Origin of the sequence: Frateuria sp. Soil773, assembly GCF_001428405.1 — a bacterium.
GTDB lineage: Bacteria > Pseudomonadota > Gammaproteobacteria > Xanthomonadales > Rhodanobacteraceae > LMSL01.
On sequence record NZ_LMSL01000002.1, the window covers coordinates 81,028 to 138,698 of the forward strand.

A 57,671-nucleotide genomic window follows, 5' to 3' on the forward strand; every position below is an offset into this window, starting at 1 on the left:
TGTCGGTGTCGGTGTCGGCGTGGTGCCGCCGAAATCGGCGTCGATCACGTGGTAGAACGCGTTGCCCGTATCGGCGATCTCCCACACCGCCAGGATGATCTGGTAGCCCTGCCGCGCAGGCACGTTGCACTGGTGCGATACCGAGGCGGGCGGCTGCACGCCGCCGCCGTCCACGGTACAGAAAGGCACCAGGTCGAAGCTGTCGCGGGTCAGCGGGGCGTTCGGGTTCCAGCCCGGCTTGGTGATGTAGTAGCGCCAGTTGGTGGTGGCGTGGCGCGCGGTCAGTGTCCAGGTGAAGGTGTTGGCGCCGGCCTGCAGGCCGACCTTGCTCCAGCGGCCGGCGCTCTGCTGGTCCATTTCGGGAAACGCGCCGTTGGCGCTGGCGATGTGGCCGTCGGCCGGGCCGGCGGCGGGAAAGCCCTTCGGCGCCTCGGTGCTCTGCGGCTCCCACTGGATCGCGCCGCAATCGGTGTTCACGTGGGTGGAACACAGGTACGCGCGGCTGGCGGGCGCGCTCACGTAGCCGTGCGCCATCGCCTCGTGGGCGAACGGCGCGGCGCAGGCCACGGCAAACAGCGCCTTCGCCAGCGACGGCGTGTTTCGCCGCGGATGCGCGGCCGCCAGTGGCGGCACGTGCGGCAAGACGGCATCGGCTCTCCTCGCGCCGATGCCGAGCGCGGCCAGCGCCGCGCTCAACGGATTGGTCTTCAACGACATCACGGTTCTCCCTCCGGTTGGATGTGTGCGGTGCCGGGATGTGCGCGCGACGGATCGCGTCGTGCATCCCGGCTCCCCGGTCCCCTGAATCAACGCTCCCTAGGTCCGGCAGGACCGCCGCGCCGGGCAAACGGCACGGCGGCCCGCCGCCGTGGATCACGTCCCTGTCAGCGTTGGCTTCCCTTCCGGGCCGCAAGCGCGCGCCTGGGGCATCCGGACTTCCCACGGAACAGGCGTCCCATCCACCGCGTGGACACGACGCTTGCCTTCGCCATCGGCCATGCCGCCACCGGACCGCCAACTTTCACGGCGATCGGCCAGCGGCTTGCGGATGGACCTCGGCAGGGCCGGCGCCTCCCCGCGGATGCGGGAAGGCGCCGGCACGGTTGCGCTACTTCAGCCCGTCGGCCATCGCCTTGAGCAGCGTGGCGTTGGCGTCGTCCCCGCTGAACTCCCAGGAGAACGCGCCGCCCAGGCCGTTGGCCTTGATGTAGTCCGTCTTGCGGCGGATGTTGGCCGGATCGTCGAACGTCCAGAACGTGCTGCCGTTGTAGATCCAGTGGGCGCCGGCGGCGGTGTCGTCGAAGGCCGGCCAGGCGAGGTTCTTGAGCACCTTGTAGTCCTCGATGCCCGCCTCGTAGGTGGCCGGCGCCGGGGTGCCGCTCTGGAACAGGCCGTTGTTGACGTTGCCCACGCCGGTCCAGCCGCGGCCGTAGAAGCCGATGCCGAGGTTGATCTTGGACGCCGGCATGCCGGCATCGATCATCGCGCGGATCGCGTCGTTGGTGTTGTAGTGCTTGGCGTCGCCGGTGGACGGGTCGCCCAGCGGCGCATACAGCGGCGAGTGGAAGTTGGTGGTCGCTTCCCAGCCGCCGTGGAAGTCGTAGGTCATCACGTTCACGAAATCCACGTAGTCCTTGTATTGCGCCGGTTGCGTGACGCGGATCTTGTCCACGCCGGCGCCGGCCGCGATGGTCAGCAGCAGGCCCGGGCGCACCGCGTCGAGCTGGTGGCGGAACTCGGCCAGCAGGGCGGTGAAGTTGGCCGTGTCCTCGCTGCCGCCGCAGGACAGGCCGCAGGCCGCCGGGTACTCCCAGTCGATGTCGATGCCGTCGAACACGCCGGCCAGCGCGCCCGCGCCGCCCGCGCCGTCGGTCGCGGGCAGGTCGCCCTTGATGTAGGCGTCGATGCAGGACTTCACGAAGGCTGCACGGTTCTCCGGGCGCGCCGCGCTGGCGAAGCCGCGCGACCAGGTCCAGCCGCCCAGCGAGATCAGCACCTTCAGCTTGGGATACTTGGCCTTCAGCTCCTTGAGCTGGTTCCAGTTGCCGCGCAGCGGCTGGTCCCAGGTATCGCCCTGGCCGCTGACGCTCTCGGCCGCCGAGAAGCTCTTGCTGTAGTCGGCGTAGGCATCGCCGCCGACGCCGGTATCCGGGTCGGACGGCTGGGTCACGCCCACTTCGCAGCGGTTGTTGCGCACGTTGCCGAAGGCGTAGTTGATGTGCGTGAGCAACGCCGCCGAGCCGCTGGTGACGAGGTCCTTCACGTTGTAGTGACGGCCGTAGATGCCCCACTGGGTGAAGTAGCCGACGTTGCGCAGGCCGTCGGAACCGCCGTCGTCGGCGCGGGTGGTGGCGATCGCCGCCGCGGATTGCGCCGACGCGTTGCCCGCGTTGTCGCGCGCACGCACGGTGTAGCTGTACTGCGTGCCCGGCTTCAGGCCGGTGTCGGTATAGCTGGCCGCGCTGGGCGAGGCGACCTTGCTGCCGTCGCGGTATACGTCGTAGCCGGCCACGCCGCTGCCGCCGGCGTTGTCGGTGGAGGCGCTCCAGCTCAGCGCGACGCTGAAGCTGCCCTGCGGCGTGGCGACCAGGCCGGTGGGCACGCTGGGCGGCACGCTATCGCCGCCGGTGCCGCCGGGCTTGACGCTGATGCTCACGCTGGCCGAGCTGGCGCTCGCGCCCTTGTCGTCGGTGGCTACCGCCTTGAGCGTGTAGCTGCCGGTGGCGGCGGGCGTCCATGCCACGCTGAAGGGCGCCGAGGTATCCACGCCCAGCGAGGTGCCGCCCTGGAAGAACTCGACCTTGGCCACGCTGCCGTCGGCATCGCTGGCGGCGGCGCTGACCGTCACGGTATCGCCCAGCTCGTACTGCGCGCCTGCCGCGGGCGCGGTCAGCGCCACCGCGGGCGGCTGGTTGCCGCTGGCGCTGCAACTGCCGAGGTCCTGGTACCAGCCGCAGGAGGGACAGTAGTCGGGAGGCGTGTTCCAGATCGGCGACTTGGCCTCGTAGAGGCGCTGGTTGTAGGTCATGTGGTCGCCGGCGGCGTAGATCGCCGACGGTGTCCAGGCCGCCACGCCGTCGCACTGCGCGGCGCGGGCATGCCCGGCAAGGCCCGTCAGGGTGAAGACGAGCAGGAACAGCAATGGAATCTTCCATCTCGGATGCATGAGCGTTCTCCGTTCGGATACGGGTATCTGCCCGCGCCAGGCGCAGGCCGGCGCCACCATGGCGCCACACAGCAGCGTTCCCGCGCCGTTGCCGGCACGTGCCCTCGCATGTCCGAAAGTCGTCGTCCCCGCACCCTCCCGGTGCGCTCCCCCGGTATCCCTACCGCCTCCCGTCTCCCGCATGCTCCCCAAGGACAGCCGGAAGCTGATCCGATATGACAACGTTGTCAACGTCAAAAATGTAGGGTTTCTGCCTGAGATCGCAAAACCGTGAGGTCGTCCGTTGTCATTGCGTTAAACACGGCACCCAAAGGGCTTGCTTATTACTTTTCTTCATGGACGTTCGGACGTCTGGACGTCCGTTTTTCACTCGCCCCGTGCGACTCGCCGGATGAATGGATCGATCCAAGGCACGCCGGTCCGACCCGGCCGGCATGCGCCGGCTTTCCGGAAAAGATCGATACCGAAGGGTCGACACCGATCTCCGCTGTGCCTGCGCATGGCTCCAGGGCGCCCTTGGGCCCGACGCCCCGTCGAACCGGGCCTGCACGGCGCCGGTGTGCGCCCCTGCTTGGGCGAATACCGCTCGCCACCGGTCGTACCACTGCACGACAGGCACATCCCCATCCCATGGAAGGCCGGACTCGGCCTGCCGCCATGAGGCAAGCGAACCTGGCACATCCGGATCGGACCCGAGTCGCCGGACCCGATCCGGCCGCCTCACTTCCTGCCGGCTTCCGCGCCGGACGTTGGGCGGGCGGCCACCGCCAGCAGGTACCACGCCGAATGCGGCAGCCACTGCTCGCCCCAGCGCCAGTCCACATCCTTGCCGGTCTGTGCGTAAGGCAGGTTGAAGTCGATGCCGCGGTCGTCCTCCAGCCCCGAGGTGACGCCGTTGACGATGCCGCCCGGCGTCTGCGTGTACTGCCAGCTACCGAAGAAGCCGTACTCGGGATTGTTGCGCCCCGTGCCCTGCAACATGCTGGCATCGAAGGGATTAAGGCCGAGGATCCAGTTCAACTGGTCGGCGGCGTACGCCTGCAAGCGCCGCTGGAACGCGGGGTCGTCGCCGAACAGGGGTACGGCCAGGCGCGCGGCGGCGGCCAGCGAGGCCAGGCGCGCGTTCTCGCCCTGCCACCACGGCGCGGTTTCGGTGTCGTGCGGGAAGAAGAACGCGCCGTACCGGCCCCTGCTGCGACTCTGCACGTACTGGCGCGCCAGGCCGAACGGGTTGGCCACCTCGCGGGTGATGCCCAGCTCGAACTGCAGCGAGCGCCGCACCGCCTCGCGGATGCGCGCCTGCATCGGCGTATCGGCCAGCGCGTGGTAGCGCAGCAGGCTCACCACCGGTGCTCCGGCGTCGGAGGGGTGGAAGAACGGCCGGTCCTTGCCGTCGGCGCGCCAGTAGTCCCGGTAGGCGCCGTCGGAAGCCAGCCGTTCCATCAGGTTTTGCGCACGCTGCCCGGCCGCGGCCGCATAGACCGGCTTGCCGGTGGCGCGCAGCAGCTCGGTGGCGGCGACCAGCGCGCCGTAGTCGTCGACGATGTTTTCCACGCCGTCGTTGAGCAGTTCGCGGTTGTGCGCCTGGAGATAGGCGAACGCGTCCTCGGCATGCTGCAGATACGTCTTGCGGTCGAAGTCCCCACCCGCCCCCAGCCGCGCCGCGATGGCCAGGCCGGCGATGGCGAAACCGCCGCCGCTGCGATAGCCCGACTCGTAGATGCCGTCGTGCCGGAAGGCCTGCTGGTCCTTGGCGCTATCCTTGATGCCGAAGCCGGTCATCGTATGGGCGATGCGGCGGTCCTGCGCCTTCTTGCCGGGCCCCGGCGCCTGGATGCTCTCGTAGAACGAATGGCCCGGCCGGTGCATGCGCACCAGGAAGTCGGCGCCGTAGCTCATCTCGTCGATCAGACGACGCTCGATCTGGGCGAAGTTCGGGTCGTGCCGCGCCTCCAGCAGCTCGAAGCTGCGGCCCAGGCTGTACACCACCAGGGGCACCTGCTGCGGGTTGAAGTAGGTGCTGAAATCCAGGTGCGACAGGTGGATGCCGTAGTCGCCGGTGGCGTCGTACCAGCCGCCGCGCGCATCGATGGGTGGTCGCGGGGAACCCTCGAACGCGAGGTGCCGGTCCGCCTGGTCCATGTCGCCCGATGCGCGCTCGGCCTTGAAGTAGGCGAGCACGCTGGAGAGCGTGGCCCGCTCCAGCGCGTTCTGCCGCACCGCGAACGGGAACGAGCGCACCACACCCTCGCTGTCCGGGCGGCCATCGCCGCATTCGACCGTGTAGCGCCCTTCCTTCTGCAGGGCGCCGAAGTCGAACGTCCAGAAACGCCAGTCGCGCCAGTCGGCCACCCGGATTCCGGGCGCGGCCTTGCCCTGGAACACCACCGCGCCGCCCGGGTAGGCGCGCACCGCGCACTGCGCGAAGCGGTCGCCGGCGCCGCCCTGGATCACCGCCTGCTTGGGACCGGCAGGCTCGTAGCCCACGTGGTTGGTGAGGATCCGCGCCGGCTCCGCTGCCGGCGATGCAGATATCTGGAAAACCGCAAGCGCAGCCGCGCCTAACACGTACCGTTTCCTCACGCATGTCTCCTCGAGCTTCCAAGGGTGGGCCGCAGGATCGCGCCGGCGCCGACGACAGCCCCTGGCGCCAGCGGAGGGGGATCGGGCAAGGTATACGCAGCCGGCCGCCCCTGCAAAAAGTGCCGCGCCGCCGTTGGATGCGGATGCGTTGGTGCCCATCCCATACCCGACCGCCTCGTCGCGCCTTCCTCGACGCATGCCCGCCTGCGAATTCGTTGACAGCGTTCGCACTCCGGGCCATGGCATGGCAGATGGCCGTGCCTCGCCGCGAATCGGGGATTAGGCTCGCCTGGTTCCCCCTCGAGGACACCGCCATGCATCGCCACCCCCGTTCGCACCGCCAGCCGCTCGTCCGGCGTGCCGCCGCCCTTGCCTGCATGCTGGCCCTGGCCGCACTTCCCGCCTTCGCCGGCGACCCTGCGCCACCGCCCGAAGCGCGCGCGACCGACGTGGTCGACCACGTGTTCGGCGCGACGCTGCACGACCCCTACCGCTGGATGGAGGGCGAGCACAACGCCGAATTCCAGCAGTGGCTCGCCGCGCAGGGCGAGTACACGCGCGCACGGCTGGATGCGCTGCCCACGCTGTCGAACTGGCGGCAGGCGCTCGCCAGGACCAACGGCGACACCGTGGTCCACCGCGCCCAGCACTATGCCGGCGGCCGGCTGTTCTTCATCCGGCAGACCGCGCAGGGCAACGGCACCCTGATGGTGAGAGAGGCGGACGGTTCCGAGCGCGCGCTGCTCGATCCGGCCACGCTCGACGGCAAAGGCGGCCACGCCTCGATCACCCTGTTCACGCCTTCCCCGGACGGCGGCAAGGTGGCGGTGAACATCGACCATGGCGGCAACGAGGTCACGCGCCTGGAGGTGTTCGACGTGCGCAGCGGCAAGCCCACCGGCGATGCCGTCGAGCCGGTGTGGGGCGAGTTCGGCGCCGAGTGGCTGCCCGACGGCGGCGGCTTCGCCTATACCCAGATGGTGCCGCCCGGCCGGCGCGCCGGCGGCGACCCGTTGCTGGGCATGCGCACGCGCCTGCACCGGCTCGGCACGCCCGCCGCCCAGGACCCGATCCTGCTGCGCGCCGGCACCGGCGCAGGTGCCAGCGCATCGTTCCCGGTGCCCGCCAACCGTTTCCCGGTGATCGAGTTCCCCGCCGGCTCGCGCTGGGCCCTGGGCTCGTTCTCGGGCGCGCAGGCCGAGAAGCGCTACTGCGTGGCACCGCAGGCCGAGGCGGTGAAGCCCGGTGTGCACTGGCGCTGCATCGCCGGCCTGGATGACAAGGTGCAGTCGGCCGCCCTCCACGGCGACACGCTCTACCTGGTCTCCACCCGCGCGCGCTCCGACGGCCAGGTGCTCGCGCTCGACCTGTCGCGCCCGAACGCGTCGATCGGGGACGCGCGCTCCGTCCTGCCGCTGCAGGGCGACGAGATGGTCTCCGGCATCAGCCTGTACGACACGCAGCAGGTGGCGACGGCGCGCGACGCGCTGTACGTGAAGGTATCCCGCAACGGTCTCGACGGCATCCGCCGCGTCGACTACCGCACCGGCAAGGCCGAGGCCGTGCCGATGCCGCTGGCCGGCGCCGCCTCGCTGTTCCGCGCCGACAGCGGCGAGGACGGCTTCCTGCTCGAACTGCGCGGCTGGACCACGCCGCCGAAGTCCTGGCGCTACGACGCGGCCGGCCGCGCCCTGCGCAGCCTCGGCCAGGACGAGGCCAGCCCGGCCGACTACAGCATGATCGAGGCGACCGAGACCGAGCTGGTGAGCCGGGACGGCACCCGCGTGCCGCTGACCGTCCTGCATCGCAAGGACGCCGCGCTGGACGGCTCCCACCGCGCCATCCTGTTCGCCTACGGCAGTTACGGCATATCCGTCCTGCCCTCGTTCAAGCCGGTGCGGCTGGAGTGGGTCAAGCACGGCAACGTGTTCGCCTACGCGCACGTGCGCGGCGGCGGCGAAAAGGGCGAGGCCTGGCACCTGGCCGGCAAGGGGCCGAACAAGCACAAGGGCGTGGAGGATTTCGTCGCCGGCGTGGCGCGCCTGAGCGAGCTGGGCTACAGCCGGCCGCAGCGCACGGCGCTGCTCTCGGGCAGCGCCGGCGGCCTGCTGGTCGGCGGCGCGGTGACGCATTACCCCGACAGGTTCGGCGCCGCCGTCTCCCTGGTCAGCTTCTTCAACCCGGTACGCATGCTGCAGATGCCCAACGGCGCGAACCAGATCGGCGAATTCGGCGATCCGCGCAAGGCTTCGGACTTCCCCGCGCTCCTGGCGATGGACCCCTACCAGTCCATCAAGCCGCACACCGCCTACCCGGCGATGATGATGGACGTGGGCCTCAACGACAGCCGCATGGCGCCGTGGCAGACCGGCAAGTTCGCCGCCCGCCTGCGCGCCGCCGACACCAGCGGGCGCCCGGTCTGGATCCGCACCGACGCCAACGCCGGCCACGGCATGCAGGCCTCGCTCGGCGCCGAGGCGGCCGAGTTCGCCGACATCTATGCGTTCCTGGATGCGCAGTTGCCGGGGTCGTAGCGCGGGATGGCGGGCAAGATCCGAAGCCTGCCGGGCGTTCGGGCCGCACGGGTCGCGCGCCGCTTCGTCGTCGCCACGCGGAGCGGCGCGCGCCTCCACGGACGGCTTGCCTGGACGGCAGCAACCGGAGAGCGCCCCCGCTATCGCCAAGAATGGCCGCCCCCGGTCAGCCCCGGCGATAGCGCTGCATCTTCTCGGCGGTGCCACAGGTCTCCATCGCGCACCAGCGGCGGCGGCGGTTCTTGCTGGTATCGAGGAACAGCCACCCGCAGGAGGTGACGTTGGCGCAGCGGCGGAGCCGCGAGACGTCCGGATCGCCGAGCAGGTCCAGCGCATCGAGCGCGATGCGCTTCAGCGGCAGCAGCGCATCGCGGGCATCGGCACGCCAATGCATGTGCCCGTCCGCGCCGAGCGACTGGCTGGCCCAGGCCCGGTGCAGCCAGCGATCGAGGCCGCGCACCGCCTCTGCGGGCGGCGTCTGGCCGTCGATCCGCGCGGCGAACAACGCATGCAGGTGCTCGCGCAGGGCCGCCACCTCGCGCATCAATGCCGCGCGCTTCTGCGCGGTCCGCGGCTCGCGGACGCCGTCGTCCGGGTGCAGCGCCCCGGTGCGCCCGCTCCACGCGATGAAACGCTGCGGATCCTGCACGTAGTCTTCCGCGTCCGCGGCGTAGCGGTCGTGGATGGTGTTGACGAAATCCAGGCACAGGCGCCCGCCGTCCAGCCGGACGGCGGCTACCGGCCGAGGGATCGCAGGAGGGGGCGCGGGCGACATGCGGTACGGCTCGATTCTCAGGTCCAGATCCAGGAGCTACCATCTAAACGATTTTAAGTGGTAGCCTGCTCGACGACATCGACCTCACGACGGCGAGACCCCTGCATGATGCCCCAATCGTCCCCTTCGACGGCACCAGCGGCCGACGCGACGCAGCGCAGACTGATGGCCGGCATCGTCGTCGTGACGCTGCTGACCGCCATCCTCATGATCGTCGACCTGGCGATCGGCGGCCGACCCGACCCGGCGCCGCTGCGCGCCGCATCCACCCTGCTCGACGGCCCCTGGCGGTTCCATACCGGCGACGATCCGCAATGGGCAGCCGCCGGCACGGACGACAGCGCCTGGGAAACCATCGACATGACCGCCCCGCCCGGCAGCCACGACGGCGACGTGGGCCTGCCCGACTACGTGGGCGGATGGATGGCGCACGGCCATCCCGACCACCACGGCTACGCCTGGTACCGGCGCACGGTGACGGTGCCGGCCGGAAGCGCGTCGTGGGACATCCTCGGGCCGACCCTGGTCGAGGACGGCTACGAGCTGTACTGGAACGGCCAGTTGCTGGGCAGCTCGGGCAGGCTCGGCCCCGATCCGCGCCTGGTCGGCACGCGGCCGCTGAAATTCGCCCTTCCCGCCGGTGTCGCGGGCACCCGCGGCGTGCTGGCCGTGCGTACCTACATGCTGCCCGGCTCCGGCGCCAGCGCGGATGGCGGCGGCATGCACACCCCGCCCATCCTGTCGCCGCGGCCGGCGAGCGATGCGCTGCACCGCGCGCAATGGCAGCGGACCATCGCCGGCTACATCCTCGATGCGGTCGAGCCGGCCGCCATGCTGGCGCTCGTCGGCCTGGCGCTCGTGTACGGCGCGCGCAGCAGCCGCAAGGGCTTCCTGGTGTTCGCCTGCATCGCGCTCGTGCTTACGGCGGCCAGGCGACTCAACAACGCGATCGTCGCGTGGACCGACCTGCAAGACCTGGTCACCTATACATGGCTGGCCTCGGTGATGTGGGTGCCGACGATGACCGCCTGGGTGCTGGCCTGGAATCGCTGGTGCCTGCCCGCGTGGCGAAGCGTCGACGCGCTGGCCGTCGCGCTGGGCGTCGCCGGCATCGTCGGCGCCCTGGCCCACTTGCCTGTCTGGACAAGCGTCAGCCGGCTGGGCTCGCTCGCGCTGTTCGTCGTGATCGTCGCGCGCATCGTCCGCGGCGGCCCGATGCGCGTCCTGGCGCTCGTCACGCTAGTCTCGGTCCTGACCACGCTGTTCGGCCCCGAGCTGCTCGACACGATCGGCGTGCCGGGCATCTGGTTCCCGTTCAACATCGGCGTGGCGCGGACGCAGTACATCTACGCGATCAGCATCCCGCTATTGGCCTTCCTGATCGTGCGCACCCTGCTGCCGAGGAACGCACGGCAGTAGCGGGAGAACGCCGGTGCACCGCGACAACCCGCGGTGCACCGGCGCCCCCTTCTCCGCGCATAGCCGAACCGCCTCGTTTTTCACGCGGCGTGCACGGTACGAAACAGGAACCGAACCGGCATCCGGCTGGCACGAAACCGGGCAAGCCCGCCCGCCTGCGACGCAGGCGAGTACGCCTCCTCCCGCCACTCCGACGCCGTAGCCGTAGCCGTAGCCGTAGCCGGGCCATCGTCTTGCAGCCGGCAGGAATGGCGCGCACCATCGCGAAACCGGACCACACGAGGCGACCGCTCATGAGCACTCCCCTCAGATTCGACCGTCAAACCGAGCTTGGCCCCTACATCGCCTGGATCAGGAAACTCGACGACAGCGAATACACCGTCTTCGTCCAGGTCGGCGAGCACCCGCTGACGGGCGACGACGAAGCCACGTTCGAAACCGAAGAGGATGCCCTCCGGGCCGCCGACGAGCTCGCCCATCGGTTGCAGAGGTAGCCTGGGCGCTGCAACGATGCCGGCGACCCTGCGATCTTGCGCACCTGCCCGATGATCCGGTGCCGTATCTGGAAGCGCCGGCCGGCACTGCACGGGCAAATAGCCCTGAGCCACCGGACTACGCGTGGCAGCGGACAGTGCAACCGCGCGGAAATGAAACCGGCGCCGACATTCCCTGGAATCCAACGGGCATGAAACCCTCATCGCCATCGCTGCGCCCTCGCAAGAAACCCGTACAGCCGCGCGCAGTCGAGACCTACGCCTGGATGCTGGAGGCCGCCGCGCAAATCCTCGAAAGCCAGGGTATCGACGCCTTCAACACCAACCTCGTCGCCGAACGCGCCGGCGTGAGCATCGGTTCGCTCTACCAGTATTTTCCCGGCAAGGAGGCGCTGCTGGTTGCGCTGATGCAGCGCGAGAAGGCGTGCATGGGCGCCGATGCGGCAACCGCGCTGGCCGCGCCCGATGGCCGCGCCGCGCTGGCGCACATGGTCGGTGCGGCCGTGCGCCACCAACTCGATCGCCCGGAGCTGGCGCGGCTGATCGATGTCGAGGAAACACGACCCGGAGTACAACAGGAAGTCGAGAACGTCAGCAATTACCTTGGACTGCTGCGAAGCACGCTCGCCCGCCCCGACCTGCCGCCGCAGCCCGACCCGGAGGCCGCCGCCGCTGACATCGCCGCGCTGGTGCGCCTGTTGGTGGACGCCGCCGGCGCACGCGGCGAGACCGATGCGCAGCACCTCGAGCGCCGCGTGCTGGCGGCGATCCTTGGCTACCTCGGCGCGCCATCCGGCATTGGCGACCGCTGAAATGTGAGCAACGGAGCACCCAGCCGAAAGGCGGCATGCCTCGAGCCCGCAGCGACACCCGCCACGCGCGGACAAGGCATGCGAGTACGCGGGGCCAGGCTCTGCCGACATCATGAAGTCACCCGGATCACCCGATCCATCGCTCCTGGGAACCTCATGTCCAACACGCCTTTCGCCATGAAACTCAACCACCTCAGCTTTCCTTCCCACGACCCGGCGCGCACCGCGGCCTTCTTCGAGACCTACCTCGGTTTCGCCATCGCACCGGCCGAGGGCCACTGGATACTGAAGCGCCCCGGCTTCGACGTGGTCATCGAGGACGTCCAGCCGGAGATCCCCCAATGGCCCCGCACCTTCCACGTCGGCTTCGAACTGCCGTCGCGCGCAGACGTCGAATCCCTGCATGCACGGATGCTCGCCGATGGCGTGCCGATGGAAACGGACGTGATCGGCCACGAACGCGGATCGCGCTTCTTCTGCCGTGCACCCGGCGGCGTCATGTTCGAACTCAACACCCGCGCCGATGCATCGCCGGAATATCGCGGCACGTTCGACTGAGGCGGGGCGACGAATTCGTTGGCACCCGGCATCAGGGCAGCCCGCGCCGCCCTGATGCCGCGGAACCACGCCAGCCTTCGGTACCTTGCACCCTTGCCCCAGAATCCGTCATCCGCGGTATGGCGATCATCGCGCCGCCAGACCCTGCTGTTGCAGGTGTGAGGAAACATCGTGCGCCACCCGCGCTTGCTCACGGTCGCCCAACTCGTGCGGCAAACGAAGTACCTGCCGTATTGCGACCAGGTCGTGCAGCCAGCGCTCGGCCTTTGGCGCAACTGCGGCGGATGATGCAGGGTATGGAGCGTTCGGCCGCGACTGCGATCGACGCAAGTGCCTCAACCGCGCGTACAAGCCTCCATGCCCGTTGAGCCAAAACGAAGCCGGCACCAGGGCCGGCTTCATCATGGTCAAGAAAGCGCTTACGCGGCGCGGGTGAGACTTCGTGACTCTTCGCCGAAGCCTTGCGGGCGCCGGCCACGATGTCCACTTACGAGGAAATCACCCGCATTTGCTATAGCCGCAGTTGAGGCACGTCTGACACCCGTCCATCAACACCAGCGCCTGGGTATTGCACTTGGCGCACAGGGTGGCGCCCGGCGGGAAGCTGGAGGATTCGGGGGTGGAGGCTGCCGCGGTTGAATGGGCTCCCGCGGAAGCCGCGGTCACGTCAGTGCCTTTTTTTGCACCGGCCTGCTCGTAGGCGGCGCGCTTCTCGGCGATCAGGCGGCGGGTGGACTCGTCCATCTCCGGGTCGTGGATCAGCCCGATGTTCTTCATGTGCTGCTCGATCACCGCGCCGATCTCGGCGACGATGCTGGGCATGTAGATGCCGCCGGCCTTGAAGTAGCCGCCGCGCGGGTCGAACACGGCCTTCAGCTCCTCGACGATGAAGGTGACGTCGCCGCCCTTGCGGAACACGGCCGAGAGGATACGGGTGAGCGCCACGATCCACTGGAAGTGGTCCATGTTCTTCGAGTTGATGAAGATCTCGAAGGGGCGGCGCTGTTCGTACTTGGTGCCGGCGTTGAGCACGATGTCGTTGATGGTGACGTACAGCGCGTGCTCGAACAGCGGCGACTTGATCTTGAAGGTGGAGCCGACGAGCTGCTCGGGGCGCTCGACGCTCTCGTGCATCTGGATCACTTCGGCCATCGGCGGCTCTTTGGGCGCGATGGGTGCGGCGGCGGCCGGCGCGGCCTTGTCCTCGGGCTTGACGACGTTGTAGCCCTTGATCTTCTTTTCGATCTTGATCGCCATGGTTGTGTGCTTCTTCTGTGTCTTGGTTGGCGGATAAGTCGGCGCGCGCGGCGTTGGGTGGGTCTGATGGGCCTTGCCGCCTGGGCGGCGCTGGATTCCAGCCTTCGCTGGAATGACGGCGCGTCAAGAGGCCTGGGCCGGGTGGACGTTCCCGGAGAAAAGACAGCCGGCCCGGCCGAGCCGGGCCGGCTGCGTTCACGACTTACTTCTTGCGGGCGGCCTTCTTGGCGGCGGGCTTCTTCGCCGCCTTGACGCTCGCCTTCTTGCTGGCAGTGGACCTCTTGGCCGCCTTGGGAGCGGCCTTCTTCACGGCAGCCTTCTTGGCTGTCTTCTTCGGAGCGGCCTTCTTGGCCGTCTTCTTGCTGCTGACCTTCTTTGCGACCTTGGCGGCGGTCTTCTTCACCGCCTTCTTGGCGGAGGAAGCCTTCTTCGCCACCTTGCCGGCAACCTTCTTGGCGGCCTTCTTCACCGCCTTCTTGGCGGCGGCCGCCTTCTTCACCGCCTTCTTCGGCGCGGCCTTCTTGGCAGCGGCCTTCTTCACGGCCTTCTTGGCCGTCTTCTTGGCGGCGGCCTTCTTCGGCGCAGCCTTCTTCGCGGCGGCCTTCTTGGGAGCGGCCTTCTTCGCGGCCGGCTTCTTCCTGGCCGGTGCCTTCTTCGGCGCGGCCGGCGTCACCGCCGGTGCGGCCGCCGGCGCTTCGGGCGCGGCCGGCTTGGAGCTGTCTTTCACTTCGACTTCGGTATCGATGGACATGCGGGTGTTCCCCTCCGACGTTTGTTTTTGAACGTGCCGTCAGCGTGCTACGCGAGTGTCAGAACTTGCCGTAGTAGCCTTCCTTCAGGGCATCGAAGAGATTGGCGGCGGTGTGCATTTCGCCGTCGTACTCCACCTCTTCATTGCCCTTCAGTTCGATAACGCTACCGTCTTCCAGTTCGAAGCGGTAGAGGGTGCTTTCAAGGTCGGCTTCCTTCACCAGGACGCCCTGGAAGGCGGCGGGGTTGAACCGGAAGGTGGTGCACCCCTTGAGGCCCTGCTTGTAGGCGTAGAAGTAGATGTCCTTGAAGTCTTCGTAGGGGTAGTCGGTGGGCACGTTGGCGGTCTTGGAGATCGACGAATCGATCCACAACTGCGAGGCGGCCTGGATGTCCACGTGCTCCTTCGGGCTGATGTCGTCGGCGGCCACGAAGTACTCCGGCAGCTTGGCGGCCGGGTCGTCGGAGAACGGCAGCGCGTTGGCGTTGATGAGGGCGCGGTAGGCGAGCAGCTCGTAGCTGTAGACCTCGACCTTTTCCTTGGACTTCTTGCCCTCGCGGATCACGTTGCGCGAGTAGTGGTGGGCGAAGCTCGGCTCGATGCCGTTGGAGGCGTTGTTGGCCAGCGACAGCGAGATGGTGCCGGTGGGCGCGATCGAGCTGTGGTGGGTGAAGCGCGCGCCGGTCTCGGCGAGCTGCTCGACCAGGTTGGGCGCCACGGTGGCGATGCGCTGCATGTAGCGGCTGTACCTGGCATGCAGCACGCGGCCGGGGATGGCATCGCCGACCTTGTAGCCGTCCTTCGCCATTTCCGGGCGCTTGCGCAGCATGTCGCCGGTGACCGTGAACTCCTTGGCGAGGATCGGCGCCGGGCCCTTCTCCCTGGCGAGGTCGAGCGCGACCTCCCAGCCGGCCACCGCCATCTCGCGGGAGACGTCCTCGGTGAAGGCCACCGCCTGCTCGGTGCCGTAGCGCATCTTGAGCATGGTGAGGGTGGAGCCCAGGCCCAGGAAGCCCATGCCGTGGCGGCGCTTGCCCATGATCTCGTCGCGCTGCTGCTGCAGCGGCAGGCCGTTGATCTCCACCACGTTGTCGAGCATGCGGGTGAACACCTTGACCACCTCGCGGTACTCGTCCCAGTCGAAGCGGGCCTTGGGGCCGAACGGGTCGCGCACGAAGGTGGTGAGGTTGACCGAGCCGAGCAGGCACGAGCCGTACGGCGGCAGCGGCTGCTCGCCGCAGGGGTTGGTGGCGCGGATGTGCTCGCACCACCAGTTGTTGTTCATCTCGTTGACCTTGTCGATCAGGATGAAGCCGGGCTCCGCGTAGTCGTACGTGGAGACCATGATCATGTCCCACAGGTGCCGCGCGCGGATGTGGCCGTAGACCTTGCAGGCGACCAGGCCGTCCTCGCGCTCGACGTAGTTCTCGTGGGTGGGCCACTCGCGCCAGACCACCTTGGCGGGGTCGTCCAGGTCCAGCTCACCCTGCTCCTTCACGTGGATCGGGAACACCAGCGGCCAGTCCTGGTCGTGCTCCACCGCCTGCATGAAGCCGTCGGTGATCAGCAGCGACAGGTTGAACTGGCGCAACCGGCCGTCCTCGCGCTTGGCGCGGATGAATTCCTTGGCGTCCGGGTGGCTGATGTCGAAGGTGCCCATCTGCGCGCCGCGGCGGCCGCCGGCGGACGACACGGTGAAGCACATCTTGTCGTAGATGTCCATGAACGACAGCGGGCCGCTGGTGTAGGCGCCGGCGCCGGACACGTACGCGCCGCGCGGGCGCAGCGTGGAGAATTCGTAGCCGATGCCGCAGCCGGCCTTCAGGGTGAGGCCGGCCTCGTGCACCTTCTCCAGGATGTCGTCCATGGAGTCGCGGATGGTGCCCGAGACGGTGCAGTTGATCGTGCTGGTGGCGGGCTTGTGCTCCAGCGCGCCGGCATTGGAGGTGATGCGGCCGGCCGGGATCGCGCCGCGGCGCAGCGCCCACAGGAAGCGCTCGTTCCAGTGCTCGCGCAGCTCCGGCGTGGCCTCCACGTCCGACAGCGCGCGCGCGACGCGCTGGTAGGTGCCGTCGACGCTGGCGTCGACCGGCTCGCCCTGCTTGTTCTTCAGGCGGTACTTCTTGTCCCAGATGTCATACGACGCGGGTTGCAGCGGAATGTCCACGGCGTCTCGGCTCACGGCTGGTGCACGCACGGTGCTCATCGGTTTCCTGACCTCCGGCCTCACGGCCCCGATTTGTTGTTCGATGAAACCGCCCTTCAACCTCGATCATCGACTGCACCGCGCGGGAGCGTGGCTCCCTTTCCAGGCAATTCGTCCGAGTGATTGCCCGACTGCGTCATCCCTCCCCCAGGGATGTCCTGCCGATACCAACACTTGGGTGGAAGCCCGACGGGCACACACAAGATGTTGTGGTTGCGAACGGATAGGCAAGGTACCGCCCGGGCCTGTCGATGTAAAGTCTTTCCGGCGCGAAAATCGGCCCGGAACTGCGGCGGCGCCGCACGAGTCGAACGAGCGCCCTTTCCGCCCTTCCTCGGAGGATTCCATGCCACAGCTACCCCACCTTTTCAGCCTGCGGCGGCCGCGCGCGCGCTGGCTCGCCGCGGCGCTGGCCGTGCTGACGGTCGGCGCCATGCCGGCTCCGGGCCTCGCGGCGCTGCCGCCGGCGGTCGGCGCGCAACCGCTGCCGTCGCTGGCGCCGATGCTGGAAAAGGTGACCCCGGCCGTGGTGAACATCTCCACCAAGACGCGCGTGCGGGTACGCGACCCCTACTTCGACGACCCGATGTTCCGCCAGTTCTTCGGCCTGCCCGGCACCCCGCGCGAGCGCGTCGAGCAGAGCCTGGGCTCGGGCGTGATCGTGGACGCCGCCAAGGGCTACGTGCTGACCAACAACCACGTGGTCGGCGGCGCCGACGACATCAGCGTGACCCTGCAGGACGGCCGCACCCTGAAGGGCAAGCTGATCGGCACCGACCCGGACACCGACGTGGCGGTGGTGCAGATCCCCGCCACCGGCCTCAAGGCGCTGCCGCTGGCCGATTCGTCGACGCTGCGCGTGGGCGATTTCGTGGTGGCGGTAGGCGACCCGTTCGGGCTGGGGCAGACGGTGACCTCGGGCATCGTCTCGGCACTGGGCCGCTCCGGCCTGGGCGGCTCGGGCTACCAGAACTTCATCCAGACCGACGCCTCGATCAACCCCGGCAATTCCGGCGGCGCGCTGGTGAACCTGCGCGGCGAGCTGGTCGGCATCAACACGATGATCTTCTCGCCGTCGGGCGGCAACGTCGGCATCGGCTTCGCCATCCCCACCCGGATCACCAGCGAGGTGATGCAGCAGTTGATCGCCCACGGCAAGGTGCGCCGCGGCAGCCTCGGCGTGCAGGCGCAGGACATCACCCCGCGGATCGCCCGGATCCTCGGCGTGAAAGCCGACAGCGGCGTGGTGGTGACCCAGGTCGCCACCGGCTCGGCCGCCGAGGCCGCCGGCCTGCAGCCGGGCGACGTGATCGGCGCGATCGACGGCAAGCGGCTGCGCAGCGCCGACGACCTGCGCAACGCCGAGGGCCTGCTGCCGCTGGGCAGCACGCTCAAGCTCGACGTGCTGCGCGACGGCAAGACCCGCAGCGTGAGCGCCACGCTGACCCCGGAGAAACTCGCCACGCTCGATGGCGGCCGGCTGGACCCGCGCCTGGCGGGCGTGAGCTTCAGCGACCTGCCGCAGCAGCTTCGCGGCCAGGGCATCGCCGGCGTCGCGGTGAGCGCGGTGGGCAGCCGCAGCCGCGCCGCGCTGGCCGGGCTGCAGGCGAACGACGTGGTGATCGGGGTGGGCAACCGCCGCGTCACCAGCCTGCGCGAGCTGCAGGCGCTGGCCGGCGCGCGGCCGCGGCAACTGGTGCTGGTGGTCGCCGACGACGACGGCGCGCACTACGTGGTCGTGCAGTAAGCAAGCTGAACGAAGCCGCGCGCGGCGCCGCGGATGGCCCCGATCCGTGACGCCGCGCACGCCCTCGCCAGTGCGGCAGCGCACACCCGGGGCACTTCCTTAACGCCAACCCATCCGCGTGCTTGATGTTTTGCCCCCGGCCCGATGAAATGCGGGACTAGAAGTCGCATGCACGCCCGATCGGCGGCACGCCCAACGCCATCCATGAATCGGGGTCTTCCAGCATCATGTCCGTCCGCCTTGCCCGCCTGCTCTGCGTTGCGCTGATCGGCACCTGCCTCAGCACGTCCGCGTTCGCCAAAACCAAGCACCGCACCAAGGCGCCCGCCGCGCCCAAGGGGCCGACCCTGGTCTGGCGCGGCGACGTCACCACCGCCCGCGGCGTGGTCGGCGACGTGGCGGCCGTCTGGGAGAAAGCGGGCCACGGCCGCATCGAGCTGCAATCGTTCAACACCGCCTCGGGCCTGGACGCGGTCGCCAAGGGCACCGCCGACCTCGCCGGCGCCGCGCGCGGCAGCGACCACAGCGCCGCCGACAGCAGCCTCAGCTTCACCCCGGTGGCCTGGGACGGCCTGGTGATGATCGCGAATCCGTCCAATCCGGTCAGCAACCTCACCCTGAAGCAGTTGCACGACATCTACTACGGCAAGATCACCAACTGGAGCGAGGTCGGCGGCAACAACGAGCCGATCGACCTGGTTGCGGTGGCCAGCCCGGGCGACGGCGTGGAATACAGCCTGCGCCGCCTGCTGTTCGGCCGCGGCAACCAGCCGGTGGCCGCGCCGCGCCTGTACGTCAATACCTCCAAGCTGGAGGAAGGCATCGCGCTGGATACCAAGGGCCTGGGCGTGACCACGCTGTCGGGCGTGTCCGGCAACGGCAAGGTCAAGCTGATCAAGATCAACGGCACCGCGCCGAGCGTGGCCAACGTCGCCGACGGCAGCTACGTGCTGTTCACCCCGCTCTACCTGGTGACCAACCCGAACAGCCCGAACGCGGCGAAGGCGCAGGAATTCATCGACTTCATGTCCACCGACCCGGCCAAGGCCGCGCTGCGCCGGCATGCCGTGCTGCCGTTCGACGACGGCGCGGCACTGGTTTCGCTGGACGGCCCGCGCCGCGCCAAGATCCTCGCCGAGGTCGGCGCCAGGGCGGCGCCGGAACCGTCCACGCCGATCGCCGCCCCGGGCGCCACCTACGCGTCGCGCGCCGCGGTGGCGCCGACCTCGGAGCGCACGCTGGAAGCGAAGCGGGCGCTGGACAAGGCCAAGGACGAGAAGGCCGCCGCCGAGGCCGCCGCCGAGGCCGCCGCCGCGGTGGCGGAAAAGGCCAGCCTGAAGAACGTGCGCGGCGACGCCACCACGGTCGACACCGCCGCTGCGCACGGCAAGGACTTCGCCAAGGTCTCCGCCAGCGCGAACGTCGCGGCCGCCGCCCCGGCCAAGCCGGCTGCCACGGCCGACGGCACCTACAAGGTAGCCAAGGGCGACACGCTGTCCTCGATCGCGCGCAAGCATTCGGTGGACGTGGCCGACCTGCGCGCCTGGAACAACCTCAAGGGCGACCAGCTCAAGCTCGGCCAGACGCTGCGCCTCAGCGCCCGCTGAGCCGCGTGCGGATCCTCGCGCTGACGCTGGACCTGGACGACACCCTGTGGCCGGTGCTGCCGGCCCTGGAACGCGCCGACAGCGACGTCGACGCCTACCTGCGCCGGCACCATCCCGACGTGGCGCAACGCTGGCCGATCCCGGCGATGCGCGCCCTGCGCGCGCAGATCGCCGCCGAGCGGCTCGATCTCGCGCACGATTTCACCGCCCAGCGCCATCTCACGATGCGGCATGCGTTCGCCGCCTGCGGCATCGCCGAGGCGCCGGTCGAGGCGCTGTGGGAGATCTACTTCGCCGCGCGCAACCGCGTCGAGCTGTATCCCGACGCGCTGCCCGCGCTCGAGCGGATCGCCGCGCGCTGGCCGGTGGCCAGCCTCACCAACGGCAACGCCGACCTGCGGCGGATCGGCCTGCACGCCCACTTCGCCTACCAGGTCTGCGCGCGCGACACCGGCGCGGCGAAGCCGGACGCGCGCATCTTCCGCGCCGCCGCCGACCTGCTCGGTGAGCCGCCGGGACACATCCTGCACGTCGGCGACGATCCCGAGCTGGACGTGCTCGGCGCCCGCGCCGCCGGCCTGCGCACCGCCTGGATCAACCGCGGCGGCCAATCCTGGCCGGAGGCGCTCGGCGCGCCACCGGACCTCGACCTGCCCGACCTGGCCGCCCTCGCCGACTGGCTCGACGCGCAGGCGGCCTGAGCGTCCGCAGCGCGCCCCCGCGTTTGGAATCGGGCCGCCAAAGAGCGCATCATGGGCGACTGCGCAGGCCCCGGCGCTGACGGGGACCACGCCACCGACGCAAGGAGCCCCATGTCCGCCCTGATCGAACGCCAGGCCAGCGATCGCCACAGCATCGCGATCGAGACCACCTCCGCCGCGCACTACGCCGCCACCCGGCGGCGGCTGACCGCGCCGCAACGCCGCTGGCTGGCCGACAGCGGCTTCGAGGCGGCGCCGGGCAGCTTCGCCCTGCTCGCCGACGCGAACGGCAAGCTGGTGCGCGTGCTGGCCGGCGTCGATCCGCACGATCCGCTCGCCGCGCTGGCGGCGCTGCCGATGGCCCTGCCCGAGGCCACCTACCACCTCGCCGGCGAAGGCGCGCTCGCCGACCGTCGCCAGGCCGCGCTGGGCTGGGCGCTCGGCGCCTACCAGTTCACCCGCTACCGCAAGGCCCGGCGCGCGCCCGCGCGCCTGGCCGTGCCGGCCGACGAGCTGCAGGCGCTGCTGCCGCTGGTCGAGGCCACCGCGCTGGTCCGCGACCTGGTCAACACGCCCACCGAGGACATGGGCCCGAAGCAACTGGCCGAGGCGGTGAAGCAGCTCGGCAAGCAGCACCGGGCGAAGGTGCGCGAATGGGCCGGCGACGAGCTGCTGAAGGCGAATTTCCCGACCATCCACGCGGTCGGCCGCGCCAGCCACCGGGCGCCGCGGCTGGTCGAGCTGGCATGGGGCAAGGCCGGCGACCCGAAGCTGGTGATCGTCGGCAAGGGCGTGTGCTTCGACACCGGCGGGCTCGACCTGAAGCCCGCCGACGGCATGCGCAACATGAAGAAGGACATGGGCGGCGCCGCCCATGCGATCGCCCTGGCCGGGCTGGTGATGCGCGCGAAGCTTCCGGTGCGGCTGACCCTGCTGATCCCCGCGGTGGAGAACGCGGTGGCCGGCAACGCGATGCGCCCGGGCGAGGTCGTCACCACCCGCGCCGGCCACACCGTGGAGATCGACAACACAGACGCCGAGGGGCGGCTGGTGCTGTGCGACGCGATCGCCTACGGCGTCGAGCAGCAGCCGGATCTGGTGGTCGATTTCGCCACGCTCACCGGCGCCGCGCGCGTCGCGCTCGGCCCGGACCTGCCGGCGCTGTTCGGCAACCGCGACGACCTGGCCGAAGCCGTGCTGGCCTCCGGCCGCGCGGTGAACGACCCGCTGTGGCGGCTGCCGCTGTGGCGCCCCTACCGCAAGCTGCTCGACTCGGCGGTCGCCGACTTCGCCAATGCCGGCCCCTCGCGCCATGCGGGCGCGATCACCGCCGCACTGTACCTGGAACGCTTCGTGCCGGACGGCACGCCGTGGCTGCACCTGGACACCTACGCCTGGAACGACGCCGACCGCCCGGGACGCCCGCGCGGCGGCGAGGCGCTGGGCCTGCGCGCGTTCTTCGCCTTCCTGCAGCAACGCTACGGCCGCTGAGCTGGGGAACCCCGGCCCGCGCCCCGGAAACGGCCCCTGCCCTGCCGGGCAGGGACCGCTGCGGCCGGAATCCTGTCCGCGAGCGCAGGCGGAGCGGCTCCCGCAAGGCCGGCGGCCCTCCGGGCATGACTTCTGGCGCAGTCGCGGCGGCGACCGAGGTTGCATGCTGAGCGACTGCCCCACCGTCGGAGATCCTCCCGTGCGCCATCGCCTGAAACTCCTCGCCCTCGGCACCGCCATCGGCCTCGCCTGCAGCGCCGGCGCCTGGGCGGCCAAGCCCGCCGCGCCGGCCCAGCCGGAACTGACCGCGCTGACGCGCGACTCCGGCGGCACCATGCCGGCCGAGCAGAAGCGGCTGCACTTCGACCATGCCGAGCTGCACTTCGGCATCGACGCTGCAAAGCAGAGCATCGAAGCCACCGCCACGCTGAGCTTCACCGCCAAGGCAGCCACCGACGTGCTGCTGCTGGACCTGGACCGCAACCTGGCGATCCGCGACGTCGCGCTGGACGGCAAGCCGCTGGCGCGCAGCGCCTGGAGCAATCCGGACGGCCGCCTGCGCATCCAGTTGCCGGCGATGCTCGCCGCCGGCGGCAAGGTGCAGGCCACCGTGCGCTACGGCGGCAAGCCGCACGTGGCGAAGAAGGCGCCGTGGGACGGCGGCTTCGTCTGGAGCCATACCGACGACGGCCAGCCGTGGGTCGCCAGCGCGGTCGAAGGCGAGGGCTGCGACCTGTTCTGGCCGTGCATCGACCAGCCCACCGGCGAGCCGGACCTGGTCGACACCTACGTCACCGTGCCGAAGGGCTTGGCCGCGCCCGGCAACGGCGTGCTGGTCGGCATCACCGACGAGGGCGACAAGCACACCTACCACTGGCGCGCCAAGCACCCGGACACCTACGCGATCACCATCAACGTCGGCCCGTTCGAGCTGCTGAAGGGCGACTACGCCAGCCGCTACGGCAACACCATCCCGATGGAGTTCTGGTACCTGCGCGGCCACGAGAAGCAGGCGCAGGGCCTGTTCGCCGAGTTCCCGCGCATGCTCGACTTCTTCGAGCAGCAGATCGGCCCCTACCCGTTCGGCGACGAGAAGATGGGCGTGGTGGAAACCCCGCACCTGGGGATGGAGCACCAGACCATCAACGCCTACGGCAACGGCTACCGCAAGGACGGCTACGGCTTCGACTGGCTGCTGCAGCACGAGTTCGCGCACGAGTGGTTCGGCAACCAGGTGACCAACACCGACTGGGACGACATGTGGATCCACGAGGGCTTCGGCACCTACATGCAGCCGCTGTACGGCCAGTACCTCAGCGGCGACATGGACTACTTCGCGATGCTGCACACCGAGCGCCTGTCGCTGAAGAACGCCTACCCGATCGTGTCCGGCCACAGCCAGACCGAGGCGCAGGTGTACGACGCCGAGCACGGCCCCGGCAACGACATCTACTACAAGGGCTCGCTGATGCTGCACTCGCTGCGGCAACTGATCGGCGACAAGGCTTTCTTCGAGACCGTGCGCCGGCTGGTTTACGGCCGGCCCGACCCGAAGCCGGGCAACTTCAGCCCGCGCTACGCCACCACCCGCGACTACATCGACATCGTGAACCAGGTGACCGGGCGCGACCTGTCCTGGTTCTTCGACGTCTACCTATACGACTCGGCCCTGCCCAAGCTGGAGACCGCCCGGCACGGCGACACCCTCGACCTGCGCTGGACCACCCAGCACGGCAAGCCGTTCCCGCTGCCGGTGGAGGTGCAGGTGGGCGACACGCTGCAGGTCGTGCCGATGACCGGCGGCGCCGGCTCGCTGAAGGTGCCGGCCGGCAGCCTGATGATCATCGACCCGCGCTCCAAGCTGCTGCGCGACGATCCGAAGATCGACGCCTACCGGGCGTGGGCGAAGGAGCAGTTCGCGGCGAAGGCCAAGGCGCAGACCAAGGCCGAGGCGAAAAGCGCAGGGAACTGACGCGACCCAGGCGAAAGGCCGCCGGCGCCCCGGCCCGGCGGCTTTCGCCTGCCGTTCCCGCAGGGTGTTTCCGGTACGGGGGAATCCGGGGCTTTCGGAGGCGCTGGATTCCAGCTTTCGCTGGAATGACGTCTCGCGTCTTTTCTCGCCGTCCGGTTTTCCCGGTTTCCTGCCCCGCCTCGTCTCCTGCCTTGCCTCGAACTTGCCGATCCCTCGATCTTCCTGATCCTTCGAGCCAGCTGGGTCCTCGATCTACCCGCAGGGTCGACCCTGCCGTCCGGTCTTTCCGGTGGACCGGTTTTTCCTGATCGCCCGATCTTCCCCGGTTGCCTGGGGCTTCCCGTCGCCGGCCACGATGACGCACCGCGCGCTACTGCCGCGGCGACGGCACACCGCGCGCTCTTGCCGCATCGCCCATGAAAAAACCGGCGCAAGGCCGGTTTTTTCATGGGACGGCGAAGGCCCGCGGCTCAGTGCGCGGCGGCCGGGTGCGGCGCGGGTTCCGCGGGCGGGGTCACCGCCGCGGTGGTGGAGAACTTGCCGCCGTACGGCAGCACCTCGGCGGCCAGCTTCGGGTCGGCCTTGATCAGGCCGATGGCGTCGAACAGGATGTGCGCGGTTTCCTGCAGTTGCGGGTCGCGCGCCTTCTTCGCTTCCTTCTCCTGCTTCAGCTCGGACTTCAGGCTGCGCTCGTTCGGATTGAGGCCGTCGTCGAGGCCGGATTCGTCGCTGGCGAGCGAGCCGTCGGTGCCGTCGATCGCCTTGTGGCGGGCGCGGAAGCTGGCCTGCAGCGCGTCCTGCTGCTTGCGCTCGGCCTCGCGCTTGGCGAAGTTCAGCGAGATCGAGGTCATGTCGCGCATCTTCCGGTACTGCGCCAGTTCGTCGAGCATCAGCTTCCACGCCGGCGACTTCGCCACGCGCGCGTCGTGCTTCTCCTGCAGTTGCGGCAGGTAGGCCTTGAGGTCGGCCACCGGCTTGTAGTCGGCCGGGGCGATCTGCGTCCACGGCAGCGCGTTGTCGTAGGTGGACTCGCCGAAATCCTTCTCGTCGCCGTTCTTCGGGAACTGGATGTCCGGGGTCACGCCCTTGAGCTGGGTCGAGCCGCCGTTGATGCGGAAGAACTCGGCGATCGTCATCTTCAGTTCGCCCAACTGCGGCTTCTCGCCGTCGCCCTGGGCGAAGCGGTCGAGGTCGACCAGGTTCTGCACGGTGCCCTTGCCGAAGGTCGGCTCGCCGACGATCAGGCCGCGGCCGTGGTCCTGGATCGCCGCGGCGAAGATCTCCGAGGCCGAGGCCGAGCCGCGGTTGACCAGCACCGCCAGCGGGCCGCTCCAGGCCATGCCCTGCTCGTCGTCGCCCTGCGCCTCGACCTGGCCGCGCGCGTCGCGCACCTGCACCACCGGGCCGGTGTCGATGAACAGGCCGGTCAGCTCGTTGGCCTCGGCCAGCGAGCCGCCGCCGTTGTTGCGCAGGTCCACCACCACGCCCTGCACGCCGTCGGCCTTCAGCTCGCCGAGCAGCTTGGCGACGTCGCGGGTGGCGCTCTTGAAGTTCTTGTCGCCCTCGCGGCGCGCGCCGAAGTCGGAATAGAAGGTGGGCAGGTCGATCACGCCGATCTTGCGGCTGACGTCGCCGTCCTTGATCTCGATCACCTTCTTCTTGGCCGCCTGCTCCTCGATGCTGACCTTCTTGCGCACCAGGGTCACCACCTCGTGCTTGCCGTCCAGGCCGACGTCGGCCGGCAGGATCTCCAGCCGCACCGTGGTGTCCTTCTTGCCGCGGATCTTGTTGACCACGTCGTCGAGGCGCCAGCCGATCACGTCGGTCATCGGGCCGTCGGTGCCCTGCCCGATCGCCACGATGCGGTCGCCGACGTGGATCTTGCCGGACTTGGCCGCCGGGCCGGCCGGCACCACCTCGCGGATCTGGGTGTACTCGTCGCGCGCCTGCAGCACCGCGCCGATGCCTTCCAGCGACAGCTTCATGGAGATGTCGAAGTTCTCGGCCATGCGCGGGCCGAGGTAGTCGGTGTGCGGGTCGGTGGTCTCGGCGTAGGCGTTCATGAAGGTCTGGAACGCGTCCTCGCCGTCGAGCTGGCGCACCCGCTCGATGTAGCCGGCGTAGCGCTTGTCCAGCGTCTTGCGGATCTCGTCGTCGTTCTTGCCGGCGAGCTTCAGGCGCAGCCAGTCGTTCTTGGTGCGCTTGCGCCACAGGTCGTCCAGCTCGGCCTGGTCCTTCGGCCAGTCGGCCTTCTTGCGGTTGTAGTCGTAGCTTTCGTCCTTGTCGAAGTCGAAGCCCTTCTTCAGCAGCTCGCGCGCGTAGCTCATGCGCTCGACCGCGCGCTGCACGTACAGGTTGAACACCGAGAACGGCGCGGACAGGTCCTTGTTCCAGATCGCGTCGTCGAGCTTGGTCTTCAGCGGCTCGAACTTCGCCATGTCGGCCTGGGTGAAGAACACCTTCTCGCCGTCGAGCTGGTCGAAGTACGCCTTGTAGATGCGCTCGGACATCGCGTCGTCGAGCGGTTTGGCGTCGTAGTGGAAGCGGGTGAGGAAGCGCGCCGACAACTGCGCGGCGTCGGCCTGGACGGCGTCCGGCTTCAGCGGCAGCGAAGAGGCCTTGCGCCCGCCGCCGGCCCCGAGGTCGTCGGCCGATTGCGCGTGCGCGCAGGTCAGGGTGAAGGCCAGCAGCAGGGCGAACGTGGGGCGCAGGGTCATGGATGCTCTCAGGCGTGCTCGGTGACGCCGGCCGCGTGGGCCTGCAGGTCGGCGTGATAGGACGATCGCACCAGCGGGCCGGAGGCGACGTGATGGAAACCCATCGCCTCGCCGGCCTCGCGCAATGCCTCGAATTCTTCCGGCGTCCAGTAGCGCACGACCGGATGATGGTGCGGCGTGGGCTGCAGGTACTGGCCGATGGTGATCATCTCGACGTCATGGGCGCGTAAATCGCGCAGCGTCTCGAGCACCTGTTCGTGGGTCTCGCCGAGGCCGAGCATGATGCCGGACTTGGTCGGCACCGACGGGTGCTGCGCCTTGAAGCGCTTGAGCAGGTCCAGCGACCACTGGTAGTCGGCGCCCGGGCGCACCTCGCGGTACAGGTGCGGCACGGTTTCCAGGTTGTGGTTGAACACGTCCGGCGGGAAGTCCCTGAGCACGTCCAGCGCGCGCTCCATGCGGCCCTTGCCGCGGAAGTCCGGGGTGAGGATCTCGATCTTGATGCTGGGGCTGGCGTGGCGCACCGCGCGGATGCAACTGGCGAAGTGCTCGGCGCCGCCGTCGCGCAGGTCGTCGCGGTCCACCGAGGTGATCACCACGTACTTCAAACGCATGTCGCGGATGGTCTCGGCCAGCCGCGCCGGCTCCAGCGGGTCCGGCGGCTGCGGGCGGCCGTGCGCGACGTCGCAGAACGAGCAGCGCCGGGTGCACACCTCGCCCAGGATCATGAAGGTGGCGGTGCCCTTGCTGAAGCACTCGTGGATGTTCGGGCAACTGGCTTCCTCGCACACCGTCACCAGCGCGTTCTCGCGCAGGCGCGCCTTGAGCTGCTGCACGGCGTTGCCCTGCGGCAGCCGCACGCGGATCCAGCTCGGCTTGCGCAGGGCCGGCGCGGTGGTGTCGAAGCCGGCGCGGTTCAGCGCGATCTTGTCGTTGCCGAGCTGCTTTTCGCCGGCCGGCGCGCCGCTGACGACGCTGATCGGGATGACCTTGGGGGAAGATGTGGCGATTTCGCTCATGTAGGCAGCTCAGACCGCTACGCGAGCGGGGAGTTCGGGAAGGACGGGAGCGGCCGGCTCGGCATCGAACCCGAACTGGCGGCAGAACTCGCCGATCAGCGCGTCTTCGACGTCCGCCAGCTGCGACGGACCGCCCAAGTCTAGCACCTGCGTGACCGCCAAACCCTTGTAGCCGCAGGGGTTGATCCGGCCGAACGGCTCCAGGTCCATGGCCACGTTGAAGGCCAGCCCGTGGAAACTGCAGCCGCGGCGCACGCGCAGCCCCAGCGCGGCCACCTTGGCGCCGCCCACGTAGACGCCGGGGGCGCCCTCCAGCCGCTCGGCCGCGATGGCCCAGTGCGCCAGCGTATCGATCAGCGCCTGCTCGATCCGGTGCACCAGCTCGCGCACCCCGACCCCGGCCCGGCGCAGGTCGATCAGCGGGTAGCCGACGATCTGGCCGGGGCCGTGGTAGGTCACCTGGCCGCCGCGGTCCACCGGCACCACCGGGATCTCCCCCGGCGCCAGCACGTGCTCCATCTTGCCGGCCTGGCCCAGGGTGAACACCGGGTCGTGCTCCAGCAGCCACAGCTCGTCGACGGTGTCCGGGCCGCGCGCATCGGTGAACGCACTCATCGCCTTCCAGGTCGCCTCGTAGGGCTGGCGGCCGAGGCGGCGGATCTTGAGGGGAAGGGAATGGGGAATCGGGAATCGGGAATCGGTGTTCACGGCATGACCAGGTTGACTGGGAACGAGTGGAGCAATGGAGCAAGCATGACTCTACAAATGGCGACTCTTTTCCTATTCCCCATTCCCGATTCTCGATTCCCTGCTCCCACTCACATCGTGTAACGGATGTCCGGGTCGGCGCGCAGCGCGTGATGGGCCGACTCGTACTGCTCGCGGCTGTCGCAGTGGAAGCTCACCGTGACCGAGACGAAGTTGCCGGCGCCGGACTGGCGGTGCCGCACGGTCTCGTGCAGCACGCGCAGCCCCACGCGCTCCAGCAACTGGGGCACGTGGGTCGGCAGGTTGGCGCTGGCGTTGCCCACCGCGGTGATCTCGAACTCGCCGGGGAACTGGAAGCCCTTGCCTTCCTGCTTCGCCTTGCTGAAATCGATCGGCTGCATCACTTCGCGTCCGCGGCCTTGGCCGGCGCCTCGGCATCGGCCTTCTTGTCGCTGTGGAACCACAGCAGGATGGAATCCCAAAGCCGCGCGAAGAAGCCGCCCTGCGGCGCCTCGGCCAGCGCCACCAGCGGCACGCTCTGCACCGGCTGGCCGTCCAGCGTGATGCGCAGCGTGCCCACCTGCTGGCCCTTCTTGAACGGCGCGATCAGGGTGGCCGGGATGTCCATGGTGGCCTTGAGCTTGTCGTAGTCGCCGCGCTTGACGGTGACCAGCACGTTCTCGTTGACGCCGATCGGCAACTGGTTGGCATCGCCCTTCCACAGGCGCGGCGTGGCCAGCGGCTTGCTGCTGTCGTACAGCTTGTGCGTCTCGTAGAAGCGGAAGCCGTAGTTGAGCAGGGCCAGCGCCGAATCGGCGCGCGCCTTCTCGCTGCTGGCGCCCATCACGATCGCGATCATGCGCGCCTCGCCCTGCTTGGCCGAGGCGGCCAGGCAGTAGCCGGCGGCGGCGGTGTGGCCGGTCTTGATGCCGTCGACGGTCTGGTCGCGCCACAGCAGGGTGTTGCGGTTGTGCTGCTTGATGCCGTTCCACTCGAACTCCTTCACCGCGGAGATCGCGTAGTCCTCGGGGAAGTCGTGGATCAGCGAGCGCGACAGGATCGCGACGTCGTGCGCGGTGGTGTAGTGATTCGCGATCGGATAGCCCGACGCATTCTCGAAGTTCGAGTTGACCATGCCCAGCTGCTTGGCATAGGCGTTCATCAGGTTGGCGAAGGCCGATTCGGAACCGGCGGTGTGCTCGGCCAGCGCGATCGCCGCGTCGTTGCCGGACTGGATGATCATGCCGTACAGCAGGTCCTTCAGCGGCACCTGGCTGTTGAGCTTGAGGAAGCTGGTGGAGCCGTCGGTGCCGGCGCCGCCGCCGCGCCAGGCGTTCTCGCTGATGGTCACCGGGTCGGTCATGTGGACCTTGCCGTTGGCGACCTCGGCCGAGACCACGTAGTCGGTCATCACCTTGGTGATCGAGGCCGGCTCGACGCGCAGGTCGGGATCCTTCGAGGCGAGGATCTGGCCGGTGGCGTAGTCCATCAGCACCCAGCTCTTGCCGTCCACGTCCGGCGGCGGCGGCACCGGCGCCTCAGGCACCACGGGGCGCGGCACGACCGGGCGCGGCGGCGTCTGCTGGGCGAAGGCGGCGCCGGCGACCAGCGCGGCGACGGCAAGCGAGGAGAAGGTACGGCGGAAAAAGCTCATCGTTGGGTCCAATCCAGTCTCGGGTGGCCGCCGCACCGCGCGCCGGCCGGGAAAAGCATCGTTCAGTCTACCGCGACCTGCGGCCGGGGCAGACCCATGTCCTCGATCTGCGCGGTGACGGCATCGGCGCGATCGACGTCGGCCAGGGGGCCGACCCGCACCCGGTGCACGGCACGGCCGTTCAGTTGCACCTCGATCACCTGCACCGGCGCGAGATTCGCCGAGCGCAGCCGCTGCGCGGTGCGCTCGGCGTTCGAGGCGTCGGCGAACGCCCCCACCTGCAGGTAGATCGCCGGCTTCGCGCCGGACACTGGGACCGCCGGGCCGGCCGGCAGTTCCTCGCGCGCGGCCGGCGCCACGGACGGCAGGCCGCGCGTGACCACCGCCGGCGTCCGGCCGGGCGGCACGCCGGCCACCGGCGCCGGGACGTCGTCCGGATGCTGCGGATCGATCGCACGCACCTCGACCAGACCGGTGCCCTTGGGCCACACGCCGATCTTCACCGCGGCGGCGTACGACAGGTCGATGATGCGGTTCTCGTGGAACGGGCCGCGGTCGTTCACGCGCACCACCACGCTCTTGCCGTTCTCCAGGTTGGTGACACGCGCGTAGCTGGGCAGCGGCAGCACCTTGCTGGCGGCACTGAACTGGTACATGTCGTAGTTTTCCAGGCTGGAGGTCTTGTAGCCGTGGAACTTGTTGCCGTAGAACGAGGCGATGCCGCGTTCCACGTAGCCGCGCGCGGTCGGCAGCACGCGGTAGGTCTGCCCCAGCACGGTGTATGGCGACTTGTTGCCGTACAGCGAGCGCGGCTCGACCTTCGGCACCGGCTCGGCCAGCCGGCTCACGTCGATAGGTGGCGGCACGCTGTCGTTGTCGTCGCGGTAGCGGCTGGACTGGGGCCTGCGCACGTCGTCGTAGACCCCGCCGCGCGAAACGGCGCCGGCCCCGCCGCCGCGGTAGACCCCGCCCTTGCCGGCCGGCCGAGTCGCCTTGTGCCCACCGCAGGCGGCCAGCAGCAATACGGCCACCCCGAGCAGGAGCCAGCGGCGGCACGGCCTCATCGGGCGGCGTCCGCCCCGCGCGCGCCCTGCGCGATCGCCTGCGCCAGTTGCTCCACCGCCATCGCGTAGAGCGGGCTGCGGTTGTAGCGGGTGATCACGTAGAAGTTCTGGAAGGTGAACCAGTATTCCGGCCCGTTCGGCCCATCGAGGGTCTGCAGGCTGCTCGGCTGGCCCGGATCGAACGGCTGCAGCGGCGCGTAGCCCCACGCCTCGAGCTGCTCCAGCGGCCACTGCGGCTTGGAGTCCTTCACCGCGATCGGCTTCGCCGCCGCGTCCGGCTGCGCGCGCGCGGCCACCGGGCCGCCGCCCACCCAGCCATGCTGGGCGAAATAGTTGGCCACGCTGGCGAAGATGTCCGGCAGCGAACCCTGCATGTCGATGCGGCCGTCGCCGTCGGCATCCACGCCGAAGTCGCGGATGCTCGAAGGCATGAACTGGCCCCAGCCCTGCGCGCCGGCATAGGAGCCGGTGAGCGTGTCGAGCGGGCCGGCCAGGTGGTTGTCCGGCAGTTCGAGCAGCGTCTTCAGCTGCTCGCGGAAGAACTTCGCGCGCGGCGGGTAGTACAGGCCCAGCGTCACCAGCGCGTCGAGCACCTTGTACTTGCCGCTGTTGCGGCCGTAGAAGGTCTCCACCCCGATGATCGCGACGATGTACTCGGGCGCCACCCCGTACTGCCGGCCGATGCGCTCGAGCAGGTCGCGGTGCTCGCGGTAGAACGCGATACCGTCGCCGATCCGCTTGTCGGTGAGGAAGATCGGCCGGTAGTCCTTCCACGGCTTGGCCTCGGCGGGCCGGCTGATCGCATCGAGGATGCTCTGCTGCTTCTGCGCGCCATCCAGCAGCGCGTTCAGCGCGGCCGGCGTCTTGCCGGTATCCCGCGCCACCTCGCGCACCAGGTCGGCCTGGCCCGGATGGGTTTCCGCCAGCGCCGACAGGCACGGGATGCAGGCCAGAACCAGGAAGAGCGAACGGAAACGGAGGAAGAAGCGCATGCCTTGCTTTGCAGAAATCCCGTAGTGGAAACAAGCCTAGCATGTTGAATCACAACGGCCGCCATCGATGCGAACGCCCCGTCGGCCCGTTTCCGGAACGCCGTGGAGGCTACTTCGAAGCCTGCCCGGCTTTTTCGAGAGCCGATTCGATGCCTGCGATCGTCTTGATCTGCCGAGGGTCGCTGCGATCCGCCACCGCCAGGAACTGCTTCAGCTCCTCCATGGGAATGCTCTGGCCGAGCCGGCCCAGGCAGTCGAAGTGATAGATCCAGCCCCTGCCGTCCTTGGGATACTCGGCCAACAGCCTGTCCACGAAGGGCTTGGCCTTGATGGCGCCGGTCTTGCCGTCCAGACCGGCGTCGAAGAGCCACATCGTGCTCAATTCGCGCAACGATCTATGGCGCTGCTTCGGATCCTTGATCGCCGCCTCGTAGTGCTGCTGGGCCAAGGCGAAGCGGTGCGTATTGTGGTAGGCCGCTCCCAGCAGGTACTGCAATTGCGCATTGGCCGGCTCGAGCTTCTGCGCGCGCGCCAGGTAATGCAGGGCCCATTCGGGCTCGCTCTGCACCAGATCCCAGGCAATCATGCGGTCGGCCCAGGCATTGCCATAACGGAAGCGGGCCTCTTGCAGCAGCAGCGCCAGCGAGCGCCATTCGTCGGAGGGGGCATCGACCCGGTTGAGTGCGATATCTCCCGCCTGTTGCAACGCATCGTCGTAGGAGCCCACGTCGACCGCGTGGTCCACCAAGGCCGCAGCCGGCGCCTTGTAGAAATCGTCGCCCTCGAAGTAGCTGGCCTGGTCCAGGTACGGCACCGAGAAGTAGGTCGCCAGGCCCGGATGCTCCTTCAGGTGGGGAGCCAGCTCGGCCATATAGGCCGCGCTCCGCGCGTAGGAACCGCCCCAGCGCGGCAACAGGATTTGCAGGCGCTGCCTGACCAGGAGCAGGCAGGCCGGATCCTGTTTCTGCGCCGAGGCGAAAGCCGCCTCGATCAGGTCGCTGCGCCCTATCAGCATGGCCGCACTCATCATGCCGATATAGGCAGGCATCAGGCGCGGCTCGAGCTTGCTCGCCTTGTCGAACAGCGGCATGGCCCGATCCACCAGGGAATGCATGTTTTCCATGTTCCCTTCCGGGGTTTTGGCAACATACTCCTTGCCGCGCACCTTCCAGGCTTTCTCCAGCAGATAGTCGGCCCGTGCCAGGTTGGCGTACGGATCGTCGGGAGCCGACATCAGCCAACGCTGGGAGAGGCGATCGCTGCGATCGCTCTCGTCGAATGCCCCGAACATCATGTGGATGTCTTCGCCCTGCCCCTCTTTGGCGAAGTGCCGGTCCAGGTAACCGTCCATCTTGGCCCGCAGGCCCTTGATGTCCTTGCGCTGCAGATAGCCTTCCAGCGTATCCAGGCTCATGGTCGGCACCCTTTGCAGCGCGTGGTAGGCGCAGTGGGCCGCCGCGTGGCCTTCAGGCCAGTGGTTGCCGGGCAGGTCGGGAAACGCCAGGCAGCGCCGCAGCGGATCGGCGATCCGCTCGGCGGCGCGCGCCTTGATCAGGTAGCTGCGCCAAGGCTCAGGCGCCTCCCGCAGCACCTGGGCCGCATCCTTTTTCGGAATGGCCGGCACCGGAATATCCGCCGCTCCAGCCGTCATGCATACCGTGGCGCCGACAAGCGCCGCCCAAGCCCAGTTCCTGGCCTTCATGTCTTCCCCTGAATGGATTCCCCGTTGCCGCCCCATGTTGCGACGCATGCGGACCGTCGGCAAGACGCGGGGCTCCACGGGCGCGCCGGGACGAAGGCTCCCGGCAACGCAGCGCAGTCGGCACGACGGATCAACAGGAGCGCAGGCGTGCCCTAGTCGTGCATCTTGCGGTTGGCGTGGATCGACATCAGCACGCCGAAGCCGGTGAGCAGGGATACCGCCGAGGTGCCGCCGTAGCTGACCAGCGGCAGCGGCACGCCGACCACCGGCAGCATGCCGGCGATCATGCCGCCGTTGACGAACACGTAGACGAAGAAGCTCATGCCGATCGCGCCGGCGAGCAGGCGCGAGTAGGTGTCGCGCGCCTCCATCGCGATCCACAGGCAGCGGCCGATGATGAAGGCGTACAGCGCGAGCAGGGCCAGCACGCCGACCAGGCCGAACTCCTCGGAGAACACCGCGAAGATGAAGTCGGTGGTGTGCTCGGGCAGGAATTCCAGCCGCGACTGCGTGCTGTGCTGCCAGCCCTTGCCGAACACGCCGCCGGAGCCCACCGCGATCTGCGACTGGATGATGTGCCAGCCGTTGCCGAGCGGGTCGGATTCCGGGTCGAGCAGGGTCAGCACGCGGTCGCGCTGGTACTGGTGCAGGAAATGCCAGGCCACCGGGATCATCCCGCCCACCGCCGCCAGCAGCAGGCCGATGCGCCACCACGCCACGCCCGACAGGAACAGCGCGAACGCGCCGGCCGCGGTCACCAGCACGGCGGTGCCAAGGTCCGGCTGCTCGGCGATCAGCCCGGCCGGGATCGCGATCATCACGCCGACCACCGCCATGTCTTTCCACGACGGCGGCAACTGGCGCGGGTGCAGGTACCAGGCCACCATCATCGGCATGGTCAGCTTGAGCAGCTCGGACGGCTGGAATCGCATCACGCCCAGGTCCAGCCAGCGGATCGAGCCGCGCCCCTCGCCCAGCACCGCCACCACCACCAGCAGCAGGGTGCTGCCGGCGTAGAGCCACGGCGTCCAGCTACGCAGCACGGTCGGCGGGATGCGCGAGACCAGCAGCAGCAGGACGGTGCCCATCACGAAGCGGGCGGCCTGGCCGCCGACCAGGGCGAGGCTGGCGTCGCCGGCGCTGTACAGCGTGGCCAGGCCGACGCAGGCCAGCACGAACAGGCCGGCGGCCAGCGGCAGGTCGATCCGCGGCCGGGTCAGCATGCGGCGGGCGAAACGGTACAGGCGGGCCTGCAGCGCATTGATCATGGCATGCCTCCGGCACCGCCCTGCACGGGCACGTCCTCTTCCTCGCCCGCCGGCGGCGCGGCCGTGGCGGGCGGAGACGAGGACGCGGGCGTCTGCGGCGGCGCGCCGTCCTGCGTCGCCAGCCACGCATCGAAGATCCGGCGCGTGATCGGGGCCGCGTCCCTGCCCCAGGCGCCCGCCTCCAGCACCGCCGCCACCGCGATCCGCGGCGCCTCGGCCGGCGTATAGGCGATGAACCAGGCGCGGTGGCGGGCGGCGAGGTAGCTGGAATTGCGGTTGGTGTCGTAGGCGTTGGTGGTGCGCGAGAAGCGCTCGGCGGTGCCGCTCTTGCCGGCCACCTCGTAGGGGAAGCCGGTGAACTGGCCCTTGCCGGTGCCGGCCTCGACCACCGCCTGCATGCCCTGGTTGATCACCGCCCAGTCCTCCGGGCGCCGGATCAGCGACGGCCCGCTGGGCGGGTTGGCCAGCGGCTCGGGCCGGCTGTCGACGCCCTTCTGGGTGGACATCACCAACCGCGGCGCATACGGCACGCCGTGCCCGGCCAGGGTGGCGGTGGCGTGCGCCAGTTGCAGCGGCGTCACCGCCCAGTAGCCCTGGCCGATGCCGGCGATGATCGTCTCGCCCGGGAACCACGCCTTCTGCTTGCTGTTCGCCGCCTTCCACGCGCGCGAGGGCAGCACGCCTTCCGATTCGCCGATCAGGTCGATGCCGGTCCTGCCGCCGAAGCTGAAACGGCTCATCCACTCGCTGAGCCGGTCGATGCCCAGGTCCAGTGCCAGCTTGTAGAAGTAGGTGTTGGTGGAGAGCTGGATCGCCCGCACCATGTTGACCACGCCGTCGCCGCCGCGCTTGTCGTCGCGACGGCAGAAGGTGGTTCCCGGCAGGCAGAACTCGCCGGTGGACAGCACCGTGTCCTGCGGCCGCCGCACGCCGTATTCGAGTCCGCCCAGGGCGAGGAACGGCTTCACCGTCGAGCCCGGCGGGTACACGCCGCGCAGCGCGCGGTTGTACAGCGGCTTGTCCTCGGCGGTGGTCAGCGCGGTGTAGTCGGCATGGCTGATGCCGTTGACGAACAGGTTCGGATCGAAGCTCGGCACGCTCACCATCGCCAGCACCTGGCCGTTGCGCGGGTCGATCGCCACCGCCGCGCCGGGCCGGCCTTCGAAGGCTTCCTCGGCGGCCTTCTGCACGCGCACGTCGATCGACAGGTAGAGGTTCTTGCCGGGAACCGGCGCGTGCGTCTCCAGCACGCGCTGGGTACGCCCATCCGCGTTCACCTCGACCAGCTCGTAGCCGGGCGTGCCGTGCAGCACGTCCTCGTATGAGCGCTCGATGCCGCTGCGGCCGACGTGGCTGGTGCCCTTGTAGCGGACCGGGTCGAGCCGCTGCAGGTCGTCCGCGTCGATCCGCCCGACGTAGCCGACCACGTGGGCGAAGCGCGCGCCGAACGGGTAGCGGCGGGTCAGGTAGGGCACCACGTCCACGCCCGGGAAGCGCCAGCGGTTGATCGCGAAGCGGGCGATGTCGTCCTCGCTCAGGCGCAGCTTCAGCGGCACGCTCTCGAAGCGCCGGCTCTGCTTGAGCTGCTTCCTGAAGGCGTCGATGTCGTCCTGGTCCAGCGGTACCACCGCGCCGATCTGCGCCAGCATCGCGGCCATGTCCGGCACCTGCTCGGGCACCACCTCCAGGCGGAACGCGGGCACGTTGTCGGCCAGCAGCACGCCGTTGCGGTCGAAGATCAGCCCGCGCGCCGGTGGGATCGCCCGCGGCTTGACGCGGTTGGCGTCGGAGCGGGTGACGAACTCGTCGTGGCGCAGCACCTGCAGGTAGAAGAAGCGCCCACCCAGCGCCGCCAGGCCGAGCACGATCAGCGCGAAGCCGGCCAGCGCGCGGTAGCGGAACAGCGTGCTTTCGCCACGCGCGTCCTTGATTGAGCGCCGCCGCACTTTCATCTCACCGGGCCATGCTTCACTGGATCCGCAGGCGCATGCGCAGGTCGTCCAGCAGCAGGAACAGGAACGGCCACAGCGCCGCGCCGACGAACGGCGCCACCCACCAGCTCGCCGGCGGCAGCGGATCGCCGGCGAACACGCGCACCACCAGCAGCAGCACGCGGTCGTTCAGCAGCAGCGCGAACACCGCCAGGGTCTGCTGCCACATCGGGAAGAAGCGCAGCCGCGAGCGGAAGCGCAGCGCGATGAATACCAGCGCGCACAGGCGCAGCGCCTGCTCGCCGAGCAGCACGCCGTCGAGCAGGTCCGCGGCCAGCCCCATCAGGAAGGCCAGCCCGAGGCTGACCCGGTCGTTCGATTCGAGCGACCAGTACAGCAGGAACAGCGCCGGCCAGTACGGCTTGAACGGCGCCAGCACGTCGGGCAGCGGCACCAGCATCGACAGCAGCGAGAACACCAGGGTGCCGACGAACCACCACAGGCTCAGGCGCTGGCGGCTCATCGCGCCGCTCCGGCCGGCGGCGCCGGCGTGCTGGCCGCCGCCGCGGGCGCACCGGCCGGCACCGGCGCCAGGTCGGCGGGCGGCCCCATCGGCGTCACCGGCGCCGGCGGCCCGGCCGGCTCGGCCTGGTCGTGCAGCAGCAGCACGTCTCCGCTGCGGTTGAGGTCGGCGCTCGGCCGCGCGTGCGCTTCCAGGAACATCCCGGTCGGCGCCGGCGCCACCGCGGTGACCTCGCCCACCGGGAAGCCCGGCGGGAAGCGCCCGCCGAGGCCGGAAGTGAGCAGGCGGTCGCCCACCTTGACGTCGGCCACCAACGGGATCGTCGGCAGGCTGAGCTGGTTGCCGTCGCGCGAACCGTAGGCCATGGTGCGCAGGCCGGTGCGCTCGATCACCACCGGCACCGCGTGGTTGGGGTCGGTCACCAGCATCATCACCGAGGTGGTCGGCAGCACCTCGATCACCTGGCCCATCACGCCGCGCGCATCGATCACCGGCTGGCCCGGGCGGATGCCGTCGCGCGCGCCCAGGTTGAGCATCACCCGGTGCCGGTAGGCGCCCAGGTCGACGCCGATCACCCGCGCCAGTTGCACGTTGAGTTCGAGGCTGTGCTGGGTGTCCAGCAGTTCCTTCAGGCGCTGGTTCTGCTCGGCCACCGCGGCCATCCGGTTCAGCTTGGCATTGGCCAGCAGCAGGTCCTCGCCGAGGCGCTGGTTCTGCTCGGTCAGCCGCTGGCGGTCGGCGAACGCCACGGTGAGCGTGCGCATGCCGGTGGCCGGCATGCCGGCGAGGCGGTACAGCGGCTCCACCACCGCGGCCGCCGCATAGCGGATGCGCCACATCCAGCCGTTGCGGTGGTCCAGCACCATCAGCACCATCGCCAGCGCCAGGTAGAAGATCAGCCGCAAGGTGCCGGCGACGGAGCCGGCAAACAGGGGCGAGGCATCCTCGCGCGCGAGCGCCATGGCCGCGCTTTATTCGGGAGCGAAGAAATCGCTGCCGTGCTGGTCGATCAGCTCCAGCGCCTTGCCGCCGCCGCGCGCCACGCAGGTGAGCGGATCGTCCGCCACCTGCACGTGCAGGCCGGTCTCCTCGGAGATCAGCCGGTCCAGGTCGCGCAGCAGCGCGCCGCCGCCGGTGAGCACGATGCCGCGCTCGGCCACGTCGGAGCACAGCTCCGGCGGGGTCTGCTCCAGCGCCGACTTCACCGCCGCCACGATGCCGGCGAGCGGCTCGTGCAGCGCTTCCAGGATCTCGTTGGAGTTGATCGTGAACATGCGCGGCACGCCCTCGGCGAGGTTGCGGCCGGAGATCTCGATCTCGCGCACTTCGCTCTGCGGGAACGCACAGCCGATCTGCAGCTTGATCTTCTCGGCGGTGGATTCGCCGATCAGGGTGCCGTGGTTGCGGCGCACGTAGTTGATGATCGCCTCGTCGAAACGGTCGCCGCCCACGCGCACCGACTGCGAGTAGACGATGCCGTTGAGCGAGATCACCGCCACCTCGGAGGTGCCGCCGCCGATGTCCAGCACCATCGAGCCGCGCGCCTCGTGCACCGGGATGCCGGCGCCGATCGCCGCGGCCATCGGCTCCTCGATCAGGAACACGTCGCGGGCGCCTGCGCCCTCGGCCGATTCCTTGATCGCGCGGCGCTCCACCTGGGTCGAGCCGCACGGCACGCAGACCAGCACGCGCGGGCTGGGACGCAGCATGCGCGACTTGTGCACCTGCTTGATGAAGTGCTGCAGCATCGCCTCGGTCATGGTGAAGTCGGCGATCACGCCGTCCTTCATCGGGCGCACCGTGGCGATGTTGCCGGGCGTGCGGCCGAGCATGCGCTTGGCGTCGCCGCCCACCGCCGCCACCGTGCGCGGGCCGCCCGGGCCGCGGTCCTGGCGGATCGCCACCACCGACGGCTCGTTCAGGATGATGCCCTGCCCACGCACGTAGATCAGCGTGTTGGCGGTGCCGAGGTCGATGGAGATGTCGTTGGAGAAGATGCCGCGGAACTTCTTGAACATGAGGCCTGGCGCGCCGGCTGCGGGTGAAAAGATAAGCGGATCAGTCTAGTGAGCGAGGCTCCCCCGCGCAAGCGCAAAGACGTTAAGAAAGCCTTGCGAAACGGGATGATGCAGGCATTTTCTCTGTCCGGCCGCAGCACCGGCGAACCGGCCAGCTGTCGCCTTGCGCGGCGGTTGCGGGTAGGATTCACCGGTTTGCCGGACGCCTCGCCGTCCGCCGCCTGCGGCCGTCCTTGTCCCGGCCGCCTACACGTTCCACGGGGTCACTACACATCATGTCAGCCGTCATCTGCGGTTCCCTGGCTTACGACACCATCATGGTGTTCCCGGACCAGTTCAAGAACCACATCCTGCCGGACAAGGTCCACATCCTGAACGTCTCGTTCCTGGTGCCGCAGATGCGCCGCGAGTTCGGCGGCTGCGCCGGCAACATCGCCTACAACCTCAAGCTGCTCGGCGGCGACCCGCTGCCGATGGCCACCGTCGGCCAGGACTTCGCGCCGTACCGCGAGCACCTGGTCCGCTGCGGCATCCGGCTGGAAGGCGTGCGCGTGTTCGACGACCAGTTCACCCCGCAGTGCTTCATCACCACCGACCTGGACAACAACCAGCTCACCGCCTTCCATCCGGGCGCGATGTCCAGCTCGCACCACAACCACGTCAACGACGTCCCCGACGTTGATTTCGGCATCGTGGCGCCGGACGGCCGCGAGGCGATGCTGCAGCACACCGACGACTTCGCCGCGCGCGGCGTGCCGTTCATCTTCGACCCGGGCCAGGCGATGCCGCTGTTCAACGGCGACGAGTTCCGCTCGATGATCGGCAAGGCCACCTACGTCATCGTCAACGACTACGAGTCGCAACTGCTGCAGCAGCGCACCGGCTGGAGCGCCGAGGAGATCGCCGGCCGCACCCAGGCCTACATCGTGACGCTGGGCCCGCGCGGTTCGCTGATCCACACCGGCGGCGAGGTGATCGAGATCCCGCCGGCGCGCGAACGCCAGGTGATCGACCCCACCGGCTGCGGCGACGCGTACCGCGCCGGCCTGATCTTCGGCATCATGAAGGGCTACGACTGGCCCACCATCGGCCGCATGGCCTCGCTGATGGGCGCGCTGAAGGTCGAGCACCCCGGCACGCAGAACCAGCGGTTCAGCTACGCCGAGTTCGCCGCCGAGTTCCAGGAGCAGTTCGGCTACGCGCTGGCCTGACCGCCGCTCCGGCCCCGCGCAAGGGCCGGAAATGGGCCGGAACCGGCCCGGCGACGGGCTTTCCCGTCGCCCGCCGGACGGTGCGGACCGGGCAAACCGCGCCCGCGAACCCCCGGAAAGTGCGGGAACCCCCCGGCCAAATCCGAAAAATCACTTTATCCGGCGTACTTTCGCGTATCCTTGTCGGGCAGCGCTTGAGGCGACTCCGGATGCACTGCGTCAAATTGCGGCGAGTCCGCCTCGCTCCACGCCGTCAAAACATCAACGTTTCAAAGGTTATGTGTCATGTCCAATCGCCAGAGCGGTACCGTCAAGTGGTTCAACGACGCCAAGGGTTTCGGCTTCATCAGCCAGGAGAGCGGTGACGACCTGTTCGTCCATTTCCGTTCCATCCAGGGCAACGGCTTCAAGTCGCTGCAGGAAGGCCAGAAGGTCACCTTCGTCGTGACCAAGGGCCCGAAGGGCCTGCAGGCCGACGAGGTCCAGGTGGCCTGAAGCCGCCTGCTCGATCCGTCGAGCCAGTTGAAGTGAAAAGGCCCGCCTCAGCGGGCCTTTTCATGTCCGGCGCTCGCATCGGCCCGGCACCCTAGAGTTCCAGCACCGCATCCAGCCCGCGATGCACGCCGACCAGGCCGGACACCTTGCGGATCGCCAGCAGCGCGCCGTCCACGTAGGGCCGTGCGCTGCCGCCCGCGTTGTGGCGCAGGGTCAGCGTCTGGTCGGGCATGCCGAAGATCACTTCCGCGCCCAGCACGAACCCGGGCAGGCGCACCGCATGCACCTGCGCGCCGCCGATCGTGCCGCCGCGCGTCTCGCGCACGCCGCGGGTCTGCTCCAGCGGCACCGCCAGCTCCGGTATCCGTACCCGGCCCAGCCGGTAGGCCAGCTCGTTCACCGTGCCGCTGGGCGCGTCGGGCTTGCCCTCGTAGGCGTAGTCGATGATTTCCCATTGTGGGATCAGCTTCGCCGCCATTTCCGCGAACTTCTGCAGCAGCACCGCGGTGAGCGCGAAGTTGCCGCAGGCCAGCACGCCGCGCCGGCGTTCGCGCGCGACGGCGTCGATCCGGGCGTAGTCGTCGTCGCTGAGCCCGGACGTGCCCACCACCACGTGCGCCCCGTGGGCCAGGGCGGCCAGCACGTTCGCCTTGGCGCTGTCCGGCCGGGTGTATTCGACGAACACGTCGCAGGGAAGGGCCAGCGCCTCCTCCGCGCTGGCGAAGACCGGCGCGGCCAGGCGCGGCTCGTCCAGCACGTCGCCGAGTCGCCGGCCCGCGTGCCGGCGCGACACCGCCGCCGTCAGCACGAGGTCGGGACATGCGGCGATGCCGCGGGCCAGTTCGGAGCCGGCCCAGCCGGTCGCGCCGGCAAGACAGATGTTCAGGGGCATGCGTACCTCCGGATCGGTGAGGACCGGACCGCGGCGGCGAACCGCGGCCGCAAGGCGTCCATGATGCTCCGCCGCGCCGCCCGATGGCAGGCCGTCGCCGCCCGAAACAAATAGCTTGCAATTGTATTGTGCGCTATCTATATTCCCCAGCCATGACGACCAGGAATCCACGCAAGCCGCCGCCCGAGCCGCCGCTGGAACTCGACCAGCAACTTTGCTTCGCGCTGTATTCGGCCGGCCTGGCGATGAACAAGGTCTACCGCAGGCTGCTGTCCCGGCTCGGGCTCACCTACCCGCAATACCTGGCGATGCTGGTGCTGTGGGAGCGCGACCGGCTCACCGTGTCGGAGGTCGGCGAGCGGCTGTTCCTCGACTCGGCCACGCTGACCCCGCTGCTGAAGCGGCTGGAATCCGCCGGCCTGGTGCGCCGCACGCGCTCGACCGAGGACGAGCGCCAGGTCGTCGTCTCGCTGACCGACCAGGGCCGCGCGCTGAAGAAGCAGGCCGGCACGGTGCCCGGCGCCGTGTTCTGCGCCACCGGCTGCGAGGCCGGCGAACTCGTCGCCCTGAAAGGCCAGCTCACGCAACTGCGCGAACGCCTCGCCGGCCACGGCTGACCTCCCCGTCCAACGCGCATCGCCAGGCGATATGGGCCACCAAATAAATAGTGCACTATTAAATAGACATCGATATTAAAGGCCGTGCGAGCACGCCATGATCGGCCCATCGCCTCCACCGTTCCATCGCAAGCGAACACCCACCCCGCCAGGAGATCCCAGTGTCCATCGAGAAAGTCCTCTACCGCGCCCACGCCAGGGCCACCGGCGGCCGCGACGGCCACGCCGCCTCGTCCGACGGCGCGCTCGACATCAAGCTGTCCACGCCGCGCGAACTCGGCGGCACTGGCGGCGACGGCACCAACCCGGAACAGTTGTTCGCCGCCGGCTACTCGGCCTGCTTCCTCGGCGCGCTGAAGTTCGTCGCGGCCCAGCAGAAGGTCGCCCTGCCCGCGGAGACCGCCATCGAAGGCAGCGTCGGCATCGGCCCGATCCCGGCCGGCTTCGGCATCGAGGCGGAACTGAGGATCAGCCTGCCGGGCCTGCCCCGCGCCGAGGCCGAGGCGCTGGTGCAGAAGGCACACCTCGTCTGCCCCTACTCCAACGCCACCCGCGGCAACATCGACGTCACCCTGACCGTGCTGTAAGCGCGGCGGTGCCGGCCTGCGCATCCCGCGGCGCCGGCACCGCCTCTGCCACGGACACGCCCGCCGGATGACCGAGTGCACCGATCCGGTTACCGTGACGGCGCCCGCGAAGCCCGTCGCTCCTGCCGAACCGTGTTTGCAGGAAGCAGGCTACCGGAGGGCATGGGCACGACACGGGCCGACGAAAGATGGCGTGGTATCTGTACCTGATCGAGTGCCGCAACGGCAGCTACTACGCCGGCATCACCAACCGGCTGGAAGCGCGCTATGCCGCGCATGCGGCCGGCCGCGGCGCGCGCTACACGCGCGCCAACCCGCCGCTGCGGCTGCTGGGTTTCCGCAGCTACCCCGACCGCGCCAGCGCGTCGCGCGCGGAGTGGGCGATCAAGCAACTGCCGCGCGAGCGGAAACTCGCCTTCCTGCTGGCCGGCGACATGCCGGACGCTCCATGCGGCTCCCCCGGCTGAAACGGCAATGCGGCCCCCGACGCCGGAGCGCCGTCCTGCATCGCGCACGACCCTGGCGCGCAACGCGACCCGGCACTAAGCTGAACGGACCGTTCATGCCATGATGTCCACTCGTCCGCCACGGAGGCAGGTCATGCACTCGTACAAGTCCGTCGTTCTCGTCGCCCCATTCATCGCCACGATGATCGTGACCACGCTTGCCATGGCGCAGACGCCACCGGCGGGTTACGTGTCTCCCAACCGCGAAAATATGACCCGGTCGCTCATGCTGAAGCCATCGCAGCTTTCGCAAGGCTCCGGCCCCAGCTTCGACGAGCTGGACGTCAACCACGACAAATTCATCAGCCGCTCCGAAGTGCCGAAGAGCCTGACCGCGCTGCGCGCCCACTTCGCCGAGTACGACCGCGACGGCGATCATCGCCTGACACCGCAGGAATACATGACCTATTCCGCCAACCAGGTGGAAATCCTCACGCAATAGGCCGCCGCGCGCGTCCGCAAAGAACGCTGGTGCGAGCCCTGCCCGGACCTGGCCGAGGGCGCTCCGCCGCAGGGTCGCGCGGCCATCGCGCGCCGCTGAACGGGCCCAGCCGAGGTTGGAACATGAAAAAGCCCGGCCAGGAGGCCGGGCTTTTATGGTTGCGAGAACCGGAACCTACTTCTTCTTCGGCATGTACAGGTCCGTGATGGTGCCCTCGTAGGCCTCCGCCGCCATGCCCACCGATTCGCTCAGGGTGGGATGCGGGTGGATGGTCAGGCCGATGTCGGCCGCCTCGCTGCCCATCTCGATCGCCAGCGCGATCTCGGAGATCAGGTCGCCGGCGTGCGGGCCGACGATGCCGCCGCCGACCACGCGGTGGGTCTCCTCGTCGAACAGCAGCTTGGTGAAGCCCTCGGTGCGGTCGATGCCGATCGCGCGGCCGCTGGCGGCCCACGGGAACTTGCCCACGCCGACCTTCAGGCCCTTTTCCTTCGCCTCGCGCTCGGTCACGCCGACCCAGGCGATTTCCGGATCGGTATAGGCCACCGACGGGATCACCCGCGCGTCGAAGTGGCTCTTGTGGCCGGCCACGACCTCGGCCGCGACCTTGGCCTCGTGGGTGGCCTTGTGCGCCAGCATCGGCTGGCCGACCAGGTCGCCGATCGCGAAGATGTGCGGCACGTTGGTGCGCATCTGCGTGTCGACGTCGATGAAGCCGCGCTCGGTGACGGCCACGCCGGCCTTGTCGGCGCCGATCTTGTTGCCGTTGGGCGAGCGCCCCACCGACACCAGCACGCGGTCGAACAGCGTGGTCTCGGGGATGCTGTCGCCCTCGTAGCGGACCTCGATGCCTTTCTTGGTGGCCTTCGCCTCGACCACCTTGGTCTTGAGGTGGATGCCCTTGAGCCGGCTGCCCAGCCGCTTGGCCAGCGGCTTGATCAGGTCGGCGTCGGCGCCTGGGATGATCTGGTCCATGAACTCGACCACGGTCACCTCGCTGCCGAGCGCCGAGTACACCGTGGCCATCTCCAGCCCGATGATGCCGCCGCCGACCACCAGCAGCTTCTTCGGTACGTCCTTCAGCTCCAGCGCGCCGGTGGAATCCATGATGCGCTCGTCGTCCCACGGGAACGAGGGCAGCTTCACCGACTGCGAGCCGGCGGCGATGACCGCGTGCTCGAAGCGGATCAGCTTCACGCCGTCCTTCGTCTGCACTTCCAGCTCGTGCGGCGAGACGAACGCGCCGATGCCTTCGACCGTGCGCACCTTGCGCTGCTTCGCCATGCCGGCCAGCCCGCCGGTGAGCTGGCCGACCACCTTGTCCTTGAAGCCGCGCAGCTTGTCGATGTCGATCTTGGGCGCGCCGAAGCTGACGCCGTGCGCGGCCATCGCCGCGGCCTCGTCGATCACCGCGGCGGCGTGCAGCAGGGCCTTGGACGGGATGCAGCCCACGTTGAGGCAGACGCCGCCGAGGCTGGCGTAGCGTTCCACCAGCACGGTGTCCACGCCCAGGTCCGCGGCGCGGAACGCCGCCGTGTAGCCGCCGGGACCGGAGCCCAGCACCACCAGCTTGCATTCGATGTCGGCCTGGCGGCCCGACGCGCCGGCCGCCCGCGGTGCGGCAGCCGGCGCCGCCTTGGCCGGGGCGGGCGCGGCGGCCGGTGCCGGCGCAGCCGCCTGTGGCGCCTCGGCCTTGGGTGCGGCGGCATCGCCGCTAGCTTCCAGCACGGCGATCACCGCGCCTTCGGACAGCTCGTCGCCCAGCTTGACCTTCAGTTCCTTGACCACGCCGGCGGCGCTGGAGGGAATCTCCATGGTCGCCTTGTCCGACTCCAGGGTAATCAGGCTCTGGTCCTTCGCCACCGTGTCGCCGGCCTTCACCAGCACCTCGATCACCGGCACGCCGTCGTGGCCGCCGATGTCGGGAACCTTCACTTCGATCGTGTTCGCCATCGTCATGCCTCCGTCACAGCAACAGCCGGCGGATGTCGCCGAGCTGGGCGGCGAGGAACGCGGCGAAGCGCGCGGCGAGCGCGCCGTCGATCACCCGGTGGTCGTAGCTGAGCGACAGCGGCAGCATCAGCCGCGGCGCGAACTCCTTGCCGTTCCACACCGGCTTCGTCGCCGCCTTGGAGACGCCCAGGATCGCCACCTCCGGCGCGTTGACGATCGGCGTGAACGCCGTGCCGCCGATGCCGCCGAGCGAGGAGATCGAGAAGCAGCCGCCGGACATCTCGGCCGGACCGAGCTTCTTGTCGCGCGCCTTCTTCGAGATCTCGCCCAGTTCGCGGGCCAGGTCGAGCAGACCCTTCTTGTCCACGTCGCGGATCACCGGCACCACCAGGCCGTCGGGCGTGTCCACCGCGATGCCGATGTGGAAGTACTTCTTGAGGATCAGCTTCTCGCCGGTCTCGTCGAGCGAGGCGTTGAACTGCGGGAACTGCTTCAGCGCCGCCACCACCGCCTTCATCTGGAATACCAGCGGGGTGATCTTGAGGTCCTTGTTCTCCTCGCCGAGCTTCTTGCGGAAGGCTTCCAGCTCGGTGATGTCGGCATCCTCGTGCTGGGTGACGTGCGGGATCATCGCCCAGTTGCGCGCGAGGTTGGCGCCGGAGATCTTCTGGATGCGCGAGAGCGGCTTCTCCTCGATCTCGCCGAACTTGGCGAAGTCGACCTTCGGCCACGGCAGCAGGTTGAGCCCGCCGCCGGCGGCCACCGGGGTGCCGGCGACCGGGCGCGCGCCGGAGGCCAGCGCGTGCTTCACGTAGGCGCTGACGTCCTCGCGCTGGATGCGGCCGCCGCGGCCGGAACCCTTCACCTGCTGGATGTCCACGCCCAGCTCGCGCGCGAACGCGCGCACCGCCGGGCTGGCGTACGGCGCGTCGCCCGGCATCACCAGCCGCGCATCGACCGGCGGGCGCGCCTGCGGGGGCGCATCGCCCTCGGGGGCGTTGCCGGGCAGTACGCTGCGGCCGCCGACCGGCGCAGGCTTTTCCTCCGCCGGCGGCGCGGCAGGCGCCGCCGCAGCGGGCGCGGGCGCCGGCGCGGCGCCGTCGCTGCTCTCGATCAGCGCGATCACGCTGCCTTCGGACAGCTCGTCGCCCAGCTTTACCTTCAGTTCCTTCACCACGCCGGCGAACGGCGCGGGCACTTCCATCGTGGCCTTGTCCGATTCCAGCGTGACCAGGCCCTGGTCCTTGGCGACGGTGTCGCCCACCTTCACCAGCACCTCGATCACCGGCACGCCGCTGCTGCCGATGTCCGGCACGCGCGCCTCGCGCACGCTCGCGGCGCCTCCGGCGGCGGGCGCAGGGGCGGGTGCCGGGGCAGGCTCCGCCTTCGCCGGCGCGGCGGCCTTGGCAGGAGCAGGAGCCGGGGCCGGAGCGGGCGCAGCGGTGGCGCCGTCGGCCTCGATCAGCGCGATCAGCGCGCCCTCGGAGACCTCGTCGCCCACCTTCAGCTTCACTTCCTTCACCGTACCGGCGAACGGCGCGGGCACCTCCATGGTCGCCTTGTCCGACTCCAGCGTGACCAGGCCCTGTTCCTTCTCGACCCGGTCGCCGGCTTTGACCAGCACCTCGATCACCGGCACGTTGTCGCTGCCGATGTCGGGTACGCGCGCTTCTTTGATGTCGGCCATGGGTTCTCCTGCGATGACGATGGCGCGCCACCCGGGGACGGTGGCCGCAAGACCTCAATCATAGCGAACAGGCGCCCGTTCCGTATGGAACGGCCTGCCGCGGCCTGAACATCCGGCCGCGTACGCCGGCCGTGCATGACCTCAGGCGCATGTGCCCGGCCCACCCGGCACCTAAGCTGGCCCCATGGCGCCGCGCCGTGCGGCGCGGAGGGAACCATGCTGGCCATTCGCGACCTGTCCAAGACCTATGCCAATGGCGTGCAGGCGCTGCGGCAGGTGACCCTCGACATCCCGCACGGCATGTTCGGCCTGCTCGGGCCCAACGGGGCGGGCAAGTCGTCGCTGATGCGCATCATCGCCACGCTGCAGGACCCGGATGCCGGCAGCATCGCCCTGGACGGCATGGACCTGCTGGTCGACAAGCAGGCCACCCGGCGCCTGCTCGGCTACCTGCCGCAGGAATTCGGGGTGTACCCGAAGGTCTCGGCCGAGGCGATGCTGGACCACTTCGCTGTGCTCAAGGGCGTCACCGTGAAGGCGGAGCGACGCGAACTGGTGGAATCCCTGCTGCGCCAGGTGAACCTGTGGGACGTGCGCAAGCGCAAGCTGGGCACCTATTCCGGCGGCATGCGCCAGCGCTTCGGCATCGCCCAGGCGCTGATCGGCGATCCCCGGCTGGTGATCGTGGACGAGCCCACCGCCGGCCTCGACCCGGAGGAGCGCAACCGCTTCCTCAACCTGCTGGCCGAGATCGGCGAGCGGGTGGTGGTGATCCTGTCCACCCACATCGTGGAGGACGTGACCGACCTGTGCCCGCGCATGGCGATCATCGGCCAGGGCCAGTTGCTGCTCACCGGCGAGCCGCACGAGGCGATCCGCAGCCTGGACGGCCGCGTGTGGCGGCGCTCGATCGAGAAGCACGAGCTGGACCACTACCGCGCCCGCATGAACATCCTTTCCACCCGGCTCGCCGCCGGCCGCACGCTGATCCACGTGCTGGCCGAGCAGTGCCCGGACGCCGGCTTCGAAGCGGTCGCGCCCGACCTGGAGGACGTCTACTTCGGCCGCCTGCGCGCGCAGGCCACGTCGCAGGCCGCCTGACGCGCCGCCCGGGACGGACCCGCATGTTCCTCGAAATCCTCCGCTTCGAGCTGCGCCAGCAACTGAAGGCGCCGCTGTTCTGGATCGTCGCCGCCGTGTTCGCCGCGATCGCCTTCGTGCTGACCGGCACCGAGGCGGTGGTGTCCGGCGGCGCCAGCGGCAACGTGCTGCGCAACGCGCCGATGGTGATCGCCCGGCTGCTCACCTCGCTGAGCGTGTTCAGCATGCTGTTCGTGGGGATCTTCGTGGCCGGCGCCGCGCTGCGGGATTTCGACCAGGGCACCGCCGAACTGGTGTTCGCCACGCCGGTGGGCCGCGGCGCCTACCTGGGCGGCCGCTTCGGCGCCGGCTACCTGGCCGCGCTCGCGATCATGCTGGTCTGCGCGCTCGGCCTCGCGCTGGGCGGCTCGATGCCGTGGATCGACCCGGCCCGGCTGGGGCCGCCGGACTGGCGCGGCTACGGCTGGGCGTTCGGCGTGATCGTGCTGCCGGACATGCTGTTCGTCGCCGCCCTGCTGTTCCTGCTCGCCACCGCCACGCGCTCGCTGCTGGCCACCTACATCGGCGTGATCGGCTTCATGGTGCTGCTGTCGATCTCCGGCCTGCTGACCCGCGACGTCAACCACCACGTGGTCGCCAGCCTGCTCGACCCGTTCGGCAGCCGCACGCTGGCCATCGTCACCCGCTACTGGTCGGCCGACGACTTCAACCGCCGGCTGCCTCCGCTGGACGGCCTGCTGCTGTTCAACCGCCTGCTGTGGGGCTCGATCGGCTGCGTACTGTGCGGGGCCGCCTTCGCGCTGTTCCGCGCAAACCGCGACGGCCTGCGCCGGCCGGGCCGGAAGCCGCGCGCCGAACCGCCGCGGCTGCTGCCGCAGGCCGACGCACCCGCGCTGGCGCTGCCCCGCGCGCGGCTCCGCGACGACTGGCGCGCGCGCCTGCTGCAACTGCGCACGCTGTGCGCGTTCGACACCGCCAGCGTGCTGCGCGGCGCGCCGTTCCGGGTGATGCTGGCCTTCGGCCTGGTCAACCTGGTCTTCGCGCTGGCGCTGGCCGGGCAGATCTACGGCACGCCCACCTACCCGGTCACCCACGAGGTGCTGGAGACTGTCCGCGGCGCCTTCCACTGGCTGCTGTACATCGTGGTCACCTTCTATGCCGGCGAGCTGGTGTGGCGCGAGCGCGGCCTGCGCTCGTCCGAGGTCAGCGACGCCTTCCCGCTGCCGGACTGGATACCGCTGGCGGCGAAGCTGCTGGCCCTGTGCGCGGTGATCCTGGCGTTCCTGCTGGCCGGCTCGCTGGTCGGCGTGGGCGCCCAGCTCAGCCGCGGCTATACCCGGCTGGAACCGGGCCTGTACCTGGCCTCGCTGGCGCTGGACGCGGTGCCGTTCGTGCTGCTGGCGGTCCTGGCGCTGTTCCTGCAGACGGCCTCCAACAACAAGTTCCTCGGCTACCTGCTGACGGTGACCTGGCTGGTGCTGTCGGTCATCGGCTTCCCGCTGCTGCACTGGGACCACAACCTCTACGACTACGGCCATGCGCCGGAGACGCCGTACTCGGACCTCAACGGCTTCGGCCACTTCCTGCGGGCGGCGCTGTGGTTCGACTTCTACTGGGCCAGTTGCGCCGCGGTCCTGCTGGTGCTGACCGCGCTGCTGTGGGTGCGCGGCACCGGCCAGGGCTGGCGCGAGCGCCTGCGCGAGGCGCGCCGGCGGCTGCGCGCGCCGGCGCGGATCGCCCTGGCCGCGGCGCTGCTCGCCTTCGCCGGCAGCGGCGCGTGGATCTTCTACAACACCAACGTGCTCAACCATTACCGCACCGAGGACGACCGCACCCGCCAGCAGGCCGACTACGAAAAGAAATACGCCAAGTACCGCGGCCTGCCGCAGCCGCGCATCAGCGCGATGAAGCTCGACGTGGACATCCATCCGTACGGCCGCCGCCACCTGGAGGTCCACGGCCGCTACACCCTGGTCAACCGGCATGCCGTGCCGATCAGCGAGCTGCACGTGAGCACCAGCACGGCGCTCGCGCCGGTGTCGCTGGACTTCGCACCGCACGACACCGTGCTCGACGACCGCCGGCTGGGCTACGCGATCTACCGGCTCAAGACGCCGCTCGCGCCCGGCGCCTCGATGCCGCTCGACTTCACGCTGGACTACGCGCCGCGCGGCTTCCGCAACAGCCCGGATGACGACACCTTCCTGGTCGGCAACGGCACCTTCTTCGACAACAGCCTGTTCCCGCGGCTCGGCTACCAGGACAACCGGCAGCTCACCGACCGCAACGACCGGCGCAAGTACGGCCTGGGCGCCGACGTGCCGCGCATGCCCCGGCTCGGCGACGAGGCGGCCCGCGCCAACACCTACGCCGGCAACGACGCGGACTGGATCGACTTCGACGCCACCCTTTCCACCGCCGCCGACCAGATCGCGCTGGCGCCCGGCTACCTGCAGAAGGAGTGGACCGCCGGCGGCCGGCGCTACTTCCACTACAGCACCCATCCAGGCAGCACCCATCCAGGCGGTGCGGACCGGCCGATCCTCGACTTCGTCTCGTTCCAGTCCGCCCGCTACGCGGTGAAGCGCGACCGCTGGAAGGACGTCGCGATCGAGGTCTACTACGACCCTGCGCACGGCTGGAACGTGGACCGCATGATCGCCGCCGCCAAGGACGCACTGGCCTACTACGAGGCGCACTACACGCCCTACCAGTTCCGCCAGTTGCGCATCCTGGAGTTCCCGAACTACAGGCGCTTCGCGCAGTCGTTCGCCAACACCATCCCGTTCTCCGAGTCGCTGGGCTTCATCGCCGACCTGCGCGACGCCGGCAAGATCGACTACGTCACCTACGTCACCGCCCACGAGGTGGCCCACCAGTGGTGGGCGCACCAGGTGATCGGCGCGAACATGCAGGGCTCGACCATGCTCAGCGAGTCGCTGGCCCAGTACTCGGCACTGATGGTGATGAAGCACAGGTACGGCGCCGACCAGATGCGCAAGTTCCTCAAGTACGAGCTGGACGGCTACCTGGCCGGCCGCGCCACCGAAAGGGTCGCGGAGGAGCCGCTGGCGAAGGTGGAGAACCAGCAGTACATCCACTACAGGAAGGGCTCGCTGGTGTTCTACGCGCTGCAGGACTACCTCGGCGAGGACACCGTCGACCGCGTGCTGCAGCGGTTCCTGCGCGACAAGGGCTTCCAGTCCCCGCCCTACACCACCTCGCAGGAGTTCATGGACTACCTGGCGCGTGGCAGCGACCCGAAGTGGAAGGGTCTGCTGGACGACCTGTTCTGGAAGATCACCCTGTTCGACAACCGCATCACCGGCGCCACCGCGAAGAAGCTGCCCGACGGCCGCTACGAGGTGACCCTGCAGGTGCACGCCGGCAAGGTCCACGTCGACGGCACCGGCCGGGAGACTCCGGCGGCGCCGGGCATCCCGATCGAGATCGGCGTGTTCGCCGCCGCCCCGGGCAAGGAGCGCGACGGCAAGCCGCTGTACCTGGAAAAGCGCGTGCTGCCGGACGGCGACAGCAGCGTCACGGTGACCGTCGACGGGTTCCCCGCCGAGGCCGGCATCGATCCGTACAACGAGCTGATCGACCGCGTTTCCGACGACAACCGCGCGCCGGTGATCGTGCAGTAGGCGTCTTACGGGCGCCCGAAGCCGTTCGCACGTTGATCGGGAAAAGGTGAGGGACCTGCGGGAAGGTTCCATGACCGTGCCTGCTTTGGGGCAGCGGTCGTGGACGTCCATCCACGACCGCGCAATGGCCGGGCAAGCAGGCGCTTGTCGCCTGTCGGCCGCCCTCGAATGCCGGAGGCGGCTGATCCGGGCCTGCCGCACCGTGCCGCCTGGACAGCAGGCGATGGCATTCACGAAGGCCCGTTCCGATCCGCGCAAACTGTGACACGGTCGAATTGACAACGTTGTCATGCGACACGCATGGTTGACCCCATCCGGGGACAGGGGCTCGGTCGTCGTGCGGCAGCATCCAGCGCTGCCGCTCCTGCCGATTCATCCGGAGGGGATGAGCCCATGCCGAACCGCAGAACCCTGTTGGCCGCGAGCATCTTCGCCAGCCTGTGCCTGCCCGTCGCCGCGCAGGCGCAGGACAACGATCCATCCGCCAACGCCGCCACGGCCAAACCGGCATCCGGCGGCAAGCAGCCGGTGAAGGAGTTGCAAGGCGTCACCGTCACCGGCATCCGCGCCAGCCTGGCCAAGTCGATCGACACCAAGCGCAACGCCGACGCGGTGGTGGAGGCGGTCACCGCCGAGGACATCGGCAAGTTCCCCAGCACCAACGTGGCCGAGGCGATCTCGCAGATCCCGGGCGTGACCATCGACCGCCGCTTCGGCCAGGGCGAGCGGGTCAGCATCGACGGCACCGACCCCAGCCTCAACCTCACCTTCCTCGACGGCCATCCGGTCGCGCAGACGCCGTGGCTGCTCGGCGAACAGCCCAACCGCGGCTTCGACTACACCCAGCTCGCGCCGGAAGTCCTCGGCCGCCTGGAGGTCTACAAATCGCCCGAGGCGCGCCTGCCCGAAGGCAGCATCGGCGGCACGGTGATCATGCACACGCGCCAGCCGTTCGACCTCGCCCCGAACACGCTGAGCGGATCGGTGGGCACGGTCTACAACGACCAGGCCCGGCGCGGCCGGCCGAACGCCTCGGTGCTGTACAGCTGGCACGATGCGGACAGCACGTTCGGCGTCGCCACCTCGATCGCGCACTACGAGGAACAGGTCGACCGCCAGGGCATCGAGATCTTCGGCTACTCGCCGGTGTCCGACCTGACCACGAACCCGAATGTCGCCGCGCAGGTCGCCAGCGGCCAGATCAAGCCGGGCGACCAGATGGCGCAGGAGGTCAACGGCGCCTATTTCCAGCAGCATCGCCAGCGCGACAGCGTCACCCTCGGCATGCAGTGGAAGCCGACCGACCGCCTGCAGTTCGACCTCAACGGCCTGTACGTGCGCGAGAACTTCCAGAACTGGAACCAGTCGCTGTACGCCATCACCTCCGACCACATCAACGGCATCACCGGCCTCGCTTCCGACGGCAACGGCCGGATCACCGGCGGCCACTCCTGCGGCACCGACACCGCCGGCTGCCCCGACCATGCCATCACCATGCTCGACGAGAACGTGCGCAAGTCGGTGGTGACCACCAAGGGCCTCGACCTCAAGGGCGCCTACCGTGGCGACGGCTGGTCGCTCGGCGGCCAGGGCGGCTTCAGCAACTCCGGCAACCCGAACGCCGACGCCGCGCTGTTCACGCCGCGCTACTACGGCGGCTACGCCTGGGACGCGCGCAAGGGCATGCGCTTCGACGACCCCGCCGCCGCGCGCGACCCGGCCAACTGGAAGCTGGACAACAACAGCTACTACACCCGCACGCCCACGCATACCCGCGACGTCTACGGCCAGCTCGACTTCGGCAAGGATTTCGACGGCTTCTTCAACCAGTTGCAGGCCGGCGTGCGCTACACCAAGCACACCGAGGATTCCTCGTGGCTGCGCTACTACGTACCGGCCTCGGCCGACGGCACCACCGTGGCCGACATCGGCGGAGCCGGCTACACCGACATCTTCGGCGCGTTCCCGGGCATGTCGGACGACTACCGCCGGCACCTCCAGGTCGAGCGCGGCAAGGCGCGCGACTGGGTGATCGGCCAGACGCTCGGCAACGGCGTGTCGCCCGACCCGTCCACCTACCTCAACAACACCTGGAACCTCGAGCAGAAGGCCAGGGCGGCCTACGCCCAGCTCGACTTCGCCAGCGGCGACTGGCACGGCAACCTCGGCGTGCGCTACGTGCACACCGTCATCGACAGCCTCGGCTACGAGGCCGGCGCCGACGCCGCGCTACCGCCACCGCCGGGCGCAGCGCAACGAAGCTCGCGTACCTTCAACGACTGGCTGCCGTCGATCAACGTGGTCTACGACACCAGCGGCCCCCTGGTGCTGCGCGGCTCGGCGGCCAAGGTGATCGCCTGGGCGCCGTACAACCAGCTGGTCAACAACACCTCGCTGGTGGACGACCAGCTCACCGGCTCCGGCGGCAACAACAAGCTCGACCCGTACACCTCGTACAACTTCAACGTATCGGCCGAGCTGTACTTCGACGAGCAGTCCATGCTCGCGCTCTCCGTGTTCTACAAGCACATCCTCAACTACATCGAGACCGACGCGCGGATCGAGCGGCAGTTCAACTCGCTGTTCGGCTCGGACACCTACGATGCCCTCGCCGCGCGCCCGCCGACACCGGGCCGCCAGGGCAACTGCGACGCGCAGGGTTTCTGCGACTACAGCGTGCTGCGCCCGGCCAACGGCGGCGCGGCCAGCGTCAAGGGCTTCACCCTGAGCTACCAGCAGCCGTTCGGCGACAGCGGCTTCGGCATCGCCGCCAACTACACCTATTCCCACGGCAAGACCGATACGGGCGAAGACCTGCCGTACAACTCGACCAGCGCGTTCAACGTCAGCCCGTACTTCGAGAAGGGCGCGTTCACCGCGCGCATCAACTACGGCCGGCGCGGCCGCTACCTGGCGGGCGGCTACGTGGCCGGCGCGCCGCCGGCCAGCGTGGACAGCTACACCAACGTGAGCGCCACGCTGGGCTGGCGGTTCAACGACAACTTCTCGCTGACGCTGGACGGCATGAACCTGCTCGACGAGAAGTACTACCAGTTCGACCGCGGCTCCGGCCGCGCCTGGAACGACTACAGCACCGGCCGCCGCTACCTGGCCAGCGCGCACTTCAAGTTCTGACGCGGACACCGCCGCCCCGGCGAGGCCGGGGCGCGGCGATCAGGGCGACTGCGGGCGCTGGCCGCCCGGCAGCGGGCCGCCCTGGATCACGGTCAGCTCGCGCTGCGGGAACGGCAGGCTGATGCCCTCGGCGTCGAAGCGCTCCTTCAGTGCGCGCAGGAAATCGGTCTGCGCCGCCCACACGTCGCCGTAGCGGGTGTACGCGCGCAGCACCAAGTTGACCGCGCTATCGCCCAGGCTGTCGGTCCACACGCCGGGCGCCGGCTGCTTGAGAATGCGCGGGTCGGCGTCGAACAGTTGCCGCACGATGTGCATCGCCTTGCCGATGTCGTCCTTGTAGCCGATCCCGACCTTCAGCTCGAACCGCCGCGTGCCGCGCCGGTTGAAGTTGACGATCGCGTCGCCGCCGATCTTGGCGTTCGGCACGAAGGCCTCGCGGTTGTCCGGCAGCACCAGTTGGGTGTGCATCAGGCTGATGCTTTCCACCGTGCCGTCGACGCCGCCGACGGTGACGTAGTCGCCGACGCGGAACGGCCGGAACACGATCAGCAGCACGCCCCACGCCAGGTTGCTCAGCGAACCCTGCAGGGCCAGCCCGATCGCCAGGCCGGCGGTGCCCAGCGCGGCGACCAGCGGCGCCGAGGGAATGCCCGCCTTGGTCAGCGCCATCACCACCAGCACCGCCACCAGCACGCCGTAGATCAGGTTGCGCAGGAAGCCGATCAGCGTGGCATCCACCCGCGCCCGCTGCAGCGCACGCTGGGCGATGTTGGCCAGGCGCGCGGCCAGCCACACGCCGACCAGCAGGATCAGCAGCGCAGCCAGCAGGTTCAGGGCGATCTGGGTGCCGTGCTCGGTGAGGTAAGGCAGGGTGAAATGCTCGGGAACGGCGGACATCGGCGAGGCGACTCATGGCGAAACCGTGGGGCAGCCTAGCAGCGCGCCCATGAAGAAAATGCAGGCGCAAAAAAAGCCGCGCCGGCTGGGGAGTCCGGCGCGGCATCGGTGGGCCGCTCAAGTGGGGTCTTGGGGGAAGCGGCCTCTGCGCATCACCGGCTGGCGACTTCTTTGGAGGCCTTCTCCGGTGGCGCGCTTTCATGATGCAGCAGTTGCAGGGGCGAGCCGTCGCCGAGCCGGAACTGGAACTGCCGTTGCAACTGGTCGAGCCGCGCCAGGCGCGGGCACAGGGCATCGGCGCGCTTCTCCAGCGCGTCCGCGCGCGCGTCGACTTCGCGGTCGATGGATTTGTCCAGGCTGTCCGCGCGCGCTTCCAGCGCCTGCACCTTGCTCTCGTCGCCGCTGAGCGCCGCCTTCACCGCGCTGGCGGTCACCGTGCCGACCAGCTCGGAAACGGTGTCGCCGATGCCGTCCTCGACCACGTCGTCCATGGCGTGCCGTTTCCACACGCCGCTGCCGATGCCCTGGTCGATCCGCGCCAGCGCCTGGCGGTGGCGCAGGCTCATCTTCCCGACCAGTCGGCTGCGTTCCTCGGGATTCTCGGCGAACGTCGCCACCACCGAGCTCATCGCGGAGAAGCCGATGTCCACGCCTTCGCGGGCGATCCCGGCCACCTCCGGCAGCAGCGCGCGCACCTGCGACTCGTAGTCGCGCAGGCGCGCCGCGTCGGCGTCCGATACCGCGACGTCGCGGCCGTCCACGCGCAGCGCGCCGTCGTGCATGAACACGCTGGCCGGCTCGCCGCCGGCACGGTCGAACGCCACGCCGGCGG

The 57,671-nt window shown here is 69.4% G+C and carries 46 protein-coding genes (1 of these 46 running past the window's edge); 21 read left to right on the top strand and 25 right to left on the bottom strand.

Features of this window, described 5'->3' with window-relative positions:
• From ASG87_RS19025 to ASG87_RS00515, 3 genes are all read right to left on the bottom strand, one after another.
• Nucleotides 1-717, bottom strand: a 717-nt coding sequence (locus tag ASG87_RS19025) for a lytic polysaccharide monooxygenase (protein ID WP_200948952.1), incomplete at its 3' end; no start/stop codon positions are given.
• 391 nt (nucleotides 718-1,108) lie between these two features.
• Nucleotides 1,109-3,166, bottom strand: coding sequence for a glycosyl hydrolase family 18 protein (locus ASG87_RS00510; protein WP_055999194.1), 2,058 nt, complete (start codon nucleotides 3,164-3,166; stop codon nucleotides 1,109-1,111).
• Between the two features lie 720 nt (nucleotides 3,167-3,886).
• On the bottom strand, nucleotides 3,887-5,734 hold the full coding sequence (locus ASG87_RS00515; protein ID WP_055999197.1) for a glycoside hydrolase family 9 protein: 1,848 nt from the start codon (nucleotides 5,732-5,734) through the stop codon (nucleotides 3,887-3,889).
• Between the two features lie 329 nt (nucleotides 5,735-6,063).
• On the opposite strand from ASG87_RS00515, the gene ASG87_RS00520 reads away from it, so the two are divergent.
• Nucleotides 6,064-8,283: a prolyl oligopeptidase family serine peptidase gene (locus ASG87_RS00520; protein ID WP_162258284.1), complete on the top strand. Its 2,220-nt coding sequence runs from the start codon at nucleotides 6,064-6,066 to the stop codon at nucleotides 8,281-8,283.
• Nucleotides 8,284-8,449: 166 nt separating this feature from the next.
• Here ASG87_RS00520 and ASG87_RS00525 read toward each other — a convergent pair whose 3' ends face one another.
• A complete protein-coding gene (locus ASG87_RS00525; RefSeq protein WP_055999203.1) occupies nucleotides 8,450-9,058 on the bottom strand; it encodes an ABATE domain-containing protein in 609 nt (202 codons plus the stop codon).
• 165 nt (nucleotides 9,059-9,223) lie between these two features.
• Between ASG87_RS00525 and ASG87_RS00530 the strand changes: the two genes are divergently transcribed.
• The 4 genes from ASG87_RS00530 to ASG87_RS00545 all read left to right on the top strand — a co-directional run bounded on the left by ASG87_RS00530 (nucleotide 9,224) and on the right by ASG87_RS00545 (nucleotide 12,341).
• On the top strand, nucleotides 9,224-10,477 hold the full coding sequence (locus ASG87_RS00530) for a glycoside hydrolase family 2 (RefSeq protein ID WP_235499528.1): 1,254 nt from the start codon (nucleotides 9,224-9,226) through the stop codon (nucleotides 10,475-10,477).
• Between the two features lie 293 nt (nucleotides 10,478-10,770).
• The gene (locus tag ASG87_RS00535) at nucleotides 10,771-10,971 is read left to right on the top strand and encodes a hypothetical protein (protein ID WP_157510809.1); all 201 of its coding nucleotides are present in this window, start codon (nucleotides 10,771-10,773) and stop codon (nucleotides 10,969-10,971) included.
• A 59-nt stretch (nucleotides 10,972-11,030) separates the two neighbouring features.
• Nucleotides 11,031-11,783, top strand: a complete 753-nt coding sequence (locus tag ASG87_RS00540) for a TetR/AcrR family transcriptional regulator (protein WP_200948954.1) — start codon at nucleotides 11,031-11,033, stop codon at nucleotides 11,781-11,783.
• A 156-nt stretch (nucleotides 11,784-11,939) separates the two neighbouring features.
• A complete protein-coding gene (locus ASG87_RS00545) occupies nucleotides 11,940-12,341 on the top strand; it encodes a VOC family protein (RefSeq protein ID WP_200948956.1) in 402 nt (133 codons plus the stop codon).
• A 498-nt stretch (nucleotides 12,342-12,839) separates the two neighbouring features.
• On the opposite strand, the gene ASG87_RS00550 is transcribed toward ASG87_RS00545, so the two are convergent.
• Nucleotides 12,840-13,598, bottom strand: coding sequence for an NrdJb (locus tag ASG87_RS00550; RefSeq protein ID WP_055999215.1), 759 nt, complete (start codon nucleotides 13,596-13,598; stop codon nucleotides 12,840-12,842).
• Between the two features lie 202 nt (nucleotides 13,599-13,800).
• Nucleotides 13,801-14,067: a hypothetical protein gene (locus ASG87_RS20725; protein WP_235499529.1), complete on the bottom strand. Its 267-nt coding sequence runs from the start codon at nucleotides 14,065-14,067 to the stop codon at nucleotides 13,801-13,803.
• Between ASG87_RS20725 and ASG87_RS20730 the strand changes: the two genes are divergently transcribed.
• On the top strand, nucleotides 14,051-14,380 hold the full coding sequence (locus ASG87_RS20730) for a hypothetical protein (protein ID WP_235499530.1): 330 nt from the start codon (nucleotides 14,051-14,053) through the stop codon (nucleotides 14,378-14,380). The genes ASG87_RS20725 and ASG87_RS20730 overlap by 17 nt on opposite strands.
• Nucleotides 14,381-14,407: 27 nt before the next feature.
• On the opposite strand, the gene ASG87_RS00560 is transcribed toward ASG87_RS20730, so the two are convergent.
• Nucleotides 14,408-16,555 carry an adenosylcobalamin-dependent ribonucleoside-diphosphate reductase gene (locus ASG87_RS00560; RefSeq protein ID WP_055999219.1) on the bottom strand — a complete coding sequence of 716 codons (2,148 nt, stop codon included), beginning with the start codon at nucleotides 16,553-16,555 and terminating at the stop codon, nucleotides 14,408-14,410.
• A 433-nt stretch (nucleotides 16,556-16,988) separates the two neighbouring features.
• On the opposite strand from ASG87_RS00560, the gene ASG87_RS00565 reads away from it, so the two are divergent.
• The 5 genes from ASG87_RS00565 (at nucleotide 16,989) to ASG87_RS00585 (ending at nucleotide 24,073) form a co-directional block, all read left to right on the top strand.
• The gene (locus ASG87_RS00565; protein ID WP_235499548.1) at nucleotides 16,989-18,302 is read left to right on the top strand and encodes a Do family serine endopeptidase; all 1,314 of its coding nucleotides are present in this window, start codon (nucleotides 16,989-16,991) and stop codon (nucleotides 18,300-18,302) included.
• Nucleotides 18,303-18,529: 227 nt separating this feature from the next.
• Nucleotides 18,530-19,909 carry a substrate-binding domain-containing protein gene (locus ASG87_RS00570; protein ID WP_055999224.1) on the top strand — a complete coding sequence of 460 codons (1,380 nt, stop codon included), beginning with the start codon at nucleotides 18,530-18,532 and terminating at the stop codon, nucleotides 19,907-19,909.
• 5 nt (nucleotides 19,910-19,914) lie between these two features.
• The gene (locus ASG87_RS00575; protein ID WP_055999227.1) at nucleotides 19,915-20,610 is read left to right on the top strand and encodes an HAD family hydrolase; all 696 of its coding nucleotides are present in this window, start codon (nucleotides 19,915-19,917) and stop codon (nucleotides 20,608-20,610) included.
• A 111-nt stretch (nucleotides 20,611-20,721) separates the two neighbouring features.
• The gene (locus ASG87_RS00580; RefSeq protein WP_055999230.1) at nucleotides 20,722-22,101 is read left to right on the top strand and encodes a leucyl aminopeptidase family protein; all 1,380 of its coding nucleotides are present in this window, start codon (nucleotides 20,722-20,724) and stop codon (nucleotides 22,099-22,101) included.
• A gap of 199 nt (nucleotides 22,102-22,300) precedes the next feature.
• Nucleotides 22,301-24,073, top strand: coding sequence for a M1 family metallopeptidase (locus ASG87_RS00585; RefSeq protein ID WP_157510811.1), 1,773 nt, complete (start codon nucleotides 22,301-22,303; stop codon nucleotides 24,071-24,073).
• A 470-nt stretch (nucleotides 24,074-24,543) separates the two neighbouring features.
• Here ASG87_RS00585 and ASG87_RS00590 read toward each other — a convergent pair whose 3' ends face one another.
• The 13 genes from ASG87_RS00590 to ASG87_RS00650 form a co-directional block, all read right to left on the bottom strand.
• The gene (locus ASG87_RS00590) at nucleotides 24,544-26,790 is read right to left on the bottom strand and encodes a carboxy terminal-processing peptidase (RefSeq protein WP_055999236.1); all 2,247 of its coding nucleotides are present in this window, start codon (nucleotides 26,788-26,790) and stop codon (nucleotides 24,544-24,546) included.
• Nucleotides 26,791-26,798: 8 nt separating this feature from the next.
• A complete protein-coding gene (gene lipA, locus ASG87_RS00595) occupies nucleotides 26,799-27,809 on the bottom strand; it encodes a lipoyl synthase (protein WP_055999239.1) in 1,011 nt (336 codons plus the stop codon).
• Between the two features lie 9 nt (nucleotides 27,810-27,818).
• Nucleotides 27,819-28,469, bottom strand: a complete 651-nt coding sequence (lipB, locus tag ASG87_RS00600) for a lipoyl(octanoyl) transferase LipB (RefSeq protein WP_157510851.1) — start codon at nucleotides 28,467-28,469, stop codon at nucleotides 27,819-27,821.
• A 158-nt stretch (nucleotides 28,470-28,627) separates the two neighbouring features.
• On the bottom strand, nucleotides 28,628-28,918 hold the full coding sequence (locus ASG87_RS00605; protein WP_055999245.1) for a DUF493 family protein: 291 nt from the start codon (nucleotides 28,916-28,918) through the stop codon (nucleotides 28,628-28,630).
• Nucleotides 28,918-30,171 carry a D-alanyl-D-alanine carboxypeptidase family protein gene (locus ASG87_RS00610; RefSeq protein WP_055999248.1) on the bottom strand — a complete coding sequence of 418 codons (1,254 nt, stop codon included), beginning with the start codon at nucleotides 30,169-30,171 and terminating at the stop codon, nucleotides 28,918-28,920. Before ASG87_RS00610 ends, ASG87_RS00605 begins: the two co-directional genes overlap by 1 nt.
• A gap of 62 nt (nucleotides 30,172-30,233) precedes the next feature.
• A complete protein-coding gene (locus ASG87_RS00615) occupies nucleotides 30,234-31,235 on the bottom strand; it encodes a septal ring lytic transglycosylase RlpA family protein (RefSeq protein ID WP_055999251.1) in 1,002 nt (333 codons plus the stop codon).
• Nucleotides 31,232-32,227: a lytic murein transglycosylase B gene (gene mltB / locus ASG87_RS00620; protein WP_055999254.1), complete on the bottom strand. Its 996-nt coding sequence runs from the start codon at nucleotides 32,225-32,227 to the stop codon at nucleotides 31,232-31,234. The genes ASG87_RS00615 and mltB overlap by 4 nt, the downstream gene beginning before the upstream one ends.
• A 109-nt stretch (nucleotides 32,228-32,336) precedes the next feature.
• Entirely contained in the window at nucleotides 32,337-33,929 is a 1,593-nt protein-coding gene (locus tag ASG87_RS00625; protein WP_162258285.1) for a DUF4034 domain-containing protein, read from the bottom strand.
• A gap of 152 nt (nucleotides 33,930-34,081) precedes the next feature.
• A complete protein-coding gene (gene rodA, locus ASG87_RS00630; RefSeq protein ID WP_055999260.1) occupies nucleotides 34,082-35,197 on the bottom strand; it encodes a rod shape-determining protein RodA in 1,116 nt (371 codons plus the stop codon).
• On the bottom strand, nucleotides 35,194-37,149 hold the full coding sequence (gene mrdA, locus ASG87_RS00635; protein WP_055999263.1) for a penicillin-binding protein 2: 1,956 nt from the start codon (nucleotides 37,147-37,149) through the stop codon (nucleotides 35,194-35,196). Before mrdA ends, rodA begins: the two co-directional genes overlap by 4 nt.
• A gap of 16 nt (nucleotides 37,150-37,165) precedes the next feature.
• Nucleotides 37,166-37,651, bottom strand: a complete 486-nt coding sequence (gene mreD, locus ASG87_RS00640; RefSeq protein WP_055999266.1) for a rod shape-determining protein MreD — start codon at nucleotides 37,649-37,651, stop codon at nucleotides 37,166-37,168.
• The gene (gene mreC, locus ASG87_RS00645; protein WP_055999269.1) at nucleotides 37,648-38,613 is read right to left on the bottom strand and encodes a rod shape-determining protein MreC; all 966 of its coding nucleotides are present in this window, start codon (nucleotides 38,611-38,613) and stop codon (nucleotides 37,648-37,650) included. The genes mreD and mreC overlap by 4 nt, the downstream gene beginning before the upstream one ends.
• A gap of 9 nt (nucleotides 38,614-38,622) precedes the next feature.
• On the bottom strand, nucleotides 38,623-39,669 hold the full coding sequence (locus ASG87_RS00650; RefSeq protein ID WP_055999272.1) for a rod shape-determining protein: 1,047 nt from the start codon (nucleotides 39,667-39,669) through the stop codon (nucleotides 38,623-38,625).
• 275 nt (nucleotides 39,670-39,944) lie between these two features.
• Here ASG87_RS00650 and ASG87_RS00655 point away from each other — a divergent pair, with 275 nt between their 5' ends.
• Nucleotides 39,945-40,880 carry a carbohydrate kinase family protein gene (locus ASG87_RS00655; RefSeq protein ID WP_055999275.1) on the top strand — a complete coding sequence of 312 codons (936 nt, stop codon included), beginning with the start codon at nucleotides 39,945-39,947 and terminating at the stop codon, nucleotides 40,878-40,880.
• A gap of 285 nt (nucleotides 40,881-41,165) precedes the next feature.
• Nucleotides 41,166-41,375: a cold-shock protein gene (locus tag ASG87_RS00660; protein WP_055999278.1), complete on the top strand. Its 210-nt coding sequence runs from the start codon at nucleotides 41,166-41,168 to the stop codon at nucleotides 41,373-41,375.
• A gap of 91 nt (nucleotides 41,376-41,466) precedes the next feature.
• Here the strand turns inward: ASG87_RS00660 and dapB are convergent, their stop codons facing one another.
• The gene (gene dapB / locus ASG87_RS00665) at nucleotides 41,467-42,267 is read right to left on the bottom strand and encodes a 4-hydroxy-tetrahydrodipicolinate reductase (protein WP_055999281.1); all 801 of its coding nucleotides are present in this window, start codon (nucleotides 42,265-42,267) and stop codon (nucleotides 41,467-41,469) included.
• Nucleotides 42,268-42,419: 152 nt separating this feature from the next.
• Here dapB and ASG87_RS00670 point away from each other — a divergent pair, with 152 nt between their 5' ends.
• The 4 genes from ASG87_RS00670 to ASG87_RS19730 all read left to right on the top strand — a co-directional run bounded on the left by ASG87_RS00670 (nucleotide 42,420) and on the right by ASG87_RS19730 (nucleotide 44,419).
• Nucleotides 42,420-42,884, top strand: a complete 465-nt coding sequence (locus ASG87_RS00670; RefSeq protein WP_055999284.1) for a MarR family transcriptional regulator — start codon at nucleotides 42,420-42,422, stop codon at nucleotides 42,882-42,884.
• 161 nt (nucleotides 42,885-43,045) lie between these two features.
• On the top strand, nucleotides 43,046-43,471 hold the full coding sequence (locus ASG87_RS00675; RefSeq protein ID WP_055999287.1) for an organic hydroperoxide resistance protein: 426 nt from the start codon (nucleotides 43,046-43,048) through the stop codon (nucleotides 43,469-43,471).
• Between the two features lie 188 nt (nucleotides 43,472-43,659).
• Nucleotides 43,660-43,938: a GIY-YIG nuclease family protein gene (locus ASG87_RS00680; protein ID WP_055999289.1), complete on the top strand. Its 279-nt coding sequence runs from the start codon at nucleotides 43,660-43,662 to the stop codon at nucleotides 43,936-43,938.
• A 133-nt stretch (nucleotides 43,939-44,071) separates the two neighbouring features.
• On the top strand, nucleotides 44,072-44,419 hold the full coding sequence (locus ASG87_RS19730) for an EF-hand domain-containing protein (RefSeq protein ID WP_157510815.1): 348 nt from the start codon (nucleotides 44,072-44,074) through the stop codon (nucleotides 44,417-44,419).
• Nucleotides 44,420-44,593: 174 nt separating this feature from the next.
• Here the strand turns inward: ASG87_RS19730 and lpdA are convergent, their stop codons facing one another.
• Complete coding sequence (lpdA, locus tag ASG87_RS00690; RefSeq protein ID WP_056000196.1) at nucleotides 44,594-46,372, bottom strand: dihydrolipoyl dehydrogenase; 1,779 nt, start codon at nucleotides 46,370-46,372, stop codon at nucleotides 44,594-44,596.
• A 13-nt stretch (nucleotides 46,373-46,385) separates the two neighbouring features.
• The gene (aceF, locus tag ASG87_RS00695) at nucleotides 46,386-48,059 is read right to left on the bottom strand and encodes a dihydrolipoyllysine-residue acetyltransferase (RefSeq protein ID WP_055999295.1); all 1,674 of its coding nucleotides are present in this window, start codon (nucleotides 48,057-48,059) and stop codon (nucleotides 46,386-46,388) included.
• A gap of 216 nt (nucleotides 48,060-48,275) precedes the next feature.
• Here aceF and ASG87_RS00700 point away from each other — a divergent pair, with 216 nt between their 5' ends.
• From ASG87_RS00700 to ASG87_RS00710, 4 genes are all read left to right on the top strand, one after another.
• Complete coding sequence (locus ASG87_RS00700; protein WP_055999298.1) at nucleotides 48,276-49,160, top strand: ABC transporter ATP-binding protein; 885 nt, start codon at nucleotides 48,276-48,278, stop codon at nucleotides 49,158-49,160.
• Between the two features lie 23 nt (nucleotides 49,161-49,183).
• Nucleotides 49,184-52,807 (top strand): M1 family aminopeptidase, encoded by a 3,624-nt coding sequence (locus ASG87_RS00705; protein WP_055999301.1) that lies wholly within the window; start codon nucleotides 49,184-49,186, stop codon nucleotides 52,805-52,807.
• Nucleotides 52,808-52,877: 70 nt separating this feature from the next.
• Nucleotides 52,878-53,072: a hypothetical protein gene (locus ASG87_RS20555; protein ID WP_157510817.1), complete on the top strand. Its 195-nt coding sequence runs from the start codon at nucleotides 52,878-52,880 to the stop codon at nucleotides 53,070-53,072.
• A 128-nt stretch (nucleotides 53,073-53,200) separates the two neighbouring features.
• Complete coding sequence (locus tag ASG87_RS00710; protein WP_055999304.1) at nucleotides 53,201-55,942, top strand: TonB-dependent receptor; 2,742 nt, start codon at nucleotides 53,201-53,203, stop codon at nucleotides 55,940-55,942.
• A gap of 39 nt (nucleotides 55,943-55,981) precedes the next feature.
• Here ASG87_RS00710 and ASG87_RS00715 read toward each other — a convergent pair whose 3' ends face one another.
• Together ASG87_RS00715 and ASG87_RS00720 are read right to left on the bottom strand one after the other, a co-directional pair.
• Nucleotides 55,982-56,839: a mechanosensitive ion channel domain-containing protein gene (locus ASG87_RS00715; RefSeq protein ID WP_055999307.1), complete on the bottom strand. Its 858-nt coding sequence runs from the start codon at nucleotides 56,837-56,839 to the stop codon at nucleotides 55,982-55,984.
• Nucleotides 56,840-56,991: 152 nt separating this feature from the next.
• Nucleotides 56,992-57,671 carry the 3' portion of a DUF2884 family protein gene (locus ASG87_RS00720; protein ID WP_055999310.1) on the bottom strand. The gene runs 136 nt beyond the window's last position, so 680 of the gene's 816 nt are visible here — the last part of the coding sequence; the start codon falls outside the window, past its right edge; the stop codon is at nucleotides 56,992-56,994.

Coding starts and splice junctions, on each gene's coding strand:
- ASG87_RS00520 (WP_162258284.1), top strand. CDS start 6,064: ATGCATCGCCACCCCCGTTCGCACCGCCAGCCGCTCGTCCGGCGTGCC.
- ASG87_RS00545 (WP_200948956.1), top strand. CDS start 11,940: ATGTCCAACACGCCTTTCGCCATGAAACTCAACCACCTCAGCTTTCCT.
- ASG87_RS00670 (WP_055999284.1), top strand. CDS start 42,420: ATGACGACCAGGAATCCACGCAAGCCGCCGCCCGAGCCGCCGCTGGAA.
- ASG87_RS19730 (WP_157510815.1), top strand. CDS start 44,072: ATGCACTCGTACAAGTCCGTCGTTCTCGTCGCCCCATTCATCGCCACG.
- ASG87_RS00590 (WP_055999236.1), bottom strand. CDS start 26,790: ATGACCCTGCGCCCCACGTTCGCCCTGCTGCTGGCCTTCACCCTGACC.
- mreD (WP_055999266.1), bottom strand. CDS start 37,651: ATGAGCCGCCAGCGCCTGAGCCTGTGGTGGTTCGTCGGCACCCTGGTG.
- ASG87_RS00660 (WP_055999278.1), top strand. CDS start 41,166: ATGTCCAATCGCCAGAGCGGTACCGTCAAGTGGTTCAACGACGCCAAG.
- ASG87_RS00565 (WP_235499548.1), top strand. CDS start 16,989: ATGCCGGCTCCGGGCCTCGCGGCGCTGCCGCCGGCGGTCGGCGCGCAA.
- aceF (WP_055999295.1), bottom strand. CDS start 48,059: ATGGCCGACATCAAAGAAGCGCGCGTACCCGACATCGGCAGCGACAAC.
- ASG87_RS00710 (WP_055999304.1), top strand. CDS start 53,201: ATGCCGAACCGCAGAACCCTGTTGGCCGCGAGCATCTTCGCCAGCCTG.
- mreC (WP_055999269.1), bottom strand. CDS start 38,613: ATGGCGCTCGCGCGCGAGGATGCCTCGCCCCTGTTTGCCGGCTCCGTC.
- ASG87_RS00560 (WP_055999219.1), bottom strand. CDS start 16,555: ATGAGCACCGTGCGTGCACCAGCCGTGAGCCGAGACGCCGTGGACATT.
- ASG87_RS00550 (WP_055999215.1), bottom strand. CDS start 13,598: ATGGCGATCAAGATCGAAAAGAAGATCAAGGGCTACAACGTCGTCAAG.
- mrdA (WP_055999263.1), bottom strand. CDS start 37,149: ATGAAAGTGCGGCGGCGCTCAATCAAGGACGCGCGTGGCGAAAGCACG.
- lpdA (WP_056000196.1), bottom strand. CDS start 46,372: ATGGCGAACACGATCGAAGTGAAGGTTCCCGACATCGGCGGCCACGAC.
- ASG87_RS00705 (WP_055999301.1), top strand. CDS start 49,184: ATGTTCCTCGAAATCCTCCGCTTCGAGCTGCGCCAGCAACTGAAGGCG.
- ASG87_RS00580 (WP_055999230.1), top strand. CDS start 20,722: ATGTCCGCCCTGATCGAACGCCAGGCCAGCGATCGCCACAGCATCGCG.
- ASG87_RS00625 (WP_162258285.1), bottom strand. CDS start 33,929: ATGAAGGCCAGGAACTGGGCTTGGGCGGCGCTTGTCGGCGCCACGGTA.
- ASG87_RS00650 (WP_055999272.1), bottom strand. CDS start 39,669: ATGTTCAAGAAGTTCCGCGGCATCTTCTCCAACGACATCTCCATCGAC.
- ASG87_RS00715 (WP_055999307.1), bottom strand. CDS start 56,839: ATGTCCGCCGTTCCCGAGCATTTCACCCTGCCTTACCTCACCGAGCAC.
- ASG87_RS00525 (WP_055999203.1), bottom strand. CDS start 9,058: ATGTCGCCCGCGCCCCCTCCTGCGATCCCTCGGCCGGTAGCCGCCGTC.
- ASG87_RS00615 (WP_055999251.1), bottom strand. CDS start 31,235: ATGAGGCCGTGCCGCCGCTGGCTCCTGCTCGGGGTGGCCGTATTGCTG.
- ASG87_RS00570 (WP_055999224.1), top strand. CDS start 18,530: ATGTCCGTCCGCCTTGCCCGCCTGCTCTGCGTTGCGCTGATCGGCACC.
- ASG87_RS00700 (WP_055999298.1), top strand. CDS start 48,276: ATGCTGGCCATTCGCGACCTGTCCAAGACCTATGCCAATGGCGTGCAG.
- ASG87_RS00535 (WP_157510809.1), top strand. CDS start 10,771: ATGAGCACTCCCCTCAGATTCGACCGTCAAACCGAGCTTGGCCCCTAC.
- ASG87_RS00680 (WP_055999289.1), top strand. CDS start 43,660: ATGGCGTGGTATCTGTACCTGATCGAGTGCCGCAACGGCAGCTACTAC.
- ASG87_RS00655 (WP_055999275.1), top strand. CDS start 39,945: ATGTCAGCCGTCATCTGCGGTTCCCTGGCTTACGACACCATCATGGTG.
- mltB (WP_055999254.1), bottom strand. CDS start 32,227: ATGCGCTTCTTCCTCCGTTTCCGTTCGCTCTTCCTGGTTCTGGCCTGC.
- ASG87_RS00610 (WP_055999248.1), bottom strand. CDS start 30,171: ATGAGCTTTTTCCGCCGTACCTTCTCCTCGCTTGCCGTCGCCGCGCTG.
- lipA (WP_055999239.1), bottom strand. CDS start 27,809: ATGAGCGAAATCGCCACATCTTCCCCCAAGGTCATCCCGATCAGCGTC.
- ASG87_RS20555 (WP_157510817.1), top strand. CDS start 52,878: ATGACCGTGCCTGCTTTGGGGCAGCGGTCGTGGACGTCCATCCACGAC.
- ASG87_RS00510 (WP_055999194.1), bottom strand. CDS start 3,166: ATGCATCCGAGATGGAAGATTCCATTGCTGTTCCTGCTCGTCTTCACC.
- ASG87_RS00530 (WP_235499528.1), top strand. CDS start 9,224: ATGGCCGGCATCGTCGTCGTGACGCTGCTGACCGCCATCCTCATGATC.
- rodA (WP_055999260.1), bottom strand. CDS start 35,197: ATGATCAATGCGCTGCAGGCCCGCCTGTACCGTTTCGCCCGCCGCATG.
- ASG87_RS00605 (WP_055999245.1), bottom strand. CDS start 28,918: ATGCAGCCGATCGATTTCAGCAAGGCGAAGCAGGAAGGCAAGGGCTTC.
- dapB (WP_055999281.1), bottom strand. CDS start 42,267: ATGCCCCTGAACATCTGTCTTGCCGGCGCGACCGGCTGGGCCGGCTCC.